Raw genomic sequence first — 56,854 nt, forward strand, 5'->3', positions numbered from 1 at the left:
ACGCGGACGTGTTCGCCGGGTGCGTGGCGGCCGTTGTAGAGCTGCCAGAGTTCGGGGCGTTGGCGGCGGGGGTCCCACTGGGAGAATTCGTCGCGGAGGGAGAAGACGCGTTCTTTGGCGCGGGCTTTTTCCTCGTCGCGGCGTCCGCCGCCGAAGACGGCGTCGAAGCGCTCGGTCTGGATCTTCTCCGTCAGTGGCAGTGTCTGCAGGGGATTGCGGGTGCCGTCGGGGCGTTCGCGCAGGACTCCGCGGTCGATGTAGTCCTGTACGGAGGCGATGTGGAGGCGCAGCCCGTGCTGGGCGACGACGCGGTCGCGGTACTCCAGGACTTCGGGGAAGTTGTGGCCGGTGTCCACGTGCAGCAGGGTGAAGGGGATCGGGGCTGGGGCGAAGGCCTTCAGCGCGAGGTGCAGCATGACGATGGAGTCCTTGCCGCCGGAGAAGAGGATCACCGGTCGTTCGAACTCGCCCGCCACCTCGCGGAAGATGTGCACCGCCTCCGACTCCAACGCATCCAGGTGGGACAGCGCGTACGGGCTGCCGGTCTCCTGGGAGACAGTCACGACGGTCGTCATGCGAGACCCCTCTCGGTGAGCAGCGCATGCAGCGCGGCCGCGGACTCCTGCACGGACTGGGTGTGCGACTCGATCCGCAGATCGGGCGACTCGGGCTCCTCGTACGGGTCGTCGACGCCGGTGAGCCCAGAGATCTCGCCCGCCGCCTGCTTGGCGTACAGCCCCTTCACGTCCCGCTCGCTGCACACCTCGACCGGCGTCGCGACATGCACTTCGATGTACGCCGCCCCGCTCACCTGGTGACGCTTGCGGACGGCCTCGCGGCTGTCGGCGTAGGGCGCGATCACCGGAACCAGGGCCTTCACGCCGTTGCGGGCGAGCAGGTCGGCGACGTAGCCGATGCGCTGTACGTTCGTGTGCCGGTCCTCGCGGCTGAAGCCGAGGCCCGCCGTCAGGAACGTACGGATCTCGTCGCCGTCGAGCACCTCGACACGGTGGCCCTCCTCGCGCAGCCGCCCGGCCAGTTCGTACGCGATGGTGGTCTTGCCGGCACTCGGCAGACCCGTGAGCCAGATGGTGGCTCCGGTCACTTGGTTCTCCAGGGTCTCTGAGATGGTCATCCGTGCAGCCCGCACTCGGTCTTGGAGCGTCCGGCCCAGCGGCCGGCCCGCGCGTCCTCGCCCTCGAGGACCTGACGGGTGCAGGGCGCGCAGCCCACGGAGGCGTAACCGTCCATCAGCAGCGGGTTGGTGAGTACGCCGTGCTCGGCGACGTACGCGTCCACGTCGTCCTGCGTCCAGCGGGCGATCGGGGAGACCTTGACCTTGCGGCGCTTCTCGTCCCAGCCGACGACCGGGGTGTTCGCCCGGGTCGGGGACTCGTCGCGGCGCAGGCCCGTCGCCCAGGCGCTGTACCGGGTGAGCCCCTCCTCGAGGGGCTTCACCTTGCGCAGGGCGCAGCACAGGTCGGGGTTGCGGTCGTGCAGTGCGGGGCCGTACTCGGCGTCCTGCTCGGCGACCGTCTGGCGCGGGGTGAGCGTGATGACGTTGACGTCCATCACGGCCTCGACGGCGTCCCGGGTGCCGATGGTCTCCGGGAAGTGGTAGCCGGTGTCGAGAAAGACGACGTCGACGCCGGGGAGCGCGCGTGAGGCGAGATGGGCGACCACCGCGTCCTCCATGGAGGAGGTCACGCAGAACTTCCTGCCGAAGGTGGCGACCGCCCACTGAAGGATCTTCAGGGCGGACGCGTCCTCGAGGTCACGCCCTGCCTGCTCGGCAAGGCTCCTCAAGTCCTCGTCCGTGCGCTCTTCCTGAATCGTCGTCATATCTCTGCCCCTCCATCGTCATTTCGCTGAAGACCCCGGGAAAGCAACCCGAGGAACTTCAGCTGAAAGGCCCGACTGCACGCCGCGCATTCCCACGCGCCGTGGCCCTGCTCACTTGGACGAAGGTCTTCGTCACCGCAGTAGGGACAGTAGAAAGGGGCGGCCCGCTCGTTCATACCGAGTCCTTTGTTTCGCTCGCCGCGCTCACGAAAGCGACTCCTCGCTGGCACGCGTGGCCCAGGTGGCGAAACGCTCGCCGTCCGCACGCTCCTCCTGGAAGCGCGTGAGGACCCGCTCGACGTAGTCGGGCAGCTCGTCCGAAGTGACTTTCAGGCCACGGACCTTGCGGCCGAAACCGGCCTCCAGACCGAGCGCCCCGCCCAGGTGCACCTGGAAGCCCTCGACCTGGTTGCCGTCGTCGTCCAGGACCAGCTGGCCCTTGAGACCGATGTCCGCGACCTGGATGCGGGCGCAGGCGTTCGGGCAGCCGTTGATGTTGATGGTGATCGGCTCTTCGAACTCGGGGATGCGGCGCTCGAGTTCGTCGATCAGGGAGGCACCGCGCGCCTTGGTCTCGACGATCGCGAGCTTGCAGTACTCGATTCCGGTGCAGGCCATCGTGCCGCGCCGGAAGGGGGAGGGACTGACCGTGAGGTCGAGAGCCTCAAGCCCGGCAACCAGCGAGTCGATCTGCTCCTGCTCCACGTCGAGCACGATCATCTTCTGCTCGACGGTGGTCCGCAGGCGGCCCGAGCCGTGCGCGGCGGCCAGCTCGGCGATCTTCGTGAGTGTGGTGCCGTCCACCCGGCCCACGCGCGGCGCGAAACCGACGTAGAAGCGGCCGTCCTTCTGCCGGTGCACACCGACGTGGTCGCGCCAACGGGCGATCGGCTGGTCGGGCGCCGGGCCGTCGACGAGCTTCCGCTTGAGGTAGTCGTCCTCCAGGATCTGGCGGAACTTCTCGATGCCCCAGTCGGCGACCAGGAACTTCAGGCGGGCGCGGGTGCGCAGCCGCCGGTAGCCGTAGTCGCGGAAGATCGAGATGACGCCCTCGTAGACGTCCGGGACCTCGTCCAGCGGGACCCAGGCGCCCAGCCGCTGGCCGATCTTGGGGTTGGTGGAGAGGCCGCCGCCGACCCAGACGTCGAAGCCGGGGCCGTGCTCCGGGTGGTTCACGCCGACGAAGGCGATGTCGTTGATCTCGTGCGCCACGTCGAGCAGCGGCGAGCCGGAGATCGCGGACTTGAACTTGCGGGGCAGATTCGAGAAGTCCTTGTTGCCGATGATCCGGCGGTGGATCGCGTCGATCGCGGGCGTGCCGTCGATGATCTCGTCCTCGGCGATCCCGGCGACGGGCGAGCCGAGGATGACGCGGGGCGTGTCACCGCAGGCCTCGGTCGTGGAGAGCCCGACCGCTTCGAGGCGCTCCCAGATCTCCGGGACGTCCTCGATACGGATCCAGTGGTACTGCACGTTCTGCCGGTCGGTGAGGTCGGCGGTGCCGCGCGCGAACTCCTGCGAGATCTCGCCGATGACCCGGAGCTGCTCGGTGGTCAGCCGCCCGCCGTCGATGCGCACGCGCAGCATGAAGTACTTGTCGTCCAGCTCCTCAGGCTCCAGGATCGCGGTCTTGCCGCCGTCGATCCCGGGCTTGCGCTGGGTGTAGAGGCCCCACCAGCGCATCCGGCCGCGCAGGTCGTTGGGGTCGATCGAGTCGAAGCCGCGCTTGGAGTAGATCGTCTCGATGCGTGTCCGCACATTGAGACCGTCGTCGTCCTTCTTGAACTGTTCGTTGCCGTTGAGCGGGGTGAAGTGACCCACGGCCCACTGACCCTCGCCGCGGTGACGGCTCACCTTGCGGCGGGGCACAGCGGCGGGATCCTGCGGGGTGGCGGCCATGGCTGATACGTCCTTCGGGACTGCGGGGACAGAGCGGAGAGCGTCCCTCGCCTGCGTGAACGGGCACATACGGAAGTACGTGCGCCCCATCGCGCAGGGGGAGGCAAGCGGGAAATGCCGACTGTGCCGGGGCTGTCAGCTCACCGGACAGATGGCGCTGGATACGCGGCCGAGGTCGACGTGCCGCCGACTCACCAAGGCAATCCCAGTTCCAGACATGACAGAAGCGTGTCACGGGGGTCTCGGGCCAGTCCACCATCATCCATCATGTGGACACCCTGGTCCCGGATCGTGAGACGGTGATGTTTTCGGTCCCCTGACCAGGCCCCGCGTCCTGCCGAGGACCGTCAGGATCCCATGACGCCGCAGGTCAGCGAATAATCAGAGGGCCCGCGCCCCGGGCCAGGGGCCTGGGACCGCCACCTCGCTCTCTTCCGTCACCTCCGTGTCGAAGAGCTTGAAACCACGCCGCAGGTAGTTCTCCATCGCATGCTCCCCGTCCTTGCTACAGGTATGCAGCCAGACCCGCTTGGTTCCGGCCCGCCCCGGCAGGCGCAGGGCCAGGTCCCAGGCCCGCGCGACACCGTAGGAGAGGAGGTGCCCGCCGATCCGGCGTCCGCGGAAGGCGGGGATCAGCCCGAAGTAGGCGATCTCCACGACGCCGTCGTCCTGCGGGTCGAGCTCCAGGTACCCGGCGGGCGTCCCCCGGTCGTATGCGACCCAGGTCTCCACGCCCGGCTTGTCCAGGAGCTCCTGCCACCGCTCGTACGACCAGCCGAGCCGGTCGGTCCAGCGGATGTCCCCGCCGACCGACGCGTACAGGAACCGGCTGAACTCGGGCGAGGGGACCTCGGCGCGGACGACACGGACGTCCCCGTCCGGCGCGATCGCGGGGAGCAGGTCGGTCGGAGCGGTCTGCTCAAGGGACCAGGTGGTCACGGTGACGTTGCTCATGCGGGCCAGGGAACCACGGGAGCGAGGCGGCCTCCAAAGGCGGCCTCTGCCCGGTCCTTCCCTCTGCCCTAGTCGAGCGAACCGTCGACCGAAGGCAGCGAAACCGCGTACAGAACCCGCCCCGCGGCCGAGTCGGTGCCCGCCGTGCCGGTCAGCGTCCAGAGTTCGTCCGTCTCCTGCCAGTACGACAGGGACGCGGTGCCCAGGCCCCAGCAGGCGTGTGAGAGGTCCGTGGTGCACGTGGCCGCTGTGGCCCCGCTGTCCGTCTGGCGCCAGAGAGTGGCGTGTCTGGTGTCACCGGCCGGCGTCTGGGCGACGTACCACTCGGCCTCGTGCGTGCCGTCCGGCTTGTGCGAGAGGACGCCGGACACTCCGGTGGCCTTGGTCTCGTAGACCTCGCCCGCGTCGACACGGCCCTTGGAGTCGGCTGCGAGCAGGCCGGTGCGGCCGGGCGCGCCGCTGTAGGGGTAGCGCCAGACGCGGGCGCGGTCCGTGCTGTCGGGGGTGGACAACTCGGTGGCGACCAGGCTGTCCGGGGTCGAGGTGCGGTCCAGGGAGAGCGAGCCGAAACAGGGGACGGAACGGTCGTCGCCCGTGGTGCACGAGCCGCCGGCCAGGTCGTACGAGGCGATGGCCGGCAGCACGTACTGATAGCCGTCCGCCGAGTAGCCGCCGCTCACTCTGCCGATCGCGCCGCTGGTCACGTCGGTCTCGAGGATGCGGCGCATGTCGAAGGCGAGCAGGGCCGTGCCGTTGCGGGCGGTGACGATCAGCTTGTCCTGGTACCAGACCATGCCGCCCAGCCGGGAGCGGACCGCTTCGAAGTCCTTACCGCCGTCCTGCGGTACGACGAGCAGGGCGTAGCGGTACGTGAGGGCGTGCGGGTCGGTCGTGTCGATGAACGCGACCCGGGCGAGGCCCTCGTCCTGCGTCGGCTCGCCCGTCCGGGGGTCGTCGGCGGCCTGCTGATCCCGGTGCGTCCAGCCGGCCAGGATCACCCGGCGCCCCTCCCAGGTGCCGTCCTCGTGGGCGTCCCCGGAGGTCGTGACGGAGCGTGGCAGCCACTGCCGGGCTTTCGCGTCGGCGTTGTCCCAGCAGTACGCGCGCGTGGCGGCCGGTTCGACGGGCAGCGCGGCGCGCTCGGAGCCGGCGCAGTCGTCCTCGTTCCGCATCGAGTGGTCGGCGCTGTCCAGTACGGCGGCGACACCGACGTTCCCGCCCATACGCCGGGTGAGCGTGTCCAGCGTGCCCTGGTCGGCCAGGGTCTCGTCGAGGCGGAGCTGTGCGGTGCCCGAGGACGAGGTGAGCGGGGTCAGCGCGCCCGGACTGCCGCTGCTCGTGGCCTGGGAGGCGCTGATCAGGGTGGCTGCCGCGGTGAGCGCGAGGGCGGTTCCGGCCAGCGTGGCCCGCAGTGCCTGACCCCTTTTACGACGACGATGCCTGCCGCGCTGCTTCATGCGTCCTCCCGAGTCAGGCCAACTGTCTCTCGCACTCGGTGCGTTGACGGAGAGGCGGGTGGGGTGGCCTGTGAGGGGATGCTACGGCAGAGACCCACGGGCCAGGTCACATACACCGGAAGACACTGACGAAATACGTACGCGGTGGACGCCGCTACCTCCGTTCGCCTCGCCACCCACCCCGTTGGCCCCCAGCGCTCATCCCCGTTGGCCCCCGCCACGCACCCCCGCTCGCCCCCTACCGCCCACCTCTACTCGCACTCTCCGCCCGCACTCTCCGCCCGCACTCTCCGCCCGCCTCCGCTCGTCCCCACTCGCACTCCCCGCCCGGCGATCACCCCTGACCAACTCGCGCACCCACCACCGCGGGTGCCGTCGAACGCGGCAGCAGGCCGGTCGGGTCGTCGGGGAGGACGACCTCGACCTCCACCTCCTCGCGGAAGCGGTAGGGGCGGTGGTCCAGTAGGCCCGTGAGGCGGCGGCGGAGCCGGGAGAGTTCGGCACGGACCGTGACCGTGCGGGTCGGGTCGCCGAAGAGGTCGAGGGCGAGCTCGGCGGCGCTGCGCCCTTGGCGGTGCACGGCCAGCACGTACAGAAGTTCGGCGTGACGTGGACTCAGGTCCTGTGCCCAACTGCCGGCCGCGCCCGCGACGGTGGCGCAGGGCCGCCGGAGGTCGCTGAGGTCGAGGACCACACGGCTCGCGCACCCCGAGGTGTCGGCCTCGGCAACCCGGAGCAGCCAGCCGCCGGGCAGCGGCTCCACGACGCAGGTGCCGAGGGACGGCAGCCAGTACCGGCCCGCGCCGAAGGAGTTGGGCAGCGGGACCCGGTCGACAGGCGGCATCCCCGTGACGGCCGCGAGCCAGCCGTGCGTGTCGACCACCAGCGCCTTGCCTTCCAGCCGGGACAGGATGGGCGCGGCCACCGCGCGCAGCCGTTCGACGGACGCCAGATGTCGGCCGCGTAGTTCGCTTTCGGCCAGTCGGGTCACCGAGTCGACCAGTGCGAGGGTGGCCGGATGGAAGGTGCTCTGCGGCCCGCTCACGTCGACGATACCCAGCAGTTGCCCGTCCCGCGGGTCGTGCACCGGAGCGGCGGCGCAGGTCCAGTTGTGCAGGGTGCGCAGGAAGTGCTCGGCGGAGTGCACCTGGACGGCGGCCCCGGCGGTCAGCGCGGTGCCGATCGCGTTGGTGCCCGTAGTGTCCTCGCTCCAGGCGGCGCCCTCCTCCAGGCAGATGCTGTCGGCCAGACGCAGCACACCGGCGTGGCCCTCGCGCCACAGCACCCGGCCCTCCGGGTCCGTGACCACCATGATCTGCAGGGAGGCGTCGGCGACCGAACCGAGACCGCCGCTGAGGACAGGCATCACGTCGGCGAGCGCGGTCGAGGTGCGGCGGTGCTCGATCTCCTCCGGCTGCAACAGGACGCTGTCCGTGCCCTGTTCGGGATTGACGCCGAATCGTTTCACCCGTTGCCAGGACTGACCGATGACGGGACGGGGTGCGATCGTGGACCGTTCACCTCTGACTGTCGAGGCCCAGGTTTCCTGGAGGCGCCGCGCCGTTTCGGACGCGTCCAGCGGGGCGAACCGGGCGAGGTTGAACGATGCCGGGTCGAACGATGTGGTCTTCACTTGAGCTCTCCCGAAACCGGTACCGCGTACCAACCGCGTACAAGGTGTGACGCCGCCGTCATCCCACATCGTGCCTGCTCCCGACCGCCGACGCCGGGGGTTCGCGCAAGGTGCACAGAAGGAATGCAACGGTCTGCAACTCTCGCCAACGGTCACAAGTTCCCCTGAAAATGACATTGGCGTCGCCCGTGCGGCGCCGTGCTCCTTGAACGGGGCCTGAAGCGGGGGTGGTGCCGTGTCGGCGCAGCACCACCCCCGTGCCAGTCGACGCAGCACCACCCCCGTGCCAGTCGACGCAGCACCGCCCCCGTGCCAGTCGGCCGGCACTCTGGCAGCCGTCGACAAGGCGATCACGACACCGGCCGTGCCCGCTCCACCACCGTGGCCAGATCCAGACTGTGCGGCAGCGTGCCGAAGGCCGAGCCCCAGTCGCCGCCCAGGCGTGAGCCGCAGAACGCGTCGGCGACCTCCGGCGGCGCGTGCCGGACGAGCAGCGCCCCCTGGAGCACCAACGCGACCCGCTCGGCAAGACGACGGGCGCGGCCCTCGATCCCCTCCAGGTCGGCGAGTTCGGTCAGCAAGCTCTTGATCGCCCCGTCCAGCCGGTGGTCGGCGCCGCGCGCCTGCCCCACCTCGCGCAGATACGCATCCAGCGCACCCGGTTCCCGCTGGATCGCACGCAGCACGTCCAGCGCCTGGACATTGCCCGCGCCCTCCCACACCGAGTTGAGCGGCGACTCGCGCAACAGCCGCGGCATGCCGGACTCCTCGACATACCCGTTGCCGCCCAGGCACTCGAGGGCCTCCACCGCGACCGGCGTACACCGCTTGGTCACCCAGTACTTGGCGGCCGGCACCGCGAGCCGCAGGAACGCCCGCTCCTGCTCGCTCCCGTCGTCGTACGCGGCGGCCAGCCGCAGCGCGAGTGTCGTCGCGGCCTCGGACTCCAGCGCCAGATCCGCGAGTACGTTCCTCATCAGCGGCTTGTCGACAAGCTTGCCGCCGAACGCCTCACGGTAGGTGCAGTGGTGCACGGCCTGCGCGACGGCCTGCCGCATCAGCGCGGCCGAACCGAGCACGCAGTCCAGGCGGGTCGCCGCGACCATCTCGATGATGGTGCGCACCCCGCGTCCCTCGTCCCCGACCCGGCGGGCCCACGTCCCGTCGAACTCGACCTCGCTCGACGCGTTCGACCTGTTGCCGAGCTTGTCCTTGAGGCGCTGGATGCGGAAGACGTTGCGCGTGCCGTCCGCCAGGACACGGGGGACGAGGAAGCAGGTCAACCCACCTTTGTCCCCGCCAGGGGTCGCCTGCGCCAGCACCAGGAAACCGTCCGACATCGGCGCCGAGCAGAACCACTTGTGGCCCGTCAGCTCGTACGTCCCGTCCTCGGCGAGCGGTCGCGCAGCCGTCGTATTGGCGCGTACGTCGCTGCCGCCCTGTTTCTCCGTCATGCCCATCCCGAAGAGCGCGCCGGGCTTCCGGTCGGCGGGGACCAGGTCCTGGTCGTAGACGGTGGAGGTCAGCCGTGGCTCCCACTCGGCGGCGAGCGCCGGGTCGGTGCGCAGCGCGGGCACCGCCGCGTGGGTCATGGACAGCGGGCAGCCGTTGCCGGCCTCGGCCTGCGTCCAGACCATGAAACCGGCCGCGCGCCGCACATGCCCGCCGGGCCGCGACCAGGCGGCCGTCAGCCCGGCCGACACCCCCTTGCCGAGGAGCCGGTGCCAGGACGGATGGAACTCGACCTCGTCGATCCGGTTGCCGTAGCGGTCGTGGGTGCGCAGCTTGGGCGGGTTCTCGTTGGCCAGTACGCCCCACTCCTGTACCTGGGCGGAACCTGAGGTGCGTCCCAGTGCCGACAGATCCTCGCGCGCCTCGTCGAGGAGTGCTGGATCGAGGTGCCGTTCGACCGCCTCCACGAGGGCCCGGTCGGCGGCAAAGACGTCATATCCGACCAGGGGCGGAGGCTGGTTGGTCACTGTGTGGGTGGTGGCTGCCATACGGATACGGTAAGGACGTGCACCAGGCAAAAGAAACACCTGAACGGCCTCCCTCGGGTCGTCTTCACCGCGCCAAAGCGCTGTACAGGAACGTGTCGAAGCGCCGGACCGCCTGGCTGCTGCTCAAGGACACCGTCAACTCGTGCATGGAGTACCGGATCCTGGGTCTGGCAGCGGAGGCGGCGTTCTTCACTCTGCTCTCCGTGCCGCCCCTGCTGCTGAGCATGATCGGTCTGCTCGGCTACGTGGACGACTGGACCGGCGCCGACACGATCGCCAGCCTGGAGAACAACATCCTGGAGGCGGCCCGCACGATCCTCTCGGACAAGGGTGTGCACGACATCGCCGAGCCGATCCTGCACGACGTGGTGAAGGGCGGCCGCCCCGACGTCATCTCCCTCGGCTTTCTGTTCGCCCTGTGGTCGGGTTCGCGCGCGGTGAACGTCTTCATCGACACCATCACGGTGATGTACGGCCTCGACGGCACCCGCGGGATCGTGAAGACCCGCATCATGTCGTTCCTGCTCTTCATCGTGGCGCTGCTCATCGGCTCGATCGCGCTGCCGCTGATGGTGGCGGGCCCGGACGCGGTGGTGAACATCGTGCCGTGGTCGGAGACGGTCGTGCAGATCCTGTACTGGCCGGTCGTCATCGTCCTCGGGATCGTCTTCCTGACGACGCTTTACCACGTGTCAGTGCCGGTGCGCTCCCCGTGGGTCGAGGACGTGCCGGGTGCCCTGGTGGCCCTCGCCATGTGGGTCCTCGGCAGTTTTCTGCTCCGCATCTACCTGACCAACACGGTCGAGGGCCCCACGATCTACGGCTCGCTCGCCGCGCCCGTCGCCGTCCTGCTGTGGATCGGGGTTTCCGCGTTCGCGGTCCTGGTCGGCGCCGCGGTCAATGCCGCCATCGACCGCGTCTGGCCGGCCGCAGCCACGGCAGCGGCCCGCGCCAACAACGAACGTCTGCGTGAGGCCCAGGTCGCCGAGTACGTCGCCCGCGTCTCCGCGTCCCGCTCGCACGACGCCGAGTTCGACGACTCCGACGACCCGGACATGCCCGCCGAGTTCCCCGAGCGCTGGTCCCGCTTCCTCCCGCCGGAGGACGTGACCTCCCGGCTGCGGGCGCATGTGAAGAACACGCACCACCCGCAGCACAAGCACGGGGATGCGCCGCCGGGCGACTGACACCAGCAGGCAGTGTCAGTCCCTGGTGCCAGTCCCTGGTGCCGGACCCGGCAGGACTCAGGCCTTCCAGGTTCCGGCGGCCGCGGCCTCCCGGACGAAATCCGTGAAGTCCCGCGGCTGGCGCCCCAGAACCTGCTGGACGCCGTTCGAGAGATGGGCGTTGCGGCCGTCCAGGAGGCCTTCGAAGACCTCGACGAGGAGGTCGACCTCCTCCGGCGGCATCCCGAACCCGGCCAGGGTGTCGCCGTACTGCCGCGCCGTCACCGGGACATACCTCAGCTCGCTGCCGGTAGCCGCGGAGATCTCCGCGACCGCCTCGCGGAAGGTCAGCAGCCGGCCCCCGGAAAGGGTGACGTCCTGCCCGACGTACCGGTCGCCCGAGGTCAGCGCGGCCACCACGACGTCCGCGATGTCCCGTACGTCGATGAAGGGCTCCTGCACCTCACCGGCCGGGAACACCAGTTCCCCGTGGACCAGCCCCTCCACCAGCGGGCCCTCACTGAAGTTCTGCGCGAACCAGGCCGCCCGCAGGACCGTCCAGTCCGCGCCGGACGTCCTGAGCGCCTCCTCGGTCGCCTGCGCCCGCTCCTCGCCGCGCGCCGACAGCAGCACGAGCCGCCGTACCCCCAGCCCGACCGCCTCGCGTGCCAGGGCGCCGACCGCCTCGGTCGCCGCCGGGGAGCCGACGTCCGTGGGGTAGGCGAGATAGGCCGCGTCGGCGCCGCGCAGGGCGTCCGCCCACGTCGAGCGGTCCGCCCAGTCGAAGCGGGTGCCCAGGGAACGGGACCCTGCCCGCACCGTGAGCCCGGCCGCCCGCGCGGCCTCCGCGACCCGGCTGCCGGTGCGCCCGGTGGCGCCGGTCACCAGTACCGTCACGTCCTTCGTACCTGCCGTGTTTTCCGTCATACGGACAGTGAACTTCGGTGCGCCGCAAGGAACCATCGCTGAACCGCTCATTCCCATATGTGCGCGTCTACGCTGGCCCCATGGACGCACTCGCAGGGCTTCTGGAGGGGCCACGAGCCCGTGGCGCCTTCATGATCCGTGCGTGTTTCGACCCGCCCTGGGGCATCCGCGTGGAGGACCGCGCCCCTCTGACGATCATGCTGCTCGTCCGCGGTGAAGCGTGGATCACGGCGGACGCCGGAGAGCGGGTGCGGCTGGGGGCGGGCGACGTCGCCATCGCGCGCGGCCCGGACCCGTACACCGTGTCCGACGCCCCGGGAGCGGTCCCGCAGGCGGTGATCCTGCCGGGCGGGGAGTGCAGCTATCCCGACGGGCGCTCCATGAAGGGCCACTGGGACCTCGGTGTGCGCAGCTGGGGCGACCGGCTCGACGGGGCCGCGGTGATGCTGATCGGGACGTACATGATGCAGGGCGAGATCAGCGGCAGGTTGCTCGACGCCCTGCCGCCGCTTCTCACGCTCACCGCCGACATGTGGGACTGCGCGCTCACCGACATCCTCGCCGAGGAGATCGTCCGCGACGAACCCGGCCAGGAGGTCGTCCTCGACCGGCTGCTCGACCTGCTGGTCATCGCCGCCCTGCGGGCCTGGTTCTCCCGCCCCGAGGCCGAGGCGCCCGCCTGGTACCAGGCTCTCGCGGACCCCGTGGTGGGCCGCGTCCTGCGGCTGGTCCAGGACGACCCGGCCCACCCCTGGACCGTCGCGACCCTCGCCGCCAAGGCGGGCGTGTCGCGCGCCGCGCTCGCCCGCCGCTTCAGCGAACTCGTCGGCGAGCCCCCCATGACCTACCTGACCGGCTGGCGCCTCGCCCTGGCCGCCGACCGGCTGCGCGACACCGAGGACACCATCGGCGCGATCGCCCGCCAGGTCGGCTACGGCAGCGCCTTCGCGCTCTCCAGCGCCTTCAAGCGGGTGTACGGAGTCAGTCCGCAGGAGCACCGGACACGAGCGGCGTAGCGTGTCGTACGTGTACGCGGAGAGGGCGTCCAGGCTTTCCGGTGCCGTGGTGTGGACGAACACCCCGTCCACGCCCGGTGCGCGGCCCGTACTGCCCGACGGGTGCATGGACCTGCTGTGGACCCGGGGGCGGCTGCTCGTCGCCGGTCCGGACACGCGCGCCTACGTCCCGGAGGGCGTGCTCGGCGGCTGGGCGGGCGTCCGCTTCTATCCCGGCACGGCTCCCGCGTTCCTCGCCGTACCCGCCCACGAACTCCGCGACCAGCGTGTGGAGTTGGCGGACATCTGGCCCGCATCGGAGGTGCGACGGCTCACCGCGCGGGTCGACTCCGCCGCCGACCCCGTGAGCGCGCTCGAAGAGGTGGCGCTGGCACGGGCGGCCGACGCCGAGCCCTGTGACCCACTGCTCGGGGAGGTCGTGGCGGCCCTGGACGCGGGCCGCCCTGTGGCCGCCGTCGCTGATGAACTCGGCCTGGGCGCCCGCCAGTTGCACCGCCGCTCACTGGCCGCTTTCGGGTATGGGCCCAAGACGCTGGCTCGCGTGCTGCGGCTCCAGCGGGCGCTGGCCCTCGCACGGGACGGGGTGTCCTTCGCGGAGACCGCAGTCCGGGCGGGCTTCGCGGATCAGGCCCATCTGGCTCGGGATGTACGGGAGTTGGCGGGGATGCCACTGCGGCAGCTGCTCGGGCGCGGGTAGCGACGGCCGGATTCCGGATGCCGGCGGGGCCGCCGTCGGCGGTCGGCTGCTATTCGGCTTCCGGCAGCCGTGCGAACAGGTCGACGCCGTTGCCGTCCGGGTCCCGCACGACCGCGTACCGCATGCCCCAGACGGCGTCCCAGGGCTTGAGCTCGCCGTGGTGGCCGGCGCCGATCAGGTCGTCGTACGCGGAGTCGACCTCCGCCGGACTGGCGCAGAGGAAGGCGAGTGAGACCCTGCCGCCCGAGGTCGGAGGCCGGTATCCGGCGTGGAAGGACCGAATCACCTCGTCGGTGTCGAGGGCGAGCCGCAGCCCGCCGGGGAGTTCGGTCTCGACGTGCGGCTGGTCCTCGGAGCCCTCGGGGAAGGTGAGCCCGAGGCGGCGGTAGAAGGCGAGGGAGGCGGACATGTCGGAGACGGCGATGCCGATCAGGTCAAATCGTGGAGTCATGCGGTCACGGTAGGCAGGACGTGGGCGGTGGGTCTTGAAGGAATCGGACACGCGCTCCTCCTGCCCGGGTCCGCATATGAAGCTCCGGGTCCGTATATGAAACACCTGTGCGAGTGAGGCAGGATGGCCGCATGATCCGAACCATGCGTGTGCGTGTGCTGCTTCCGGCGTTACTGCTTCCCGCCCTGCTCGCCGGCTGCGGCACGGAGAAGGCGGGGGCCGGGACGCTCGACCCCCCGCCGGCCGGCCCCGACCGCGCCGAACTCGACGCCCGTGCCCGGGCGTTGCAGATCGCACCGGAACTCGTGTACGTCACGGAGGCACCCGGCTTCACCCTGGCCCAGCAGTCGGTGGGTGTGTACGGCGGTGACGGCTTCTCCAGCGTGTACTGGTCCGAGAAGACCGGCGGTCAGATTCACCTCTATGTGGACCGGGGCACGGTGACGGCGGAGAGCTGTGCGGGGTGTGAGCGGGACGGGGACGTCTGGTACCGCGGCGGGAGTGGGCAGCACGAGTACCTGCTGCCCGAGAAGGGGGACGTCGTCGTTCGGGTGAGCGCGGACTCGGCCATGATCACCCGGGCCGTCCTCCGTGACGCCGCCACGGCGAGCCACCGCCCCGGAAACGTCGAACTGGCTGCCCTCTTCCCGGCCCCCGCCCCGACCGCCACCGCGCCGGTGGAGCGCGGGGATCTTCCCCCGGTGGGGGACGGGGCACCCAACAACGAGGTGGGCACGACGGGTTGAGGTGGGCGTGGGGGGTCTTCTCGCCCCTCCGACGCCGGCCGTCCCCTCCTCTCGGGGTCGCGCCCCGTTTCAGCCCGCCTCGCCGCCGCGACTCTCTCCGTCCCGCTGACGGGCGACGTCACGCGGAGGTCGCTGCCGCCTCCTCGGCCGAGAGCTGCGGCCGGACGGTCGCGGCCTTCAGCAGGGCGGAGGTGGTCGTCGGATCGGCCGGGCGCCGGGTATGCCAGTCGGTGACCGCCTGATACGCGGCGGCCACCTCCAACAGCCGGTCCTCCTCGTACGGTTGACCGCCGAGGATCGCGCCGACGGGCACGCCGGCCGTGTCGAAGCCGATGGGGAACCCGATTTCGGGCAGCCCCAGGATGTCGAACGGCACAGGACCGGTCTGCAGGAGCACATCGCAGCGGTCCATGAGCCCGTCGAGGACCTCCCGCAGCAGATGGTTCTTGGCACGCTGAGCCGTGATCCACTCGTCGCCCGAGAGCATCAGCCCCTGGAGCCAACTCAGCAGCGACACACCGAACTTGGCCGGGTCCACGCGCAGCCAGTGCCGGAAAGGCTCGCTGCGCTCGGCGAGCCGGGCCGCGTTGAAGGTGCCGGTCAGCAGCGTCCAGTCGTCCGGGTAGGTGATGTCGACCAGTGTGACGCCCGAGATCGCGTCGAGCTGGTCGAGGAAGGCCCCGCGCAGCGTCTTCTGCGCGCTCAGGAAGTCGGCCGGCACGCCGATCCGGGTGGCGCGCCGCATCCGTACCGCGCCGCCGCTCGTGACGACGGGCGTCGCGGACCGGATGAGATCGGGCACTGCCGGCAGCCCCAGCGTGCGCGGGTCCTGGGTGTCCGGTCCGGCCATGACCTGGAGCATCAGCGCCGCGTCCATGGCGTCGCGCGCGAGCGGCCCCGAGTGGTCGCGGGTGAAGGAGAGCGGGATGATGCCGTGGATGGACACCCGGCCCATGGTGGGCTTGAGGCCTGTCAGGTTCTGCTGATTGGACGGCAGCACGATGGAGCCGCCGGTCTGCGTGCCGATCGACGAGGACGCAAGACGCCCGGCCACCGAACAGGCGGGCCCGGTCGAGGAGCCGCCCGGGTCGACACTCGGGTCCTCGGGCGTCCAGGCGTTGACCGTCGTGACCGTCCCGTTCGGCAGCGTGGCCCGGGTCGTGGCGAGCGGCCCCATCTGCCCCTTGCCCAGGACGATGCCGCCGGCCGCCTTCAGCCGGGCCACCGCCGTGGCGTCCTCGTCCGGCACGAAGTCCTCGAAGATGTACGAGTTGCAGCGCGTCGGCACGCCCTTGGTGAAGTAGTTGTCCTTGATGCACAGAGGGATCCCGCGCAGCACGCCGCCCGTCCCGCTCCGCCCCTGGTCGGCCTTCCGTGCCGCCGAGAGCGCCGCGTCGCCGGTCACCTCGGCGTATGCCTGATACGTGCCGTCGTACCGCTGGATCCGCTCCAGGTACGCCTCGGTCAGCGTCGCCGACGTCAGCTTTCCGCGCCGCATGAGGACCACGGCCTCGGTGAGGGTTGCCTCGGAGGGGTCCTGCTGGGCGGCCTTGCGTACGTCGATGTCGGGAACCTTGGGAGCGCTGGTGGCTGCGCTCGTGGGTGTTGCGCTCGCGGGAGTGGCGCTCTGCACGGCGAGCCCGCTCGCCAACGCCGCCGAACTCGCGAGGAAGACACGTCTGTTGAGGGCACGGCTCATCGGTCGCCCGCCTTACCGGTCCAGGCCTCGGTGATGGACGGGTAGATGAGGGGCGGCGAGGCCTGTTGCGCGTACGCGGGGCTGTCCGCCGGAGGTGTCCACCCGGATATCGCGCCCGGCGTGGACGCCACGAACGACTTCAGTGAGGCGAGTGCCTGGGCCTGCGTGGGCACCCCCGTGTCGGCGTCGAACACCTCGGGCAGCAGGGAGAGCTCGAAACCCGCCAGCGCGAGGCGGGTCCGTACGTAGGTGTCCAGTTGTTCGGGGGTGGGGTCGCTCAAGGGTGTCTCCGTGGTCCGTGGTCCGCTCGGAATCGCTGACGAGTACACGGACCTCATCACCCGCCCGTGAAGTCCCCATTGAGCCCGTGCTTCCCAGGAGTTACGCCAACCTCAGCGCGCCCTCGGCGCCCCAGCGGTTCCGCAGCTCCTCCAGCACCCCCTCAGCTTCCTTCAGCACCCCGTCAGCTTCCTCAGCACCCCCTCAGCTCCCCAACGCCTCGTGGATCGCGGTGATCGCTCCGGGCCCCACCCGGCAGCACCCTCCGATCAGCCGCGCCCCGCCCCGGCGCCACCCCTCGACCTGCTCGGCGGTGAACATGGACCGTCCGTTCCACGCCCGCGCCTGCGCGTCCCACTCCTCCCCGCTGTTCGGATAGACGACGACCGGTTTTCCGGTCACCCGCGCGGCCGTCGCGACCGCCGCGTCCACATCCTTCGGGGCGCAGCAGTTCACGCCGACCGCGATGACCTCGTCGGCATCGGCGGCCAGGGCGAAGGCCTCCGCCAGGGGCTGCCCGGCCCGCGTCCGGTCACCGTCGACGCTGAACGACAGCCACGCCGGTAGGCCGAGCCCGCGCACGGCCCGCAGCAGGGCTCGCGCCTCGTCCGCGTCCGGCACGGTCTCCAGGGCCAGCACGTCGGGCGCGGCGGCGGCCAGCACCTCCAGGCGCGGCCGGTGGAACCGCTCCAGCTCCGCGACGCTCAGCCCGTACCGCCCCCGGTACTCCGAACCGTCGGCGAGCATCGCCCCGTACGGTCCGACCGACGCGGCCACCCACAGCGGCCGTGTGACGCCCTTCGCCTGTGCGCGACGGGCGGCCTCGCGCGCCAACTCGACGCTGCGGCCAAGGAGTTCAGCCGCCCGTTCGCGCGGGATGCCGTGCTTGGCGAAGCCCTCGAAGGTGGCCTGATAACTGGACGTGATCGCCACGTCCGCGCCCGCATCGAAGTAGGCCAGGTGCGCCTCGACGATCGCCTCGGGCCGCTCCGCGAGCAGCCGAGCCGACCACAGCTCGTCGCTCAGATCGTGCCCGGCCGATTCGAGCTGGTTGGACATGCCCCCGTCGAGGACGACCGGGCCGTCGGCGAGGGCGTCGGCGAAAGTGCCGATGGTGTCGCTGGTGTCGCTGGTCATGTCACGACGCTAGTCGAACCGACCCCAGACACCTCCCGACGTCCATCAAGCGGGCATTTCGCCCACAATATGGGATGCGGGTCGGAGGTCCGGCTGCCTAGCCTTGAGGCATGCTGCGAGACGTCTTCAACGAGGACCCCGAGCTCTACGACCGTGCCCGCCCCGCCTACCCGCCCCCACTGGTCGAGGCGTTGATCACCACCGCCGGCCTGACCCCGGAAAGCCGCGTCCTTGAGGTGGGCCCCGGAACCGGACAGCTCACCGTCCCGCTGGCCCGGCTGGGCTGCCGGATCACGGCCGTGGAGCTGGGATCCACGGTCGCGGCGGTCACCCGGCGCAACCTGCGGCCCTTCCCGAACGCCCGCGTCGAGGTCGGGGCCTTCGAGGAGTGGCCCCTCCCGGAGGAGCCCTTCGACCTGGTGGTCAGCGCGACCGCCTTCCACTGGATCGACCCGGCTGTCCGCGTGCCCAAGGCGGCAGCCGCCCTCGCCCCGGGCGGCACCCTCGCCCTCGTCACCACCGAGCACGTGGCGGGCGGGAGCTGGGACCAGGACTTCTGCGATCTGGTCCAAGGCTGCTACGAACGCTGGGACCCCACCACTCCGCCCGGTCTGCGCATGCCGGACGAGTCCGAACTGCTCCCCGACACCAGCGAAATGGACCGCTCCGGCCACCTGGACACGGTGGAGGTACGGCGCTTCGCCCAGGAGATCACGTACTCGGCCCCCGAGTACCTCGACCTCCTGTGCACCTTCTCCAACCACCGCGCCCTGGACGCCACCGCGCTGACCGGCCTGCTGGACTGCGTCGGAGACCTCATCGAGAACCGCAACGGGGGCAGCGTCACGAAACGCACCCTGCACGAACTCATCACGGCGAGGCGTACGGCGTGAGCGGCCCACCGGTGCCGGCGAAACTGAGACGACAGGGACGCGGCGGCTAATCGGCGCCGACGACCTTGAAGTCCTGGTCGACGAAGACGTGGTGCGGCCAGTTGACGCCGACGTAGTGGACCTCGTACTCGCCGCCGCTCAGCTGCACCACACGGTCGACGACGCCACCCGGGTAGGCGGCCAACGCGGCTTCGGTCGCCTTGTCCGCCGTCGTTCCGCTGACGATCGTGCCGTCTCCCTCGGTGTAGTTCGCCGGGATCTGCCCGTCCTGCTTCGCCTCTGACGGCGAACCCTGCTGGAAGGGGACCACGCCCGCGGCCGTGGAAGCAGCGGCTCCGCCGTCGCCGTTCGGTTGGACGGTGACCTGCGACGCCGTGATGGTCGTTCCGTCGGCCGAGCCGAGCACGAGGACGCTGGCGCCCGTCGTGACGGCACTCGCCGTGGTCGAACTCGTCCCGTTCAGGTACGTAGTGGAGGACGCCTCATTGACGGTGACCTTCTCGCCCGTGGCCGTGGTCAGGGTGAAGCCCGACGAGGTCACACTGCTGACGGTGCCGAGCGATCCCCCTTCGGCCGGTCCGGAGCGGGCGTTGGATCCTCCGCCACCCGCCGCGGGACCGCCGGCCGCGGGACCGCCGACCGGGGGAGCGCTCGCGACACTGCTGCTGGAGCCGACGGGCTCCGCCGTGGTTGCCGAGGGTGACGTGGCGAGAGCGACGGAAAGTCCGACCACCGCGCACACGAGTGCGGCGGAGACGGTCCACGCGGTCTTCCTGGTCTTCAGCACGCGCCGCGCCTTCGCCAGGCGGGCTTCCTCGGGCTGCACCGGCGGCGGCCCTGCCGCAGGGCTCGGAACGGGGCTGGTGGGAACGGGTTCGTTGGGGTTTCGCGGCTCGTGATCGCTCATGACGGCGCTCCTCTGGATACGGGTCCTGCGTACAGAGTGCGAACCATTCATGTGAGATACATGTACGCCGTCTGTGTTGTTTCTGAGATCAGTGGGGTCGGACATCCCGGCCGACCGCCGGGCACGCCCGACCTCACCACAGTCAACGCAGCTGTCGCAGCTGCAGCAGCCGCCGTCACGCCTCGAATGCCGTGTCCCGGGCCACCTTCTCCCAGGCGGCGATCTCCACCCGCTGTGCGTCGAGGTGGGCGACCACCGCGTCCACACCGTCACTGCCGAGGGGCAGCCGCAGTGGGGCGGCCTCGGCGGCGAGGGCGGTCAGGACCGCCGCCGCGGCCTTCGCCGGATCGCCGGGCTGGGAACCGTCGGATCCGGCGACCATCCGACGGGTGGCGCCGACCGTGTCCGCGTAGTCGGCGATCTCCTCGCTGGTGGTCGCGTTGCCGAACAGCCCCGTGCGGAACGAGCCCGGCTCCACGATCAGGACCTTGATACCGAGCGGACCCACCTCGCCCGCCAGTGCCTCGGAGAAGCCCTCAAGGGCGAACTTGGTGCCGCTGTACGCCGAGAACCCCGCGAACGACATCTGTCCGCCCATGCTGCTGAGCTGCACGATCGCTCCGGAGTGCCGCTCCCGCATGTGCGGAAGCACGGCCCGCACCAGCGCGACCGGCCCGAAGAAGTGCAGCTCGAACAGCTCGCGCAGCTCGGCGTCCGTGGTTTCCTCGGCGGCGCCGACGTGGGTCCGGCCGGCGTTGTTGACCAGCACGTCGATCCTGCCGTGCCGCTCCACCACATCGGCCACGACGGAGGTGATCCCCGCCGGGTCCGTGACGTCGAGGGTGAGCGCCTCGACCTGGTCGGGGTGGGCCGCCACCAGGTCGGCCAGCGTCTCGGGCCTGCGAGCCGTGGCCACCACGACATCTCCCGCGGCGACGGCCGCCTCGGTGAACGCCCGCCCGAAACCGCTGTTGGCGCCGGTGACCAGCCATACCTTGCTCATGTCCAACTCCCTTGTGGCATAGGTGCTTTCGAGGTGTCGAGCTTTCGACGCCTCGAGGGCCTTCGATACGTCGAGCTTCGCCGCAAACCCACTCGCCCGTCCAAGACCCCTCGTGATAGCCCATGGTTATGGCCATGGATGTCCACGGGCGGGACCTGCGCTACTTCGTCGCGGTCGCCGAAGACCTGCACTTCACGCGCGCCGCCGAGCGCCTCTTCGTCTCCCAGCCCGCGCTGAGCAAGCAAATACGCATGCTGGAAAGGCAGTTGGGGGTGGAGCTCTTCGAGCGGGACCGGCAGGGCGTGCGCCTGACGGCGGTGGGCGCGGCCCTCCTGCCGTACGCGCGCCGGGTCCTCGCCGACTGGGACGCGGCGGCCGAGATCGTCGAGCGTGCCAAGACCGAGCAGCGGGCCACACTCGTCGTCGGTATGAGCACCAGTCCGGGACGCGGCGGCCTGCTGCCGGCCATCAGGTCCCGGTTCAGCGAGGTCCATCCGGCGGCCACGGTGCGGCTGCGGCAGGTGAGTTGGGAGGATTCGAGCGCCGGGCTCGCGGACGGCTCGGTGGACGCGGCGTTCGTGTGGCTGCCGATGCCGGACGCGGAGCGTTACGAGTGGGTGGTGGTGGCCGAGGAGCAGCGCCATGTCGCACTGCCGGACACGCACCGCCTCGCGCCCCGGCAGGAGATCGATCTCCGTGACCTCCTCGACGAGCCGTTCATCGCCCTCCCTGAGTCGGCCGGTGTGCTGCGCGACCACTGGCTCGCCAAGGAAGACCGCGCCGGGCACCCGGCACGGATCGGCGCGGAGTGCGCGAGCGCCGACGAGACGTACGAGGCGCTGGTGGACGGCCGCGGCGTCTGCCTGCTCGCCGCGGGCAACGCCCCCCTGCTCACCCGGGGCGGCATCGTCACCCGCCCGGTGCGCGGTATCTCACCGAGCCGGTTCGCTCTCGCCTGGCGCGCGGGTGACGGGCGTCCGCTGGTGCGGGCCTATGCGGAGGCGGGCCGCCTGGCCTCGGGACGCCGCCGCCCCACCTGACCGCGGCGGAGCAATTCTGAATTCCCGGGTACAGAAATCCTGAAGTGCTTTCCAGGAACAACCCTTGTAACGGTCAAGAGTAATGCAACGGCCTTCTCCGCAGCGGCAATCCGAACCTAGCCTAAGACCTCTTGTGCATTGAATTCATCTGTTCAATGCATTGCTCATATATGAGAGGCCCCTGAGAAATGGTGAGCGTCGACAGCGCTGTCCCGAAGGCCACAAGGAGCCCGAGCGGCCTGCGGCGGGACGTCAGTCTGATCGGACTGATGTGGGCCTCGGTCGGATCCATCATCGGCTCCGGCTGGCTCTACGGCGCCCAGAAGGCCGTGGTGATGGCCGGTCCCGCGGCCGTCATATCGTGGCTGATCGGCGCGGTCGCCATCGTGCTGCTCGCGCTGGTGCACGCCGAACTCGGGGGCATGTTCCCGGTGGCGGGGGGCACCGCCCGCTACCCCCACTACGCGTTCGGCGGCCTGGCCGGCATGTCCTTCGGCTGGTTCGCCTGGCTGCAGGCGGCGACCGTGGCGCCGATCGAGGTCGAGGCCATGATCGGCTATGCCGGGCACTGGCAGTTCGCGCAGGGGTTCCAGCACTCCGACGGCACCCTGACAACCAGCGGATTCGTCGTTGCCGTCTTTCTGATGGCCGTGTTCGTCGTGGTCAACTTCCTCGGCGTCCGCATTCTCGCGCACACCAACAGCGCGGCCACCTGGTGGAAAGTGGCCATCCCATTGGCCACGATCTTCATCATCGCGCTCACCAACTTCCACCCGGGCAACTTCACCTCGGAGGGCTTCGCCCCGTTCGGCGCCAAGGGCGTACTGAGCGCCATCAGCAGCAGCGGAATCATCTTCGCCCTGCTGGGCTTCGAGCAGGCGATCCAGCTGGCGGGCGAGAGCCGCAACCCGAAGCGTGACCTGCCACGCGCGACCCTCGGCTCGGTGGCCATCGGCTCGGTCATCTACGTCCTCCTCCAGGTCGTGTACATCGCCGCTCTGCCGCACACCTCCTTCGCGCACGGCTGGGCCGGGCTCGACTACCCGGGCATCAGCGGCCCCTGGGCGGGTCTGGCGACGGTGGTGGGCCTCGGCTGGCTGGCCGTCGTGCTGTACCTCGACGCCGTGGTCTCTCCGGGTGGCACCGGCCTGATCTACACCACCGCGACCTCGCGCCTGTCCTACGGCCTGTCGAAGAACGGCTACGCCCCGAAGGTGTTCGAGAAGACCGACGCCCGTGGCGTGCCGTGGTTCGGCCTGATCCTCTCCTTCGTGACCGGGGTGATCTGCTTCCTGCCGTTCCCCAGCTGGCAGCAGCTGGTCGGTTTCATCACCTCGGCGAGCGTCCTGATGTACGCGGGTGCGCCGCTGGCCTACGGTGTCTTCGCCGACAAGCTGCCGCACCACGACCGCCCCTACCGGCTGCCCGGCGGCAAGCTGATCTCCCCGCTCTCCTTCGTCGTGGCCAACCTCATCATCTACTGGGCCCGCTGGGACACCCTCTGGCGGCTGGGCGTGGCGATCATCCTCGGCTACGTCCTGCTCGGCGGCTACGCCCTCTACGCCACGCGTAAGGGCCTGCCCGACGCGCCCAGGATGAACTTCAGGGCCGCCCAGTGGCTGCCCGCCTACCTGGTCGGCATGGGCCTGATCTCCTGGCAGGGCGGCTTCGGCGGCGAGGGTCACATCGGCCTGTGGTGGGACGTCCTGCTCATCGCCGCCTTCTCCCTGGCCATCTACTACTGGGCCCGGGCCGCGGCGCCGCGCCCCGAGGAGATCGAGCGGAGCATCGGCGAGGTCGCGGTCACCGAGGCGCCCGCGCACTGAGACCGAGCCGGTCCAGCACTTGCGGGGAGCAACGGCCTCTACTGCCGACGTACGTACGCCGAGTGCAGGCGCTCAGCGTCGCGGGTGACTCTGCCACCCCACCGGAGCGGGCACAGGATGTCGGGTCCGGCAGGGTGGGTCCTTCCTAACGTGGTGATCGGAAGGGAAGGGGGCCCGGGTGCTGGAGCGGTTGAACCAGGCCATGGAGCACATCGAGGACCACCTTGATCAGCGGATCGAGGTGTCCGAACTCGCGCGGATCGCGCTGACGTCGGAGTACCACTTCCGGCGGCTGTTCTCGGCGCTGGCGGGGCTCCCGCTGTCCGAGTACGTCCGGCGCAGGCGGCTGACGGTCGCGGGTGCCGAGGTGCTGGCCGGGGAGCGGACGCTCCTTGAGATCGCGGTGCGGTACGGCTACTCCTCGGGCGAGGCGTTCGCGCGGGCGTTCCGTGCCATGCACGGCGTCGGTCCCGGCGAGGTCAGGCGGCTCGGCGCGAGTCTGCAGTCCCAGCCCCGGATGTCCTTCCGCCTCATCGTCGAAGGGAGCAGCAGCATGCGGTACAGGGTTGTGGAGAAGGACGAGTTCCGTGTGGTCGGCAGGAAGGCGCGGGTCCCGCTCGTGCACGAGGGGGTGAATCCGGGCATCGCCGCTTTCATCCGGGGGCTCGGCCAGGAGACGATCCGGCGCATCGAGTCTCTGTCCGACCAGGAGCCGCAGGGGCTCATCTCGGTGAGCGACAATCTGGCCGAGAGCCGCGCCGAGGGAACCGAACTCGACTACTACCACGGCGTGGTGACCGGTGCCGCGGTGCCCGAGGACATGGACGCGCTCACCGTGCCGGCCGGTGCCTGGGCCGTTTTCGAGAGTTCTGGGCCGTTTCCGCAGACGCTCCAATACCTGTGGCGGGACGTGTTCACTCAGTGGTTCCCGTCCAATCCCTACCAGAGCAGGCCGGGACCCGAGATCCTGCGGACCCGGCTGTCGCAGGACGGGACACAGGCCGACGCGGAGTTGTGGATCCCCGTGGAGCGGACGGCGGTCTGAGGTGAAAAGACACGCGCGCGTCTGATGGAGTACTTCGTCCTTCACCCCGACCTGTCGTGCCGACGCGGACGCTACCGGCCGGTCAGTGGCAGCGCCGGGAAGACGTGGTCCTGCCAGATCACGCGGGAGCTCTCCTCCGGGTACGTCGTGACGGTCGGGGTGGTGTCGAAGAGCCGGGTGAGGCGTTGGGCGGGGGTGTAGGGGTCCCAGCCGGGGGTGCCGTGGGTGGCGAACTCCGTCCACGCGGTGCGGATGTGGACGGACAGGGTCTCGGCTTCCTGGGAGGGGGTCTCGCCGATCAGCATGGCGGCCTGGGTGTCGCTCAGGTTGCCGAAGACGAGCGGCACGTCGAGGCCGTGGCAGGCGCCGAGGATGCCGCCCATACCGGGGGCGGGCCAGGTCAGTTCGTAGACATGGGCACGGCCGCCGGCCGCGACCTGGACCTCGGCGAGGTTGAGGCTCGACATGCGGAACAGCCAGTCGGAGTTGACCAGTTCGTAGAGGTCGTCCGGGCTCGCGAGCGGGAACGCGGCTCGGTAGCGCTCGGCGCCGTCGGCGCCGGGGGCGAAGGAACGCAGGGCGGCCGTCGCCTGCTCTTCGGTCACCTGGCCGAGGAGACCGTCGAGTGCGGTGAGCAGTCGCTGTTCCTCGCGGGTGTGGCCGACGAGGAGTTCGATGTCCCGGCCCGCGCCGTCGGCCAGCGCCTGCCAGGGAGTGACCGGCAGGGTGTCGCCGTCGATGACGGGTGAGATGAGGATCGACCGCTGCGCTGCCCGGCCCCAACGATCCGCCCACTGGGCCGCTTTGGCGGTGACCGCGTCGCCCGCCGCGGCGAGCCGCGGCGGGGTCACGCCGGACAGGTCGGCCACAGTGGGGCGCAGGCCCAGTTCCGAGGCGTACGCGGCAGCGATGTCGGCGGCCAGCGCGGGTGTGAAGAACGTGCTCTGCACGCTCTGCGCGATCGCCCGGCGGAACAGCCCGGCGGCCCTCGGCATCGCCAGCAGCGCGGCGACCGACCCCCCGCCCGCCGACTGGCCGAAGACCGTGACCTGGTCCGGATCGCCGCCGAACGCCTGGATGTTGTCCCGCACCCACGTCAACGCGGCGACCTGGTCGAGCAGGCCCCGGTTGGTGGGCGCACCCTCGATCTGCGCGAAACCCTCAATGCCCACACGGTAGTTGAAGGTCACGACGACGACGCCGCCCTCGCGGGACAGGCGGCCGCCGTCGTACTCCGGGAGGCCGGACGTGCCGATCACATAGGCGCCGCCCTGGATCCACACCATCACCGGGAGCCCGGCCCCCGGGGCCGGATCCGGCGACCAGACGTTGACCGTCAGCCAGTCACCGTCGCCCTCGGCGTCCTGCGACAGCGCGTCCATGCCGAACGCTCCGGCCTGCGGGGGCGGCGTGCCGAACGACAGCGCGTCCCGTACGCCGTCCCAGCCCCGTACGGGCTGCGGTGCGGCGAATCGGTTTGCGCCGACCGGCGGTTCGGCGAACGGGATACCGCGGAAAACCGCGAGCCCCGCCTCACTGCTGCCGCGCAACACCCCGGCCGCCGTGCGTACTTCGGGGGAGGACTGGGGCTCGGACGACTGGGGCACGGTCACAGGCACCTCGGATTCCTTCCGGGAGATCCGGAGACAGACGCTTCTGTGCCGGATCCTCCCGCCTGGCCAAGGCGCGGGCCACTCATTTAAAGGGGCGCCGGATGGTCGAAACCTGAGTCACCGACGCGCGGCGAACTCCACGAAGTCCGTCCACGCGGTGGGGGAGAGGGCGAGTCGGGGGCCGCGGATGTTCTTGGAGTCGCGGATGTGGATGGTGGTGGGGCAGGCGGCGACTTCGACGCAGTCGCCTTCGCTGCCGCTGCTGTACGTCGACTTGCGCCAGGCGAGAGCCACTTCAACGCACGAGTCGCCCTGCGAGCCGCTGTAACTGCTCTTGAACCAGGCGAGTTGGGTCGTGGTGGTGCTCGTAACGCTCCTCGCATCTCCCGGAGCAGGCTCACGGAGTCGTCGGGCGTGAGAGCCTGTGAGCGCATCTTGGCATACCGCTGCTGGAGCACGCTGATCGCTTTTCGGTCGGTGATCAGCTGGCCGGTCTTCTGGCCTTCCGAGTACGCGAACCACTCGTTCTCCGGGGTCTCCAGTAGTTGTAGCGGACCATCGAGTCCCGCGTGCCGCGCCTGTCGGAGGTCAGTGAAGCCGTGACCCTCGTCGTCGCCGAGCTCGCGGCGAACGCGGTGCGGCACGGGCGGGTGCGCGGGCGAGACTTCCGCGTACGGCTGGTGCTGCGCGAGGACGTCGTACGGGTGGAGGTCGCGGACGGCAGGGCCGACCGGCTGCCCGTCCTCCAGGAGTCGTCGGACGGCGAGGGCGGCGGGCGCGGGCTGCTGATCGTCGTGGCGCTGGCGGAGCGGTGGGGTGTGGAGCCGCGCGAGGACGGGACGTACAAGACCGTCTGGGCGGAAATCGCCGTACCGAGGAGGCTCGGGGGCGCGGCCCGTGCGAGCCTTCCGCCTGGGCGCTGAAGGAGAGAAAGCTCACGAGCGGGCTAAGGTATGGACCATATGTTCGGTGTCTCGCACAGACGTTGCGCGGCGTTCACCTAGCGTTCGGCAGCGCAGGGAACTGTGTGCGGCGCCCCCCCCACCGCAAACCCCGGTTCGTGCCACACAGGAGACCAACGTGCCTACCACCCGAAGAGATTTCGCCAAGACGTCAGCCGGTGCGGGAATCGCCCTCATCGGCACTGCCGGTGTGCTGTCCACCGCCAGCTCGTACGCGTACGCCGCCGAGACGGCTGAGGACGCCAAGAGCCGGGGCCAGGAGATCGACGCCACCGAGCAGGTCTCGCAGGGACACCAGAGCGAGACGGGGTACGGTCCGCTGATCGACGACCCCAAGGGGCTGCTCGCGCTGCCGGCCGGGTTCTCCTACAAGGTCGTCACCCACGCCGGTGTCACCAAGATGGACTCGGGTGAGTTCACGCCGAACAAGCACGACGGCACGGCCACCTTCAAGGGCACTCGCGGTTCCACGCTGCTGGTCAACAACCACGAGATCAAGGACTCCCGCACGGCCGTCCCGTTCCCGGTACCGCTCACCCCGGGACTCGTCTACGACCCCGCCGCCCCCGGTGGCTGCACGGTCGTCGAGGTCTCCAAGGACGGCGAGCACGTGGCCGAGTGGGTCGGCATCGCGGGCACCCAGCAGAACTGCGCCGGCGGCCGTAGCCCGTGGGGCACCTGGCTGACCTGCGAGGAGAACTCCGCCAAGGCCGGCGAGAACGGCATGACCAAGGATCACGGTTACGTGTTCGAGGTCGACCCGTACGACCGCCGTGCGAACCAGGACCCGAAGCCGATCAAGGCGCTCGGCCGGTACGACCACGAAGCCGTCGTCGTGGACACCAAGCGCGGTCACCTGTACCTGACCGAGGACGCCTCGGGCCCCAACGGCCTGTTCTACCGGTGGACTCCGCCGAAGGGCTTCAAGCACGGCCGGGGCAAGCTGCGGACGCTCTCCGACACCGCCGGTGTACTGGAGGCCTTCAAGTGCTTCGACTCCAAGGGGCAGTTCGTCGACGACCTGTCCCGCGCCACCAAGGCCGGCACCTCCTACAGCGTCAAGTGGGTGGCGGTTCCGGACCGCGATGCCAAGACCGTCGCGACGCGCAAGCAGTTCACCGACACGCAGGTCACCCGCGCCCGCAAGCTGGAGGGCATGTGGTGGGCCGACGGCGGCACCTACGTCGTCTCGTCCTACGCCCGTGAGGAGAGCCCGGTCCAGCACGACGGGCAGGTCTGGTTCTACGACCCCGCCCGCGGCACGCTGACACTCAAGCTGATCCTGGGCGTCAACCCCGACCCGGACGCGAACGACGGCGTCCTCGACGGTCCGGACAACATCACGGTCTCCCCGTACGGCGGTGTGATCATCGCGGAGGACGGCGAGGGCATCCAGCACCTCTTCGGCGCCACGGAGTCGGGCCAGACGTACCCGATCGCCCGGAACGAGCTGAACGACGGCACCGCGGAGGACCCGAACTACAGCGAGTTCGCCGGCGTCGTTTTCTCGCCGGACGGCAAAACGCTGTTCGCGAGCATCCAGAACCCCGGCATTCTCTTTGCCATCACGGGCCCCTGGCGCTACCAGCGCTGATTCCGCACCCCGCAACTCGCAGGACGTCCCCAACTGTCGTGACAGACACGGCAGTTGGGGTATGTGATGTTGACTGGTCCAGACCGCCGCGCCCGGGTCGCCGAGCGCTCACCCGGTAGCCGCCCAACGTTCATGTTTCACATCGAGTCTCCATCTCGCGCCCCCGCATATGCGGGCGTTGATCTCAGGAGGCAAACATGGGGCACGGACACGCTCACGGGCACGGGCATCACCACCACGACCACACCCACGATCACGCTGACACTCACGAGGGCACGGCTCTGCCCGCCGCCTTCGACACCTCCGTGCCCGACGAGGCGCTGAGCCCCGACCAGCAGTCGCGCCGTACGATGCTGCGCCGCGCGGGTCTGCTGGGTGCGGGCATCGCCGCGAGCGGCGTGCTGGCCCAGGGCGCGGCGGCGGCCCCGGCGTACGCCTCCGAGAGCCGTCGCAGAACCAACGGGTTCCTGTGGCTGGCCGGCGACCATCACATCCACACCCAGTACAGCGACGACGGCAAGTACCGCGTGAGCGACCAGGTCCGTCAGGGTGCACGGCACGGCATGGACTGGCTGGTCATCACCGACCACGGCAACGAGACGCACGCCAAGATCGGTGTGGAGAAGGTCAACCCGGACATCAGGGAAGCCCGGGAGACGTTCGAGGACACGCTCGTCTTCCAGGGTCTGGAGTGGAACATACCGGGCGCCGAGCACGGAACGGTCTTCGTGCACCCCGGCGACAACGAGGTGTCCGTCCTGAAGCAGTTCGAGACCGCCTACGACGGCCGGGTGACGGGTGCCACGGGCTCCTCGCCCGCGAACGAGGCGCTCGCCGTGGCGGGACTCGTCTTCCTCTCGGAGCAGGTGCAGCGGCGCAAGGTCAAGGACGCGCTGATGCTCGCCAACCACCCGGCGCGGCGCGGTGTCGACTCGCCGCACGAGATCCGCGGCTGGCGCGACGCGGCGCCCTCGGGCAAGCAGATCGCCGTCGGTTTCGAGGGCGCGCCGGGCCACCAGGCCGCCGGTATCGCGGCGCCGTTGGGCCCGGGCCGTGCTCGTGGCATCTACGACAACAACCCGAGCGCCGACTCCTTCGCCGGTTACCCGCTGGAGAGCTATCGCACCTGGGGCGGCTTCGACTGGATGACCTCCACGGTCGGCGGCCTGTGGGACAGCCTCCTCGCCGAGGGCAAGCCCTGGTGGATCACCGCCAACTCCGACTCGCACCAGGTCTACGCGGACACCGCCAAGCGAGGCGGCCCGGACACCGACTTCGCCCTGAACGGCAAGCACACCGACGCCGTGTACGGCGGCAAGGTCGACCTCGCCCAGAGCGACTACTGGCCCGGCCAGTACAGCCGTACGCACGTCGGGGCCGACGGCTTCTCGTACGCCGCGGTCATGGACGGCATCCGGGCCGGCCGCGTCTGGGTCGACCACGGGCAGCTGATCAGCGGCCTCGACGCGCGTGTTTCGGGCAGCGGCAAGTGGGCGACGCTCGGCGGCGCGCTGCACGTCAAGAAGGGCACCAAGGTGACCCTGACGGTCGACGTCGCCCTCGCCAGTGGCTCCAACTGGGCTGGGTTCGTACCGAAGTTGGCCCGGGTGGATGTCATCCAGGGCGATGTCACGGGCGAGGCCGCCGACAAGGACACCTTCAGTGCGCCGACGGCGAAGGTCGTCCAGTCGTACGAGGTGAACAAGTCGTCCGGCACGGTGCGCATCACGTACTCCCTCGGCCAGGTCGACCGTCCGCTGTACGTCCGTCTGCGGGGAACGGACGGCAACCGCTCAGCAACGGGCATCAACGGCGCGGCGGTCGACCCGCACGGCCCGGCCCTGGACGTCGTCGGCGATGCCGACCCGTGGCTCGACCTGTGGTTCTACTCCAACCCGGTGTGGGTCCTCCCGTCGTGAACCAGCCGTACGTCATCGGGGTCGACACCTCTGTGTCCGCCCTGCTCGAAGCCGATCACCTGCTCCAAACGCTGGAGGCCGAACTCGCCCTGCCCGAGGGCTCGTTCGGCTGCACGCACCTGGTGCGCGGTGATCGGCCGCGGGTCGCGCTGTCCTTCGCCGTCCCCTCGGAGGCGGCGCTGAGCACCGTCCGCGAGTGGCTGACCGTCAAGGGGTACGAGGTGTCGGCCGAGGCCCCGGACGCGGTGGGCCGCGCGGTGCTGTACCCCGGCGTCTCGGAGCTCACCGGCACGGTGACGGTCGCGGAGCTGCTGGCCCGCTCCGCGATCGACCGCGTCACCGTGCTCGGCACGTCCGGCTCACCGTCACCGGACCAGTCGCTGGTCACCCGCGATCACGTACGCCCGGCGTGGCGCGACGGAGAACTGGTGCTCGCGGCGATGCCGGCGGCGGGCGGCACTCTGGTGCCGTTCGAGGTGCCGGACCCGACGCCCTGCTGTGCGGATCACTGAGGCGCGCGGCGGCGGCCACCCCGGTAGCGGGGGAGGCCGCCGCCCTCTTGTCGTTCGGGCTGTGCGCGTCCGGTGTGTCAGTCTGTTCGGGCTGTGCGCCGGTGTGTCAGTCGTGGATCTCCGAGAAGACGAACGAGAACTCCGTCGGGGCGGCCCGCAGTTGGTACTCGGGCAGCGCGGCGGGCCCGCACGACTGCGAGCCGATGCCCTGCTGGCCGTGGTCGAGGTTGACCCAGACCGTGTCGCCCGGCTCCAGGTCGGTGAGGTGGTCTGCGGCGTCGAGCCGCTCAGTCGTCCAGCGGCGGGCCGTGAACCAGAAGGACGGATCACCTTCCATGCGCAGGCCGCCGATCTCCGCCCAGCGGACGTCGGCCCGCGCGCCGTTCTCCTGCGGACGGACGTACGGGGTTTGCAGCTCGTCCACCGATGACTCCCAACGAGCCACCATCGAGGCTGACTTGGTGTCCGGATAGCCCTCACCGGGCCCGCCGCCGAACCACTTCACGCGGTCAGCCGACGCGGGCAGTCCGAACCGGATCCCGAGCCTCGGCAACGGCAGCGTCCAGTCACCCTCCGGCGCCACGGACACCGTCAGCCGCAGTCGCGTCCCGTCCGAGGTCCACCGGTACACCGTGCGCAGGCCCACCTCCCGGGCCGCGGGCGCCACCCGGGATCGTACGGTCAAGGCGTCGTCGTCCAACTCGACCCCGTCCAGCCGGTGTTGCATCCGGTGCAACCCCAGCTTGCGCCAGAGCGGGCCGAGTCGCTCGTCCGGCCGCCAGGCCGCGCCTTCGTCGTTGTCGGTCGGCGCGCGCCACACGTCGAGACGCAGCCCGGTGACGTCGACCCCGCCGACCGTCTTCAGCGCGCCGGTCCGGGCATCGAAGACGGCGGGCCCGAGGGTGATCTGCCGCACGCCGAGGACGGGACCGGCGGACTGGACGACGGGATCCAACGCTTGTTCGCTCACCGGAAGTTGGGCCCAGGCGACCTGGTGTCCCTTCGGACCCCACGCCGTCCTGGCCGCGAGCACCGCCCGCACCGTCCACCCCGTCTCGGCCCCTCGGCCGTCCGCGGGCGGCGCCGGCAGCTTCACTTCGGCCGACTCGCCCGGCGCGAGCGGGGGTACGGACAGCGCGCCCGCCCCCACCGTGTCCCCGTCCACCTGGTAGGACCACTCGAAGGTGAGCGCCGAGAGGTCGGCGAAGTCGTATGCGTTGGTGATCCGGACCGTGCCGTCCGGCCCGTCGCCCTCGATACGGACCGGCTCGATCACCTTCTTGTACTCGACCAGCCCCGGAGACGGCGTCCGGTCCGGGAACAACAGCCCGTCGCAGACGAAGTTCCCGTCGTGCAGTTCCTCCCCGAAGTCACCGCCGTACGCGAACCCGTACCGCTCGTCCTTGATGCCGTGGTCGATCCACTCCCAGACGAAGCCGCCCTGGAGGCGGTCGTACGACTCGAACAGCCGCTGGTAGTCCGCGAGTCCGCCCGGCCCGTTGCCCATGGCATGCCCGTACTCGCAGAGGATGAAGGGGAGTTGGCGCCGCTTGTGCGAGCCGCCGTCCAGGCCGCGGCCGATCCGTTCGACCTCCGCGTGATCGAGATACATCCGTGAGTACATGTCCGTGTCACGGCAGTTGAAGTCACTCTCGTAGTGGAGGAGCCGTGAACTGTCCCGGGCTCGGATCCACTCGGCCATGGCGGTGAGCCCGCGCCCGGTGCCGGCTTCGTTGCCCAGGGACCAGATGACCACGGACGGGTGGTTCTTGTCGCGTTCGACCATCCGCGACGCACGGTCCAGCAGCGCCGGTGTCCAGCGCTCGTCGTCCACCGGGTTGTCGCGCCAGCCCTGCTCGGTGAAACCGTGGGTCTCCAGGTCGCATTCGTCGATGACCCAGAGGCCGTACTCGTCGCACAGGTCGAGGAAGGCGGGGTGCGGCGGGTAGTGCGAGGTGCGGACGGCGTTGATGTTGTGCCGCTTCATGAGCAGCACGTCCTGCCGCATCGTTTCCGGATCCAGCGCGCGGCCCCTCGTGGGATGCCACTCGTGCCGGTTGACGCCCTTGAAGAGGATCGCCCTGCCGTTGACCTTGATGAGGCCGTCTTCCAGTACGACCGTGCGGAAGCCGATCCGTAGCGGTACGCGCTCGCCCTCCGTCGTCAGCACCCCGTGGTAGAGGCGCGGCGTCTCGGCCGTCCACGCCTGCACCGGCACGGTCACCGACTCGCCGGTCGCGACATCGATGCCGAGGGCGGGGACGGTGACCCGGCCCTCGACGTCGGAGTCGACGCGCAGGGTCCCCGCACCGCCGACATGGTCGTACGAGGCGTGCACGAAGAAGTCGAGCACGCCGCCCGCCGGCCGGTGCAGCAGCGTGACGTCCCGGAAGATGCCCGGCAGCCACCACTGGTCCTGGTCCTCCAGGTACGAGCCCGCCGACCACTGGTGGACCCGCACCGCCAGCACATTGCCGCTCGGCTTCAGCAGATGGCCGACCGCGAACTCGTGCGGCAGCCGGGACCCTTTGTACTCGCCGATGTCCGTGCCGTTCAGCCAGACCCGGGCGCAGGACTCGACACCGTCGAAGCGGAGCACCGAGCCGCCGTCCCCGGCGGGCCACCGGCCGGGCAGGTCGAAGACCCGCAGGTGGTCGCCGGTCGGGTTGCCGGTCGGCACCCTCGGCGGATCGACCGGGAAGGGATAGCGATGGTTGGTGTAGATCGGCGCGCCGTACGCCCTGCTGCCCGGCGTGCCGTACCCCCCGCTACCCGGCGTTCCGTACGCCCCGTCGCCTTGAAGGACCCAGTGGCCGGGGACCGAGATCTCCGCCCAGTTCCCGGCGTCGTATCCCACCGCGGCGAAGGAGTCGTCCTCGGCGTCGGCGGTGGGGGAGAGCCGGAAGCGCCAACTGCCGTTCAGCGAGAGGGTGTCGGCGTCCGAGGTCGCGTACCACGCGCGTGGCGGGAGCGCCCCGCTGCCGGGTGAGACGTCCTCGACATGGTCAACGGCGGTAGCGGTGCGGAAGGACATCGGTCTCCAGGTCCTCAGAGAAGGGTGATGGTCTGGTTGGTTATGTACCAGGAGAGGGCGATCCGCACGCTCGGTAGGCGGGACACGCCGGAGCTGTGTCGGCCGGACTCGGCGCGCCGCAAGGTCATGGCCCGTGGCGGGCTTTCGACAGGGGGGTCAGGAAAGGGGATGGAGGAAGGCCCCCACGAAGGCGTTGGTGAACTTGCCCGCCGGGTCCAGCGCCGCCGCGAGCGCCCTGAACTCGCCCAGCCGCGCGTACCGTTCGCGCAGCACCGCCGCAGGCACGGTGAACACCTTGCCCCAGTGCGGCCGCGCGTCAAAGGGGTCCAGCGCCTCCTCCACCCGCCGCACCACCGGCAGTACGGCCGCGGTGTCCTCGACCCAGGTGAAGTGCAGGGCGACGGAGTCCCGGCCGTACGCCGGGCTCAGCCACTGGCGGTCGGCGGCGACGGTCCGCACCTCGCAGACCTGGAGCACCGGCGCGATCATCTCGCGGATCGCGTCGAGCGCGTGCAGTGCGGCCAGGGCGTCCGGGCGTGGCAGCAGATACTCGGACTGGAGCTCGGCCCCGCTGCTCGGGGTGAACTCGGCGCGGAAATGGGGGAGTCGCTCGTGCCACGGGCCGGGGACACCGAACTGCTGGGTGCAGTTGCCTGCGGGCATGCTGGGCACCGGGTGCATCGCCCTGGTGGCGGGCGCGGACCACGGGAACTCGGCCGGCGCCTGGTCGGTGCGCCGCTTGAGCCACACCTGCCGGAACCCCGGCCGCACCCAGTCGGTGAAGAGACTCACGCTGTACGCCGACGCGGCCACCGTCTCGAAGTCCAGCCCCGCCAGGGGGAGTTCGGTGAAGACGTGCTGAGCCACCTGATAGTCCGGCTCCAGGTCGAGGGTGAGCGCGGTGACGACACCCAGCGCGCCCAGCGAGGTCACGGCGCCGTCGAAGCGCACGTCGTCCCGGCCGATCGTCACCGTCGATCCGTCCGCCGTCACGAGCTCGACCTCGCGCACGGCGGTGGCCAGCGAACCGTTCGTGACCCCGGAGCCGTGCGTGCCGGTCGCCACGGAACCCGCCACGGAGATGTGCGGCAGGGACGCCATGTTGTGCAAGGCGAGCCCGTGCCCGTGCACCCGGCGGGCCAGTTCGGCGTAACGGACGCCGCCCGCCACCCGTACCGTACGGGCCGTCGTGTCGACGTCCACCGCAGGGGGCAGCGCGGTCAGCGAGAGCAGTACGCCGTCGTCGCCCGGATCGGCGACCTCGTTGAAAGAGTGCCCGCTGCCCAGTACGCGTACCTTCGCACTGTCCGCCACCAGCGTCGCGAGCGCGTCGAGCGAGTGCGGCCGGTGCAGTTCCTTCGCGGTGTACGTGATGTTGCCGGCCCAGTTGGTCAGGGTCTGTGTCATCCCGAGGAAACTACCTTGCCCGGGCGCTGTACCCCATGGGGCGTCGGGTGCCTCGGCGGGGGCGGGGTGTTTCGCCCCCTCCGCCCCTGCCCGTCCCGTTTCTGGGTGGCTGCCGCCCCCCCAGGCCCCCGCTTCGGCCTGGACGGCCTCGTCCTCAAACGCCGGACGGGCTGAGAATTTCCGGAGCGATGGGGACCCGGCACGGTGAGCGCACAGGGAGGGGCATACCGTGAGGAGTCGAGCACGGAGTTCGGACACGGGGAGCGAGGGAGATCGGAATGGGCGGCAGTCGCACCGCGCTGGTCGAGGATCTGATGGAACGGTTCCCGCACGTGCCGCGGGAAGCCGTCTTCAAGGAGGACCTGCTCAGGGGAGGCCTGGCCTTCGACCCGTCGGCTCTCTCCGACAACGAGGGCGGCGACGTCAAGCCGAAGTCGTACTTCATCTTCTCCTTCGACCACGGCACCCTGCCCGAGCTGGGCGAGGCGGCGCTCAGGCGGCCGCCCGAGGAGATCATCCTCACCGGTGGCCCGTACGACCTGCGCCGGACCGTCGTGTCCGTGCGCGTGAACCCGTCCTCGCCGTACCGCGTGGCCGCCGGTGAGGACGGTGTGCTCGGGCTCTACCTCGAGGGGAAGCGGATCTCCGACGTCGGGGTGCCGCCGATGCCCGAGTACTACAAGCACACCCTCTCCAACGGGAAGTCCGTGATGGAGGTCGCCCCGACCATCCAGTGGGGCTACCTGATCTACCTCACCGTCTTCCGCGTCTGCCAGTACTTCGGCGCCAAGGAGGAGTGCCAGTACTGCGACATCAACCACAACTGGCGCCAGCACAAGGCCGCCGGGCGTCCGTACACCGGCGTGAAGGACGTCGACGAGGTCCTCGAAGCCCTGGAGATCATCGACCGGTACGACACCACGAAGGCGTCCACCGCGTACACGCTGACCGGCGGCGCGATCACCTCGAAGCTCCAGGGCCGTGACGAGGCCGACTTCTACGGCATGTACGCCAAGGCCATCGAGGAGCACTTCCCGGGCCGCTGGATCGGCAAGGTCGTGGCACAGGCGCTGCCGAAGGACGACGTACAGCGCTTCAAGGACTACGGCGTGCAGATCTACCACCCCAACTACGAGGTGTGGGACGAGTACCTCTTCAAGATGTACTGCCCGGGCAAGGAGCGTTACGTCGGCCGCGACGAGTGGCACAAGCGCATCCTCGACTCGGCGGATGTCTTCGGCGCGCGCAATGTCATCCCCAACTTCGTGGCGGGCGTGGAGATGGCCGAACCCTTCGGCTTCACCACCGTCGACGAGGCCATCGCGTCGACGACCGAGGGACTGCGCTTCTTCATGTCGCACGGCATCACGCCCCGCTTCACCACCTGGTGCCCGGAGCCGACCACCCCGCTGGGCAAGGCCAACCCCCAGGGCGCGCCGCTGGAGTACCACATCCGGTTGCTGGAGGCCTACCGCTCCACGATGGACGACTTCGGCCTCGCGTCCCCGCCCGGATACGGCCCGCCCGGCCCCGGCAACGCCGTCTTCTCGGTGAGCTCCTTCATGGACAGCCTGCCCGCGCGGGCTCCCGAGCCCGTGACGGAGCCGTCCGGCCTGTAGGCGTGTCCCTGGGGTGTCCGGAAGGCTGAAATCCCGAACGCGCAACCGCCTTCCACGTCAATTGACGTGGACAGGTCTAGGGCGGCTTGTCAGTTGTGTGGGAAGCGTGAAAGGCTCGGGCTCGCCGTGGAAACGGCCCCAACTCCCTTGCGTAACGCACGAGTTGACACCCCATGGCATGACTTGGCAGATGGATGCAGTTGACGCAGGAGCCACCGATGCCCGACCTGCCGACCCCCCAGGACGCCGCCGAGGCCGCACTGTTCTCGGAGTGCTGGGACGTGGTCCTCTCGTACGCCGATCTGTGCACGTCCGGTTCCGCCGCGGCCACACAGCTGGCGACAGAGGCGTTCACGCACGGCATCCGTGAGTCCCGCGCCAGCGGTTCCGCAAGGAAGGGTATCGGTCGCCGAACGGCCCGGCTGCCCCGAATTCCCTTGCTGCTGACCTCGGTTCGGACCACCGCCGCCGCCTGGGAGCAGTACGGGCAGGGCCACCGGCTCGACCCCGAACTCCGCCTGTGGCTCAACTCCGAGAAGGCGGCCCGTTATACGGGGCCACCGCTGCACCGCCCGCTGGCGCTGCGTGGCCTGCGGGACATGCAGGAACCGGACGCGGCACTCCTGTGGCTGACCGAGGTCGAGGCGCTGCCGCTGCCGGCGATGGCCCGACGGCTCGGCCTCGACCCGGCGTCCGCGGCCGAGGAACTCGCCCAGGTGCGGGCGCTGTTCAGGGGCCGTTGCCATCGCAACCACCTCGACACCCCGATGGACGCCAACTGCCGAAGCTACGCCCGCCTCCTCGACGCGGTGACCCGTTCGCCGGGCGCCGAGACGCCGGAGGATCTCTCGTGGCATCTCTCGCGCTGCGTGGAGTGCGCCGAGGCGGCGGCCTGTCTGCGCCTGCACGGCGGCGGGCTGCCCTCCGCGCTCGCGAGCGGGGTGATCGGCTGGGGCGGCCTCGCGTATCTGGAGCGCCGTCGCCGGGCGGCGGACGCCGGTCTGCTGGGCGGGCGCCGGGGCACGGCTGTGGATACGGGCATTGCCGAGAGCTGGGCGGCTGTGCCCCGGATCGGCCGGACCGCGCTCCTGGTCACGGCCGTCGTCGTCTCGGTGCTGGCCCTGACGGTCTCGCTGATGCCTTTCGACAGTGCCGCGGAGGGTGGCACCACCACAGCGGGCGGCGAGTCGGGGAACCGGCTGCCCGTGGTGGAGCCGGGAACCGTGCTTCCGTCGGCCACCGCCCGCCCGTCAAGCGCGTCGGCGTCGCCCGATCCGTCGGAATCGGCTCCCGTCTCCGGCACGGCCCCGAACCCTGATACCGCACCCCAGGGCAAGCCCTCGTCCGCCGCCGACGTCACGCAGAAGGCGGCGGCACCCACGAAGAGCGCGGCGCCGACCTGCGAGGTGCGCTACCAGATCGCCGGCCAGTGGGCGGACGGCTTCCAGGCCACCGTCACCGTCACCTCCACCAAGGCCCTCGCCACCTGGGGTGTCTCCTGGACCTTCCAGGACGGCCAGGGCGTCACCCAGATGTGGGACGGCACCTTCCTCCAGCAGGCCTCCCGGGTGACCGCCACCGCCGCCGACTACAACAAGACAGTCACGGCCGGCGCGGCCTTCACCGTCGGCTTCCTCGGCTCCTGGCAGGGCACCAACTCGGTCCCGGACGATTTCACGCTGAACGGCGCGAACTGTACGAGCGAGAGCTGACCCCGCCGGCCCACGGGCCGAGGTCTGGGGGCGACCCCGGGAGCCGCGAAACCGGCCTTGCCCGCACCGTCGTTGGTGACGGCGGAGCCCAGCACGACCGCGTGCACGGTGTCGCCGTCGGCGAGCGCTTTCGCGAGCGGCTTGAGCACCACGGCTGCCACTCCGTTGCCACCGACGGTGCCGTCCGCGTCGGCGTCGAAGGCCCGGACCACGCCGCTCCTGGAGATCGTCGAGCCTTTCATGTGCCGGTGCCCGGTGCCGACGCCGCCTCCGGCGCTCTTCGCTGCCGCAGCACCCGGAACACGAAGACCAGCGCGACGGCGATGGCGACACCGTGTGCGACACCGACGACCGACAGTGCCGTGAAGGAGTCCAGCGCGGCGGCGACCGCGATCATGCCGACGCCGAACCCGAGGTTCTCCACCGTGGCCGAGGTCCCGAACGCATGGGTGCGCACCGAGCCCGGCAGGCTCTGCAGGTGCGAGGTGTACGACACCTCGGTGAGCCCGTCGGCCGCCCCCGCCAGCAGGGCGATCGCGATCGTCGTGGCCCACGGAAGCCCGGCGAAGGCCAGGATGAAGGCGCCCGACATCGCGATGGTGCCGAGCCCGAAGCCCAGCGCTCCGACCGAGCGGCCCGTCCGCCCGGTGTACCGCTGCAGCACCTGCTGGACAAGGATGTTGCCGAGCGCCCACACACACCAGAAGACACTGACGAACACGGCCGGGTTGTCGGCGTCGACCTCCGTGGAGTACACGGGCAGTGCCGCGTTGTGCGAGGAGGAGCCCAGGGCGTCGACGCCGCGCAGCAGCACCATCAGGGCGAGCGCCGGTGCCGCGCCCAGCGCGAGGAAACGGGACAGGACCCGGCGCTTGTCCTTCGTGTCCTGTGTGTCCTGTGTGTCCTGCGTGTCCTTCGTACTGCCGTCGTCGGCGGCCGTTTCCGCGCCCTCGCGGCCCACGGGGCTGAGAGCGATCGGGAGCAGCGCGACGGTGAGGGCGCAGACGAGGAAGGAGGCCATGTCCACCAGGAAGGCCGCGGTGTAGCCGAGCAGGGACACCACCACACCCGACGACGCGAACCCGGCCACCATGGCCAGCGAACGCCCGCTGACCATGAAGGAGTTCGCCCAGGTCCTGCGGTCGTCACCCACGATGTCCGGAATGGAGCTGCGCAGCGCGACGATGAACACGGTGCCGGAGAAGCCGACCACCGCCGAGACGACGAACAGCGCGACGGTGTGGAGCCCGTCCGGTGCCAGAATCAGGAGCAGCAGTGCGGCGGCCTGGGCCACGTTGGCCCAGAGCATGACCCCCTTCGCGGACCAGCGGGCGAGCGCCGAACCGGCCACCAGGCCGGCGACGAAACCCGCGGCCAACCGCACCGCCATGAACACGCCGACGGCCAGCGCCCGGCCCGTCACGGCGTACACGTACAGGTTGAGCGCCACCATGTTGAGGAACGTGCCGTACGACGAGATCGCGTAGCCGGTCACCAGGATCCGGTACCGCTGTTCCTTGAGCGCCTGTTCGCCGTGCGCTGCCGTGCCGGTCGTCACGAATGAACCCGCCCCGCGTCATGGTCGTGTCGCACAAAGCCGGACATGGTGCGCTCTCGTTCGTGAACGTATGAGCGAGGGCGCTCCGTTCACCATACGGAGGATGTCGCTCGGCCTGCCGGCCCGCCTTCCGGTCTACAGATCCTCGTCCCCGAACGGCAGCGCGTCCAGGTCCCCCGTGAAGGCGCCCACGTTCGGGAACATCAACTCCAGGGCGTCGGACGGCGGTTCGTGTCGGCTGTCCGGCGTGAGCAGCGACTGTTCCGTCCAGATGCATTTCCCCGTCTCCGTGTAGCGCGTGCCCCAGCGCTGGGAGAGGGCCGTGACCAGTTGCAGGCCGCGGCCGCCTTCGTCCGTTTCCGTCGCGCGGCGGATTCGGGGCATCGTCAGGCTGCCGTCGAACACCTCGCAGATCAGCTCGGCGCCGTGCAGGAGGCGCAGGCTGACGGGGCCCTTGGCGTGACGTACCACGTTGCCCACCAGTTCGCTGGCCAGGAGCTCCGTCGTCGAGGTCAGGTCGTCCAGGCCCCACTCGCGGAGCTGTTCGCGGACGTGGCGGCGGGCCTGGCCGGCTGCCCGAGGATCCTCGGGGAGGGGCCAGGAGGCCATCCGGTCGCCGGGCAGGGCGTGCAGGCGGACGATGAGGAGGGCCGCGTCGTCGGCCGTCGGGTGTTCGGCGGGAAGCAGGCCCGCCGTGAGGGTGTCGCAGAGCTGATCCAGGTCCGCGCCGGTCTCGGTCCCGTGCGCCGCGCTCAGCAGGTGCGCCAGGTCCGCCATTCCCTCGTCCATCTCCCGCTTGGACGACTCCACGAGCCCGTCGGTGTAGAGCACCAGCAGGCTTCCCTCCGGCACCGTCAACTCGACGGTCTCGAAGGGCGGCTCGGCCGCGCCCAGCGGCGGGTCCGCCTCCGCGTCCGGGAAGTACACCGTGCCGTCCGGGTGGACCACCGCCGGCGGCGGATGGCCGGCTCGGGCGATGGAGCAGATCCGGGTGGTCGAGTCGTAGAGCGCGTACAGGCACGTCACGTACGACTCCTCGCCCATGCCGCTGACGAGGTCGTTCAGATGGCTCATGATCTCGTCGGGCGGAAGTTCCAGGTCGGCCAGGGTGTGGACCGCTGTGCGCAGGCGGCCCATGGTGGCCGCCTCCGGCAGACCGTGGCCCATCACGTCGCCGACGACCAGGGCGACCTGGCCGCCGGAGAGCGGGATGATGTCGTACCAGTCGCCGCCCACGTCCATGCCCTGCCCGGCGGGAAGGTAGCGGGCGGCCGCCGTGCACGCGGGCAGGTCGGGCAGGTCCCTGGGGAGCAGGCTGCGCTGGAGTTCGCGGGAACGGGTGTGCTCGGCGTCGTAGAGCCGGGCCCGCTCCAGAGCCTGGGCGACGAGGGCGCTGATGGTGGTCAGCAGGGTGCGTTCCTCGTCGGTGAGTCGGCGCGGGCTGTCGAAGGCCACGACCCAGACGCCGAAAGTGTGTCCGGACGCCGTCAGCGGCAGGAACGCCCATGCCTGTTTGCCCGCGCGGCTGGGCCGTCCCGCCAGTTCCGGTGAGTGCGCGGTGTACTCCTGCACGGAGGACAGGAACAAGGGCGTACCGGAGGCGATGGCGTCCCAGGACGGTTCGCCGGCTGTGCGGGGGAGGTTGTCGACGATGGGGAGGAAGTCGTCCGGATAGCCGACCGCTCCCACGTTGTACAGCCGGTCGCCCTCAAGGGCCTGCACCAGGACTCCGGTGGCCGCGAACGGCGGCAGCACCCGGCGGGCGACCGCGTCCACCACGTCCTGCGAGGTCGTCGCCTTGGCGAGGGAGGTCGTCAACTCCGCTATTCGGGCCGCGCGTTGGCCGGCGGCGCGCTCGGACGCCCGGCGCTCCTCCTCGTGCTGCCGTTTCTCGGTGACGTCGGTGAGGTAGAGGGTGCGACCGTCGGGGCCCGGGACCAGCCGCAGGTGGTAGCGACGGTCGGGGTCGCCCATGTGGACGTCGAAGCCGACGGGCTTCTCCTCGGCCGCGGCCGTCCGGCAGCGGTTCTCCAGGCCGGGGACACCCCGGGCGGCGGGCAGCTCCCACAGGACGCGCCCGAACAGTTCCTCCTCGGAGAAGCCGAGGGTGCGCTCCGCCTGGAGGTTGGCGAAGGTGATCCGCCACTCCTCGTCCACCGAGAGGAAGCCGTCGCTCATATGGCGCAGGGCTCGGCTGAGCGCGTCACGGGCGGAACGGGACTCGTTGCTCTCCCAGCCCACGCCGACCATCCGGAGGGGTTCGCCGTGCTCGTCGTACGTCGTCCGGCCGCGGGCCTGTGTCCAGCCGTAGGTGCCGTCCAGGCGGCGTACCCGGTACTCGGCCTCGAACACGCCGTGGTCGCGGATCGCCCGGTCCACCGCGTCCAGCGTCGGCGCCAGGTCGTCGGGGTGGACGCACACCATCCAGTTCTCGACCCTGGCGGTGTAGTCCTCCGGCCGGGTGCCGTAGAGCGCCAGGGCCGCATCGTCCCAGAGCAGCTCGCCGCCCTGGATGTCCCAGTCCCAGGAGCCGACACTGACCTCCTTCAGAGCCTGCCGCAGCCGGTCACGCTTGCCGCTCAGCTCCGCCTGAGAGGGTCCGGACGGCGGCGGTCCCTGGCCCATGCGCTCCTCGGTCCAGTCGACCACGGCCCGCAGGAAGTCCCACCGCTCCGGGGTCGGCTCGCCCGCCTCGCCCGTCAGGACCGTCAGTGCGCCGATGCTGCGTTCCCCGCCGAACACGGGTAAGGAGGCCAGCCCGGTGCCGGGCCAGGTGACTTCCGGAGCCTCAGGACCGGGCTTCAGCGGCACCCACACGCCACTGCCCTGATACAGGGCCCGGGCGGGGGCCAGCGGGCCGCCCTGGTCGATGATCTCCCAGGGCCGGGTGAGCGCGGGAGGCAGGCCGGTGGACGACACCAGGCGCAGTGCGGACATGGGACCGCGAAGGTGAATCGTTCCCCCGAGGGCGTTCAGCTCGCCCACCGCGTGCTGGAGTGCCAGCCGGAAGACCTCGCTCTCGGCGATGCCGGAATCGACCGTACTGAGCAGCGCCAGACGTGCGTTCATGCTGCAAAATTTTACCGTTGCCGCCTCAGCTGACGCACCGCTTCCCAGGATTCGCACCTTCCGCTTCGGTTACGGACGGGATGCATCCCAACAGGCGAGATTCCAGGCCGAGTTGGAGCAGGATATCGTTCGCTTTCACCTTCGGCGACCAGCCGAGTGAAATGGGTCGAAACCGGGAGAATCTCCGGCACCGCAGGTAGTGCGGCCGCCGTGTAGTGCAACGTTCACAGATCGGCAGGTGCGCAGTAACGATCGACGAATACAGTCGCAGTCGTTCTGGAACCCCCCGATCACGCACGCGCGTTGTCACCCGTCAGGCTCACCCCCGCCAGCGAGGAGCGGCATGGACATCGGCGTATTCATCCCCATCGGCAACAACGGCTGGCTCATATCGAAGAGTTCGCCCCAGTATCTGCCGAGCTTCGAGCTGAACAAAGCCATCGTGCAGAAGGCCGAGGAGCATGGACTCGACTTCGCGCTGTCGATGATCAAGCTCAAGGGGTTCGGCGGCGAGACCGAGTTCTGGGACCACAACCTGGAGTCCTTCACACTGATGGCGGGCCTGGCCGCGGTGACGGACCGGATCAAGCTGTACGCCTCCACGCCGATCCTCGTACTGCCGCCCGCGATCGTCGCGCGCATGGCCGTGACCGTCGACTCGATCGCCCCCGGCCGCTTCGGCATCAACATCGTCACCGGCTGGGCGCCCGGCGAGTACTCCCAGATGGGCCTGTGGCCCGGGGACGAGCACTTCGGCAACCGCTACGCCCGCGCGGTCGAATACGTCACCGTGATGAAGGAGTTGTGGAGCGAGGGCGTCAGCAACTTCAAGGGCGAGTTCTACGAGATGGACGACTGTGTCCTGTCGCCGCGGCCGGTGAACGGGCAGATCGGCATCGTCGCCGCTGGGCAGAGCGGCACCGGCATGAAGTTCGCCGCCGAGCACGCCGACTACAGCTTCATCCTGGGCAGCGGCGTCAACACCCCGCTCGCGCTGTCGGACAGCACGGCCACTCTCGTGGACGCGGTGAAGAAGACCGGCCGTGACGTCGGCGCGCTCTCGCTCTTCATGGTCATCGCCGACGAGACCGACGAGGCCGCCCAGGCGAAGTGGCGGGACTACCACGACAACGCGGACCTCGCGGCGCTGGCGTACATGGCGGGGGAGACGGCCACGGACACGACCGCCGACGACTCCTCGACCGCCCGGACCATCTCGCTTCCCGAGGGCGCGGTGAACTTCAACATGGGCACACTGGTCGGCTCGTACGAGACCGTCGCGAAGCTGCTCGACGACGTCGCCGAGGTCGACGGCACCAAAGGGGTCATGCTCGTCTTCGACGACTTCCTCGAAGGCCTCGAGAACTTCGGTACACGCGTCCAGCCGCTGATGAAGTCGCGCGCGCTTCCCCGGTGAGCCTCCCCGGCGGGCCGGGCGTGCGGTCCTCAAGGGCATAGCCGTGGCGGGGGCGGTGATCTGCCTGGTGCTTCCCAGGTCGCTGCGGACCCCCCGTACCGCTGACGCCGCCGGCGCGGCCGACCGCGCCACGGACGCCGACCCGCAACTCGCCACCACCGAAGGGCGATGCCATGACCGGTTCCCAGCAGGAGGACTACGAACGCGCCGGGTTCGGCGGCCGGCTCACCCCCGGCACTTCCCCGGCCCTGCTCCTGGTGGACCCGGCCCGCGCCTACGTCGACCCGGACTGTCCGCTCTACGCCGGAGTCGAACCGGCGGTCGAGGCGATGAGGGTCCTGCTGGCCGACGCACGCCGGGCCGGGATTCCGGTGATCGTCACGCAGATGCGGCTGCGGGCGGACGGCAGTGACGGCGGCCTCTTCTTCCGTAAGGTCCCCGCCCTGCGGGTGTTCGCCGAGGGCAGCCCGTACGGAGACTTCATCGACGGACTGGCCCCGAGGTCGAGCGAACTGACGGTGCCGAAGCAGTACCCGAGCGCTTTCTTCGGCACCGCGCTGGCCGCCTACCTGACATCGAGCGGCATCGACACCCTGTTCATCGGCGGCCTGTCGACGAGCGGCTGCGTCCGTGCCACCGTGCTCGATGCCATGCAGCACGGATTCATCCCGGTCGTGGTCGAGGAGGCCGTGGGCGACCGGGATCCGGACGTCCACGCGGCGAACCTCTTCGACATCAAGCACAAGATCGGCGAGGTGTGGCCGCTGGGGCGCCTTCAGGACCATCTCGCGGAGAGGGTCCCGGAGGCGCCGTAATTCGATGGCGTCGCGGACTCGCGCCCTCCTCCGTACGACGCCGAGACCGCGCGCCGTGTCCGCGGGCACCGGGGCCGCCCCGACGCCACCGTCTGCCGGGGCGCGCGGTACCGGGGCACCCGGCGATCGCGCCACCGTCTGCCGGGGCGCGCGGAACCGGGTCACCCGGCGATCTACGCCGGGACAAGGACGGTGAGCCACTCCGCTTCACGCGGCCGGAACCCGTAGCGGTCCCACAGCCCCGACACGATCGCCGGGACGTGTCCGGCTCCGTAGACGACGGCCACCCGGATCGGTTCGTCGCCGCGCTCCGCGTGGATCTCGCCGAGCGCGTCGAGCAACCGCTGATCGCGCCGACCGGTCAGCGCACGCTCCACAGAATCGTCGGCCATCTCCGCCCGCAGCGTGGCCGGCAGATCCTCGACCACCAGGTCTTCGTCGAGGAAGGCGCGCGGACCGCGCAGCGCGAACACCAGACCCATCAGCGGGGCCGCGACCATGAGCAGCACGTACGTCCACCGAGGCAGTGTCTTCAGGTCCGCGATCGCCTCCGCAGCGGTCACATCCGGATTGATGACCGGAACGTCTTCGGGAAGCAGCAGTTCATCGCGCTGCTCCTGCAGACCGTTGCGCCGCCGGCGTGGGGCGAACCGGTAAGCAAGGGTGAGGGCACTCACTCCGGCCGACTTCCCCCGGATCCCCTCGATGACTATGAGGTCGCATTCCCTGAGTCTGACGCGGACCTGGGAGTAGAACGTCGGCGAAGCCACATGCAGCATCGGGAAGATCACGAATTCGAATGGCGTCCCTTTCCGCCTCATGGTGATCACAGCAGATCGGACGGCAAACCCGGTCACCTCGATGATCTGCATGATTCCCCCGCCGGTCTCGCCCGGTCTCGCCCGGTTTCCCCTTACGCCCGTACCAGGACACGAGCCCGCCCAGGGCCGTGGTTCCCTGGCCGTGAGTCGGGCTCGGATGCCCGAGACCCAGTCACCCGTCTTGGCTGGTGACCCGCGTCACACCCGGCTCCTGTCAGCAATCGGGGCGTCGTCTCGTTCAAGGGCCACGCGAACGAGACAGGAGAAACATCATGAAGCACCGCATCGTCGTACTCGGCGCCGGATACGCCGGAGCCTTCGCCGCCGGAAACCTGGCCCGCCGCCTCTCCCCGGCCGATACCGAGATCACCGTCGTCAACGCCGTGCCCGACTTCGTCGAGCGGATGCGGCTCCACCAGCTCGCGATCGGCCAGGACCTCGCGTCCCGCAAGCTCGCCGACGTCTTCGCGGGCACCGGGGTGCGGCTGCGCCTGGCGCGCGTCACCGGCGTCGACCCCGAGCGCAGGACCGTCGCCGTGACCGGCGAGGACGGCGAGGACGGCGAGGACAATCTCGCGTACGACACGCTTCTCTACGCGCTCGGCAGCTCCGTGGCCCACCATGGCGTCCCCGGCGTGGCCGAGTACGCCTTCGATGTGACCGGCCGGTCCTCGGCGCTGCGTCTGCGCGAGCGCCTGGCCCGCCTGGGCGAGGGCGGCACCGTGCTGGTCGTCGGTGAGGGGCTGACCGGCATCGAGACCGCCACCGAGTTCGCCGAGTCCCGGCCCGACCTCTCGGTCGCGCTCGCCGCCCGCGGCGAACTGGGCGCCTGGCTCTCCCCGAAGGCCCGCCGTCACCTGCGCCAGGCCTTCGACCGGCTCGGCATCACCGTCCACGAGCACACCGGCATCGAAGCCGTCGAGCCGACACGGGCGATCGCCGACCGCGTCACCGGGGTGTCCATCCCGGCCGACGTGACCGTGTGGGCGGCCGGGTTCGCCGTGCACCCGATCGCGGCAGCCAGTGGCCTGGAGGTCGCCGAGACCGGCCAGATCGTCGTCGACCGCACCATGCGCTCGGTCTCCCACCCGGACGTTTACGCCGCCGGTGACTGCGCCTACGCGATCGGCGAGAACGGCCGACCGCTGCCGATGTCCTGCGCATCGGCCGGCTTCACCAACATGCAGGCGACCGCCGCGATCATCGCGCGCCTGACGGGCAGTGAGGTCCCGGCCACCGGGCTGAAGTACTACGGCAACCACGTCAGCCTCGGGCGGCGGGACGCGATCTTCCAGATGGTGGACGGGGACGTCCGGTCGAAGTCCTGGTACCTGGGCGGCAAGGCCGCCGCGCGGCTCAAGTCGGGCGTGCTCAAGGCGTCCGGGTGGAGCATCGCCCACCCGACCTTCGGAATGCCGAAGCGCAGGCGCCGCCTGGCCACCGCGCCTGACCCGGCCGGTGTGCGGGTCGCCGCATAGGCTGCTCCGCATGGACATCGCGGCCATCGATCGGTTCGAGGCCAGCCGGGGCAGGCTGGCCTCGATCGCGTACCGTCTGCTCGGCTCGTCCGCCGACGCCGAGGACGCCGTGCAGGACACGTTCCTGCGCTGGCAGGCCGCGGACCGCGAACGGGTCGAGGTGCCGGAAGCGTGGCTGACCAAGGTCGCCACCAATCTCTGCCTCGACCGGCTCCGCTCCGCGCAGGCGCGCCACGAGCGAGCGGCCGGTGAGTGGTTGCCCGAGCCACTCCTCGACGGCGACCCGATGCTCGGCCCGGCCGACACCTTCGAGCAGCGCGAGTCGGTGTCCTTGGCCGTACTGACCCTCTTGGAGCGCCTCTCACCGGTCGAGCGGGCCGTCTACGTCCTGCGTGAGGCCTTCTCCTACAGCCACGCCGAGATCGCCGGGATCCTCGACGTCACCGAGTCCGCGAGCCAGCAGCATGTCCACCGGGCCCGGATCCGGGTCGCCGCCGAGCGCCGCCGCAGCGGCGAGGCCGACCCCGCGTCCGCGCGCCGGGTCGTCGAGGAGTTCCTCGCCGCCGCCGCGTCGGGGCGCACCGAACGGCTGGTGGCGCTGCTCACCGACGACGTGACGGCGGTCTCGGACGGCGCCGGACTGACCAAGCGGCTGTTGCGGTACAAGACGCGCGAGCGGGTCGCCACCTTCGTGCGGGCCGCCTTCAAGCCCACGCCGGCGAAGCGGCGGCTGGCCGGCGGCTCGCCCGCGATCCACATCGCGCGGGTCAACGGCTCCCCGGCCGTCCTCGCCGTGGTCGACGGCCGGGTCGCGGGCGCCGTGGCGTTCGAAGTCAGCGACGGCAAGGTCGCGGCCCTGCGCGGCATCGCCGCCGCCAACCGGCTCGCGCGCCTCAGCGAGGCCTGGCGGCAGCACGAAACCGACGCGCCGGTCATCGACGCATGGTGACCGGGAGCACGTCGGTGCCCCGAATCGGACTCGGCCATGCGGTTCGGATCGCTCCAGCGCCGTGGGCGCGCCGTAATTCGGTGGCGTCGGGGCGCGTTCACCTTCTACGGTTGGTGGTGTTCGAGCGGCTACCCCCCGAGGTGCCGCGGGTGACTTGACCTGACTTGGTTCGAGGAGGTGTGACCGATGGCTGTCTTTGAGATGGGCGCTGCCCGCATCCAGAAGTTCATCAAGTCCACCTCTGTGGCCGCCGGCTGACCTTCCTCCTTCCTTCGCGCCTGAGCGCGCGTGCCGGGGCCGCCCCTGTGAAGGGTCTCCCTTGTCTTCCTTTCCTCTCTCCTTCCCTCTCCACCCTCTGACGCCCTACGGCTGGGACGACGCATGGGCGGACGAGTTCCTCCCGTACGACGCCGAGGGGCTGTTGGCCGGGCGGGTGATCCGGGTCGACCGCGGTCAGTGCGACGTGGTCACCGCCGACGGGGTCATGCGCGCGGACACCGCGTTCGTGACACCGAACGATCCGCTGCGCGTCGTGTGCACCGGCGACTGGGTCGCCGTCGAACCCACCGGCAACCCGCGCTACGTACGGACGTATCTGCCACGCCGTACGGCCTTCGTGCGCTCCACCTCCTCCAAGCGCTCCGAGGGGCAGATCCTCGCGGCCAACGTCGACTACGCGGTCGTGGCCGTGTCCCTCGCCGTGGAACTCGACCTCGGCCGCGTCGAACGCTTCCTGGCCCTGGCCTGGGAGTCCGGCGCGCAGCCGGTGGTCGTCCTCACCAAGGCCGACCTCGTGCCGGACCCGGCGACGCTCGGGCACCTCGTGGAGGACACCGCGACGACGGCGCCGGGGGTACCGGTGCTGCCCGTGAGCGCAAACAGCGGGGAGGGCCTCGACGTACTGGAGGCCGTGCTCTCCGGCGGTACGACCGTGCTCCTCGGACAGTCCGGCGCGGGCAAGTCGACCCTCGCCAACGCCCTGCTCGGCGAGAACGTCATGGAGGTGCAGGCCACGCGTGACGTCGACGGCAAGGGCCGGCACACCACGACGACCCGCAACCTCCTCGCCCTCCCCGGCGGCGGCGTCCTCATCGACACACCCGGCCTGCGCGGCGTGGGCCTGTGGGACGCCGAGACCGGCGTAGGCCAGGTCTTCGCCGAGATCGAACAACTCGCCACCCACTGCCGCTTCCACGACTGCGCCCACGCAGCCGAACCCGGCTGCGCCGTCCTCGCGGCCGTCGACTCCGGCACCCTCCCCGAACGCCGCCTCGACAGCTACCGCAAACTCCTCCGCGAGAACCAGCGCATCGTCGCCAAGACGGACGCCCGACTCCGAGCAGAAATCCGCAAGGACTGGAAGCGAAAGGGCGCGGAGGGCCGCGCGGCGATGGAGGCGAAGCGGGGCCGTGGGTAGGCGTTTCAGCCCGTCCGGCGTCGGCGTCTGAGGACGAGCGCGTTCGGCGCGATACGGGGTCCCGCGGCGCTGCATCCATCAGCGGCTCCGCCGCGGGCCCCGGGCACGGGGCGGGTAGCGGAAGAGGGGGCGAAAGCCCCCTTCCCCCTCCCGCCTCAGTCCTCCAGCCCCCAGCTGTGAATCCGCCGCGGATGCACACGGATCAGCTCCTCGCTGAAGTGGGGGCCCAAGTCGTGCGGTCCGGAGAGGAGTTCGGCCTCTCCTCGGATGTCGACGCCTCTGACCTTCCACGGGTGGAGGCTGACGACGTCGTCGACGACGAGGGCGACCTTCGGGTTCTTCTGCAGGTTGCGCCACTTCTTGGTGGAGCCCATCGAGTGGCCGCCGATCAGGATCGTCCCGTCGTCCTGGGGGAAGTAGCCGACGGGGTTCGCCTGCGGCTGCCCGTGGGCGTCGACGGTGGCCAGCCGCCCCAACCGCTGCGACTTGAGGTACACGCGCTCGGCCTCGCTGAATTCGGTCATGGCAGCAGCCAAACACGCTTGTGCGTGACGGCGCATCGGTCCTGGGCGTAGGACTGTGGTCGTAGTACGGGTGTACGGGCGTGCGCCCAATGGCGTGCAATGGGGCGAGAGTGTGTTGGTGGGACCGGCCGCTCGGGAATCCTTGGCCGCATGACCCGCGCGATCAAGGTCCGGCATGTCCTCGCGGTCCTGGTGACGACCCTCGTTCTCGCCCCACCGTCCGCGAGAGCCGACGCGGGGCCCGCCCTCGGCCCGTTCGCCCTCGCCCCCACGCCCACGTGGACCGGAACCTGGGAAGGCGCCGCCTCCGGCACCGTCCCCGCGCTGCCCGGCGCCACGGTTCGCAACGTCGTGCACACCAGCGTCGGCGGCAGCGCGGCCCGTGTCCGGATCTCCAACCGGCTCGGCACCGAGCCGCTCCAACTCGGCGCTGTCACCGTCGCGTTGCAGGAACCGGGCGCGCCAGGAAGCCCGAAGGCCGTCGCCGGTTCGATGCGCACCGCCACCTTCGGCGGCGCCGGGAAGGTGACCATCCCGGCGGGCAAGGACCTGGTGACCGACCCCGTGTACCTCCCGGTCCCCGCCGACGCCAACCTGCTGGTCTCGGTGCACACCCCCGCCGACTCGGGCCCGGCGACCTATCACCGCTCCGCCATCCAGGCCAATTTCATTGCGCCCGAGGGCAATCGGGCCGCCGAGGAGAGCGGCACCGCGTACACGGTCGACATCGGCAACTGGTACTACGTGACCGGCGTCGACGTCCTAGGCACCTCAGCCGCCGGCAGCGTGGTGGCGCTCGGCGACTCCATCACCGACGGCACCGGGTCCGGGTTCAGCGCCAACCACCGCTGGCCCGACCAGCTCGCCGACCGTCTCAAGGACCTCCCGCCGAACCGCCGGCTCGGTGTCCTCAACGCGGGAATCTCCGGAAACCGCCTTCTCCTTGAGGGCAACGGGCCCAGCGCCCTGGCCCGCTTCGACGCCGACGTCCTCTCCCGGACCGGCGTACGCGTGGTGATCGTGATGGAGGGCATCAACGACATCAAGGGAACCCCGGCGCAGACGGACCCCGCCGTCATCGAGGACGCGTACCGGAGCCTGGTGAGCCGCGCGCACGCCCGCGGAATCCGTGTCATCGGGGCGACTCTCACGCCGTACGGCGGGCACGGCGCCCACACGCCGGCCCGTGAGGCCGTACGCCAGAGGGTCAACACCGTGATCCGCACCCCCGGTCTCTTCGACGCGTTCGTCGACTTCGACGCCGTCGTCCGCGACCCGGCTCTGCCGAGCCGCATCCTCCCCGCGTACGACCCCGGCGACCACCTGCACTTCAACGACGCGGGCATGAAGGCGATGGCCGACTCGATCGACCTGGCCGAGCTGACACCGTGAACTTCTTGGTCAAGCCGACACGTGAACCTCTTGGTCAAGCCGACACGTGAACCTCTTGGTCAAGCCGACACCATGAACTCCTTGATCAAAAGGGTGCCGAAAGCCGTAGGTCTCAGCCCCACACCACCGCCCCCAGCCACGCCCCCGTGATCAGCAAGCAGGCGAACAGCTCCGTCAGCACACTCCACCCGCCCGCCCGCATTCCCGTCCGCACCGACGCCATCGCCTGGCCGTGCCCGCCCAGGCGCAGCCGCTCACAGAGATAGAGCCCGCAGAGAAAGCCGGGTATCGCGCCCGCCACCGGCACCAGAAAGAAGCCGAGGACGGCCCCGGACCCGGCGTATACCGCCATTCGAGGGGTTGCCCCGCTCTCCCGCAGCTGTCGGGGCGGCAGCATCCACCGGACCGCCTGGGACAGCAACAGGATTCCGGTCGTGCCCACGAGCACGATCCAGGCGAGCGCCCGGGTGTCTTCCAGCGCCCACCACAGGACCGCGGCCCATACGAGCCACGACCCCGGTACGCCGGGCACCAGTACTCCGGCCAGGCCGAGCAGTATCACCACGCCGACCAGCAGGAGTTCCCACGCTCCCATCTGCCCAGCCTGCCTGAGCCGACGGAAAACCGCAGGTCAGTCCCGCGCCACCAGCCCTTCTCGTACGCGTCCCGCCCAGTAGGGGCCTCCGGATCGGTGCCGTCCGTGAATCACAGCGGAGCTTCAGGAAAGTACGTCACACTCGGCCGAACAGACCGACAGCGCAACAATTCGGTCACCCAGGCCGTGGCCCGGGCCTACGGCGTATGCATGCGCCGGACCCCGGCCACTCCGGCGCCGCCGGGCGGTTCTCCCGTGGGGGGTGGGACCGCCCGGCGGTATCAGTCCGGGCCCAGGACCTGTCCGGCGTCGTGCGTACCGGTTCTCGGAGTCTGTCCGGGCCTTGTCGTGTACCGGTTTCCCTCGTTTTCTGCCCGTACCGCTGTTCGACGGTTCATCCGACACGCCGTTCGAGGACCAGTCCCTTGGCCGGTTTTTCCGGATGCCCCGTTTTCATCCGGCCCCCGCGGTGGACAATTAGGGGCATGAGCCAGCAGGGGGAGAAGCCCACCGGTCATGAGGACGACTGGTGGGGGCAGTTGTACGACGACTCCACCGAGGACACGGGGCCCGCGGCCGTGGCCGATTCCCTCGACGACCGGTTCGCGTCGGCCGCGGGGACGGTGGGCCTGGAGCCCGCGCCCGCTCCACGACCGGGGCGGACGCCCGAGCGCGACGTCCCGCCTCAGCCGGAGCGGCCCCCCGCGGTACCCGAGCAGCGCCCCGGCCGCTGGGAGCGCGGCGACGCCCCCCAGCCGAGCCCCGGCCTCAGACGGAGCCCCGAGCTGGGCCCCCGGCAGGCTCCGTCCGCCGGTCCGCCCGCCGGCCCACTCATCGACCCGCCCGCCGGGCCGCCCCCGGGCCGGCCTGCCGCGCCGCCCACCCCGTCGGCCGCCGACGCGTCCCTTCCCGCCACCTTCCCGCCGGGGCCCACCCCGCCCGGATTCCGCCCGCAGGAGCCCCCGAGCCGTACGCCCACAGAGTCAGCAGCCGCAGCCGCAGCCGCACCAGCCTCGAACGCTCCCGCCTCGAACGGTCCGGCCTCGGATGTTCCCGTCTCGAACGCTCCGGTCTCGAACGCCCCCGCGCCCGAGGACGCCCCGCCACTTCCGGTCCTCCAGGGCGCGCTTCGGGACCCCCTCCAGGACCACGAACCCACCCTTTCCGTCCCCCAGCAGCCACCCGCCGTCGACTACGTCGGCTCGGGACCGCCCACCTACGACGCCGAGCCCACCTCCCTCCCGCCCGCCGACCCCGACGAACTCGACGACCTGGTCGCCGACACGGTGCTGGACGGCGCGCGCTACGGGACCAGCACGCTGCGGGCCGTCTCCGTACGCGGGGACTCCGCGCGCTACCGGGGCGAGCCCCGCAGGGACTCGCTGCTCACCGCCCGGTTCGGTACGGGGGAGCAGGCGCTGGTGCTCGTCGCGATGGCGACCGGGGCGCGGGCCACGCCCGGCGCGCATCTGGCGGCGGCCGAGGCCTGCCAGTGGATCGGGCGGGCCGTCGGGCGCAGTCACGCACGGCTGTCCGAGGACATCAGGGCCGCCCGGCGCGGTGACCTGAAGTCGGGGCTGCACCGGCTCACCGACCGCAGCCTCGGCAAACTGCGGGCGAGCGCGGCCGAGCAGGGCATCGAACCCGAGGAGTACACCGCGAGCCTGCGGTGCCTGCTGCTGCCCGCCGACCCCGAGTGCCGTACGCGCGTCTTCTTCGGCGTCGGGGCCGGCGGCCTGTTCCGGTTGCGGGACGGCGAGTGGCAGGACATCGAGCCGCGGGTCGCCGACGCCACCGGCGAGGCCGTGGTCGGCTTCGGATCGCTGCCCCACGAGACACCGGAGGGCGACCGGCTCACCATGGACCTGGGGATCACGACACCCCCGAGCCCGTACGAGGCGATCGCCGAGCCGCCGCGTGCCCCGTTCCGTTTCCGCGCCTCCGTCGCCCGACCGGGTGACACGCTCCTGCTGTGCACCGGCGGCCTCGCGGAGCCGCTGCGCGGCGAACCCGAACTCGCGGAGTACCTGACAGCGCGATGGTCGCTGCCGGAACCGCCCGGCCTCGCCGCGTTCTTCGCGGACACCCAAGTGCGGGTCAAGGGTTACGCCGACGATCGCACAGCCGCTGCCGTTTGGGAGGCGTAACGCTGGGGCCTGTGAATTCATGGAACCCAGTGGGATCTCCGGATACCGAAGGGCACGTGAAGTCATGGCCAAGCAGAACGTCGCCGAACAGTTCGTCGACATCCTCGTCCGCGCGGGAGTGAAGCGGCTGTACGGGGTGGTCGGCGACAGCCTCAACCCGGTCGTGGACGCGATCCGGCGCAACTCCGCCATCGACTGGATCCATGTCCGGCACGAGGAGACCGCCGCCTTCGCCGCGGGCGCCGAGGCCCAGGTCACCGGCAGGCTCGCCGCCTGCGCCGGCTCCTGCGGCCCCGGAAACCTGCACCTGATCAACGGCCTGTACGACGCCCACCGCTCCATGGCCCCGGTACTCGCCCTCGCCTCGCACATCCCCTCCAGCGAGATCGGCCTCGGCTACTTCCAGGAGACCCACCCCGAGCGGCTGTTCAACGAGTGCAGTCACTACAACGAGATGATCTCCAACCCGAAGCAGATGCCGAGGCTGCTCCAGACCGCGATCCAGCACGCGGTGGGCCAGTCCGGCGTCAGCGTCGTCTCGCTCCCCGGCGACATCGCCTCCGAGCCCGCCCCCGACAAGACCCTGGAAACCGCCCTCGTCACGTCCCGGCCCAGCGTCCGCCCGGGCGACGCCGAGATCGACAAGCTCGTCGCGATGATCGACGAGGCCGACAAGGTCACCCTCTTCTGCGGCAGCGGCACGGCAGGCGCGCATGCCGAGGTCATGGAGTTCGCCGAGAAGATCAAGTCCCCGGTCGGGCACGCGCTGCGGGGCAAGGAATGGATTCAGTACGACAACCCGTACGACGTCGGCATGAGCGGTCTGCTCGGGTACGGCGCCGCCTATGAGGCGACCCACGAGTGCGATCTCCTCATCCTGCTCGGCACCGACTTCCCGTACAACGCCTTCCTCCCCGACGACGTCAAGATCGCCCAGGTCGACGTCCGCCCCGAGCGACTGGGTCGCCGCTCCAAGCTGGAACTGGCCGTGTGGGGCGATGTGAAGGAGACCCTGCGCTGTCTCACCCCGCGGGTGAAGCCCAAGGAGAACCGGCGCTTCCTCGACAAGATGCTGAAGAAGCACGCCGACGCGCTCGAAGGAGTCATCAAGGCGTATACGCGGAAGGTGGAGAAGCATGTCCCCATCCACCCCGAGTACGTCGCCTCCCTGGTCGACGAACTCGCTGACGAGGATGCGGTGTTCACTGTCGACACAGGGATGTGCAATGTCTGGGCGGCCCGCTACATCACGCCCAACGGCCGCCGCCGTGTGATCGGTTCGTTCTCGCACGGTTCGATGGCGAACGCGCTGCCGATGGCCATCGGGGCCCAGTTCACCGACCGGAAGCGGCAGGTCGTGTCGATGTCCGGCGACGGCGGATTCTCCATGCTGATGGGTGACTTCCTCACACTCGTCCAGTACGACCTGCCAGTGAAGATCGTCCTCTTCAACAACTCCTCTCTGGGCATGGTCGAGTTGGAGATGCTGGTCGCCGGCATGCCCTCGTTCGGCACCACGAACAAGAACCCCGACTTCGCGGCCGTGGCCCGCGCCTGCGGTGCCCACGGTGTGCGCGTCGAGAAGCCCAAGGATCTCGCCGGCGCCCTCAAGGACGCCTTCAGGCACAAGGGCCCCGCCCTCGTCGACGTCGTCACCGACCCCAACGCCCTGTCCATCCCGCC

47 protein-coding genes and 3 pseudogenes (1 of these 50 cut by a window edge) are annotated in these 56,854 nt (G+C 70.4%); 22 read left to right on the top strand and 28 right to left on the bottom strand.

What is annotated here, in order from left to right; genetic code table 11:
* From cysD to ACFYPC_RS03580, 10 genes are all read right to left on the bottom strand, one after another.
* Positions 1 to 575 (bottom strand): sulfate adenylyltransferase subunit CysD (cysD, locus tag ACFYPC_RS03535; RefSeq protein ID WP_388670090.1); only part of this gene is annotated, 575 nt, incomplete at its 3' end.
* Entirely contained in the window at positions 572 to 1,135 is a 564-nt protein-coding gene (cysC, locus tag ACFYPC_RS03540; protein ID WP_388670093.1) for an adenylyl-sulfate kinase, read from the bottom strand. The genes cysD and cysC, both read right to left, overlap by 4 nt.
* Complete coding sequence (locus ACFYPC_RS03545) at positions 1,132 to 1,842, bottom strand: phosphoadenylyl-sulfate reductase (protein WP_388670096.1); 711 nt, start codon at positions 1,840 to 1,842, stop codon at positions 1,132 to 1,134. Before ACFYPC_RS03545 ends, cysC begins: the two co-directional genes overlap by 4 nt.
* Positions 1,839 to 2,018 carry a hypothetical protein gene (locus ACFYPC_RS03550; protein WP_388670099.1) on the bottom strand — a complete coding sequence of 60 codons (180 nt, stop codon included), beginning with the start codon at positions 2,016 to 2,018 and terminating at the stop codon, positions 1,839 to 1,841. Before ACFYPC_RS03550 ends, ACFYPC_RS03545 begins: the two co-directional genes overlap by 4 nt.
* A 28-nt stretch (positions 2,019 to 2,046) precedes the next feature.
* Positions 2,047 to 3,741, bottom strand: a complete 1,695-nt coding sequence (locus tag ACFYPC_RS03555) for a nitrite/sulfite reductase (RefSeq protein ID WP_388670102.1) — start codon at positions 3,739 to 3,741, stop codon at positions 2,047 to 2,049.
* 135 nt (positions 3,742 to 3,876) lie between these two features.
* Positions 3,877 to 3,960: a putative leader peptide gene (locus ACFYPC_RS03560; RefSeq protein ID WP_388671963.1), complete on the bottom strand. Its 84-nt coding sequence runs from the start codon at positions 3,958 to 3,960 to the stop codon at positions 3,877 to 3,879.
* 162 nt (positions 3,961 to 4,122) lie between these two features.
* Positions 4,123 to 4,695: a GNAT family N-acetyltransferase gene (locus ACFYPC_RS03565; protein ID WP_388670105.1), complete on the bottom strand. Its 573-nt coding sequence runs from the start codon at positions 4,693 to 4,695 to the stop codon at positions 4,123 to 4,125.
* A gap of 68 nt (positions 4,696 to 4,763) precedes the next feature.
* Positions 4,764 to 6,152 (bottom strand): hypothetical protein, encoded by a 1,389-nt coding sequence (locus tag ACFYPC_RS03570; protein ID WP_388670108.1) that lies wholly within the window; start codon positions 6,150 to 6,152, stop codon positions 4,764 to 4,766.
* A 334-nt stretch (positions 6,153 to 6,486) separates the two neighbouring features.
* Entirely contained in the window at positions 6,487 to 7,785 is a 1,299-nt protein-coding gene (locus ACFYPC_RS03575; RefSeq protein WP_388670111.1) for a GAF domain-containing protein, read from the bottom strand.
* A gap of 350 nt (positions 7,786 to 8,135) precedes the next feature.
* The gene (locus ACFYPC_RS03580; protein ID WP_388670114.1) at positions 8,136 to 9,785 is read right to left on the bottom strand and encodes an acyl-CoA dehydrogenase family protein; all 1,650 of its coding nucleotides are present in this window, start codon (positions 9,783 to 9,785) and stop codon (positions 8,136 to 8,138) included.
* A 17-nt stretch (positions 9,786 to 9,802) separates the two neighbouring features.
* Here ACFYPC_RS03580 and ACFYPC_RS03585 point away from each other — a divergent pair, with 17 nt between their 5' ends.
* Positions 9,803 to 10,972, top strand: coding sequence for a YihY/virulence factor BrkB family protein (locus ACFYPC_RS03585; protein ID WP_388670117.1), 1,170 nt, complete (start codon positions 9,803 to 9,805; stop codon positions 10,970 to 10,972).
* Between the two features lie 57 nt (positions 10,973 to 11,029).
* Here the strand turns inward: ACFYPC_RS03585 and ACFYPC_RS03590 are convergent, their stop codons facing one another.
* A complete protein-coding gene (locus tag ACFYPC_RS03590; protein ID WP_388670120.1) occupies positions 11,030 to 11,878 on the bottom strand; it encodes an NAD(P)H-binding protein in 849 nt (282 codons plus the stop codon).
* An 80-nt stretch (positions 11,879 to 11,958) separates the two neighbouring features.
* Here ACFYPC_RS03590 and ACFYPC_RS03595 point away from each other — a divergent pair, with 80 nt between their 5' ends.
* Complete coding sequence (locus ACFYPC_RS03595) at positions 11,959 to 12,894, top strand: AraC family transcriptional regulator (protein ID WP_388670123.1); 936 nt, start codon at positions 11,959 to 11,961, stop codon at positions 12,892 to 12,894.
* A 10-nt stretch (positions 12,895 to 12,904) separates the two neighbouring features.
* Positions 12,905 to 13,591 (top strand): helix-turn-helix domain-containing protein, encoded by a 687-nt coding sequence (locus ACFYPC_RS03600; protein WP_388670126.1) that lies wholly within the window; start codon positions 12,905 to 12,907, stop codon positions 13,589 to 13,591.
* A 49-nt stretch (positions 13,592 to 13,640) separates the two neighbouring features.
* Here ACFYPC_RS03600 and ACFYPC_RS03605 read toward each other — a convergent pair whose 3' ends face one another.
* Positions 13,641 to 14,042, bottom strand: coding sequence for a VOC family protein (locus ACFYPC_RS03605; RefSeq protein ID WP_388670129.1), 402 nt, complete (start codon positions 14,040 to 14,042; stop codon positions 13,641 to 13,643).
* A 131-nt stretch (positions 14,043 to 14,173) separates the two neighbouring features.
* Between ACFYPC_RS03605 and ACFYPC_RS03610 the strand changes: the two genes are divergently transcribed.
* Positions 14,174 to 14,788 carry a hypothetical protein gene (locus tag ACFYPC_RS03610; protein ID WP_388670132.1) on the top strand — a complete coding sequence of 205 codons (615 nt, stop codon included), beginning with the start codon at positions 14,174 to 14,176 and terminating at the stop codon, positions 14,786 to 14,788.
* A gap of 118 nt (positions 14,789 to 14,906) precedes the next feature.
* On the opposite strand, the gene ACFYPC_RS03615 is transcribed toward ACFYPC_RS03610, so the two are convergent.
* The 3 genes from ACFYPC_RS03615 to mmuM form a co-directional block, all read right to left on the bottom strand.
* Entirely contained in the window at positions 14,907 to 16,487 is a 1,581-nt protein-coding gene (locus tag ACFYPC_RS03615; RefSeq protein WP_388670135.1) for an amidase, read from the bottom strand.
* The gene (locus tag ACFYPC_RS03620) at positions 16,484 to 16,768 is read right to left on the bottom strand and encodes a hypothetical protein (RefSeq protein ID WP_388670138.1); all 285 of its coding nucleotides are present in this window, start codon (positions 16,766 to 16,768) and stop codon (positions 16,484 to 16,486) included. The genes ACFYPC_RS03615 and ACFYPC_RS03620 overlap by 4 nt, the downstream gene beginning before the upstream one ends.
* A gap of 202 nt (positions 16,769 to 16,970) precedes the next feature.
* Positions 16,971 to 17,903: a homocysteine S-methyltransferase gene (mmuM, locus tag ACFYPC_RS03625; RefSeq protein ID WP_388670141.1), complete on the bottom strand. Its 933-nt coding sequence runs from the start codon at positions 17,901 to 17,903 to the stop codon at positions 16,971 to 16,973.
* A 110-nt stretch (positions 17,904 to 18,013) separates the two neighbouring features.
* Between mmuM and ACFYPC_RS03630 the strand changes: the two genes are divergently transcribed.
* On the top strand, positions 18,014 to 18,796 hold the full coding sequence (locus ACFYPC_RS03630) for a class I SAM-dependent methyltransferase (RefSeq protein ID WP_388670144.1): 783 nt from the start codon (positions 18,014 to 18,016) through the stop codon (positions 18,794 to 18,796).
* A 46-nt stretch (positions 18,797 to 18,842) separates the two neighbouring features.
* Here the strand turns inward: ACFYPC_RS03630 and ACFYPC_RS03635 are convergent, their stop codons facing one another.
* Positions 18,843 to 19,703, bottom strand: a complete 861-nt coding sequence (locus ACFYPC_RS03635) for a hypothetical protein (RefSeq protein WP_388670147.1) — start codon at positions 19,701 to 19,703, stop codon at positions 18,843 to 18,845.
* 175 nt (positions 19,704 to 19,878) lie between these two features.
* Positions 19,879 to 20,706 (bottom strand): oxidoreductase, encoded by an 828-nt coding sequence (locus tag ACFYPC_RS03640; RefSeq protein WP_388670150.1) that lies wholly within the window; start codon positions 20,704 to 20,706, stop codon positions 19,879 to 19,881.
* Positions 20,707 to 20,834: 128 nt separating this feature from the next.
* Between ACFYPC_RS03640 and ACFYPC_RS03645 the strand changes: the two genes are divergently transcribed.
* From ACFYPC_RS03645 to ACFYPC_RS03655, 3 genes are all read left to right on the top strand, one after another.
* Positions 20,835 to 21,746, top strand: coding sequence for a LysR family transcriptional regulator (locus tag ACFYPC_RS03645; protein ID WP_388670153.1), 912 nt, complete (start codon positions 20,835 to 20,837; stop codon positions 21,744 to 21,746).
* A 188-nt stretch (positions 21,747 to 21,934) separates the two neighbouring features.
* Complete coding sequence (locus ACFYPC_RS03650; RefSeq protein WP_388670156.1) at positions 21,935 to 23,572, top strand: APC family permease; 1,638 nt, start codon at positions 21,935 to 21,937, stop codon at positions 23,570 to 23,572.
* Between the two features lie 178 nt (positions 23,573 to 23,750).
* Positions 23,751 to 24,617 carry a GyrI-like domain-containing protein gene (locus ACFYPC_RS03655; protein WP_388670159.1) on the top strand — a complete coding sequence of 289 codons (867 nt, stop codon included), beginning with the start codon at positions 23,751 to 23,753 and terminating at the stop codon, positions 24,615 to 24,617.
* A gap of 71 nt (positions 24,618 to 24,688) precedes the next feature.
* Here ACFYPC_RS03655 and ACFYPC_RS03660 read toward each other — a convergent pair whose 3' ends face one another.
* The 3 genes and pseudogenes from ACFYPC_RS03660 to ACFYPC_RS03670 form a co-directional block, all read right to left on the bottom strand.
* Positions 24,689 to 26,230, bottom strand: a complete 1,542-nt coding sequence (locus tag ACFYPC_RS03660; RefSeq protein WP_388671966.1) for a carboxylesterase/lipase family protein — start codon at positions 26,228 to 26,230, stop codon at positions 24,689 to 24,691.
* A 117-nt stretch (positions 26,231 to 26,347) separates the two neighbouring features.
* Positions 26,348 to 26,590: pseudogene (locus tag ACFYPC_RS03665) on the bottom strand (DUF397 domain-containing protein); the annotation flags it as partial.
* A gap of 8 nt (positions 26,591 to 26,598) precedes the next feature.
* Positions 26,599 to 26,817, bottom strand: a pseudogene (locus tag ACFYPC_RS03670) (Scr1 family TA system antitoxin-like transcriptional regulator); the annotation flags it as partial.
* 12 nt (positions 26,818 to 26,829) lie between these two features.
* Here ACFYPC_RS03670 and ACFYPC_RS03675 point away from each other — a divergent pair.
* From ACFYPC_RS03675 to ACFYPC_RS03690, 4 genes are all read left to right on the top strand, one after another.
* Positions 26,830 to 27,153 (top strand): ATP-binding protein, encoded by a 324-nt coding sequence (locus ACFYPC_RS03675; RefSeq protein WP_388671969.1) that lies wholly within the window; start codon positions 26,830 to 26,832, stop codon positions 27,151 to 27,153.
* A gap of 157 nt (positions 27,154 to 27,310) precedes the next feature.
* Positions 27,311 to 28,786: an alkaline phosphatase PhoX gene (locus tag ACFYPC_RS03680; RefSeq protein ID WP_388670162.1), complete on the top strand. Its 1,476-nt coding sequence runs from the start codon at positions 27,311 to 27,313 to the stop codon at positions 28,784 to 28,786.
* 197 nt (positions 28,787 to 28,983) lie between these two features.
* Positions 28,984 to 30,705, top strand: a complete 1,722-nt coding sequence (locus ACFYPC_RS03685) for a PHP domain-containing protein (RefSeq protein ID WP_388670165.1) — start codon at positions 28,984 to 28,986, stop codon at positions 30,703 to 30,705.
* On the top strand, positions 30,702 to 31,217 hold the full coding sequence (locus ACFYPC_RS03690; protein WP_388670168.1) for a hypothetical protein: 516 nt from the start codon (positions 30,702 to 30,704) through the stop codon (positions 31,215 to 31,217). Before ACFYPC_RS03685 ends, ACFYPC_RS03690 begins: the two co-directional genes overlap by 4 nt.
* Positions 31,218 to 31,323: 106 nt before the next feature.
* Here the strand turns inward: ACFYPC_RS03690 and ACFYPC_RS03695 are convergent, their stop codons facing one another.
* A complete protein-coding gene (locus tag ACFYPC_RS03695) occupies positions 31,324 to 34,251 on the bottom strand; it encodes a glycoside hydrolase family 2 TIM barrel-domain containing protein (protein ID WP_388670171.1) in 2,928 nt (975 codons plus the stop codon).
* Positions 34,252 to 34,407: 156 nt separating this feature from the next.
* Positions 34,408 to 35,658, bottom strand: a complete 1,251-nt coding sequence (locus ACFYPC_RS03700; protein ID WP_388670174.1) for an FAD-binding protein — start codon at positions 35,656 to 35,658, stop codon at positions 34,408 to 34,410.
* A 278-nt stretch (positions 35,659 to 35,936) separates the two neighbouring features.
* Between ACFYPC_RS03700 and ACFYPC_RS03705 the strand changes: the two genes are divergently transcribed.
* Positions 35,937 to 37,277 carry a radical SAM protein gene (locus tag ACFYPC_RS03705; RefSeq protein WP_388670177.1) on the top strand — a complete coding sequence of 447 codons (1,341 nt, stop codon included), beginning with the start codon at positions 35,937 to 35,939 and terminating at the stop codon, positions 37,275 to 37,277.
* 218 nt (positions 37,278 to 37,495) lie between these two features.
* On the top strand, positions 37,496 to 38,989 hold the full coding sequence (locus ACFYPC_RS03710; protein ID WP_388670180.1) for a cellulose binding domain-containing protein: 1,494 nt from the start codon (positions 37,496 to 37,498) through the stop codon (positions 38,987 to 38,989).
* 29 nt (positions 38,990 to 39,018) lie between these two features.
* Here ACFYPC_RS03710 and ACFYPC_RS03715 read toward each other — a convergent pair.
* The 3 genes and pseudogenes from ACFYPC_RS03715 to ACFYPC_RS03725 all read right to left on the bottom strand — a co-directional run.
* A pseudogene (locus ACFYPC_RS03715) lies at positions 39,019 to 39,204 on the bottom strand (beta-ketoacyl synthase N-terminal-like domain-containing protein); the annotation flags it as partial.
* Between the two features lie 23 nt (positions 39,205 to 39,227).
* The gene (locus ACFYPC_RS03720) at positions 39,228 to 40,547 is read right to left on the bottom strand and encodes an MFS transporter (RefSeq protein ID WP_388670183.1); all 1,320 of its coding nucleotides are present in this window, start codon (positions 40,545 to 40,547) and stop codon (positions 39,228 to 39,230) included.
* Positions 40,548 to 40,682: 135 nt separating this feature from the next.
* Complete coding sequence (locus ACFYPC_RS03725; protein ID WP_388670186.1) at positions 40,683 to 43,616, bottom strand: SpoIIE family protein phosphatase; 2,934 nt, start codon at positions 43,614 to 43,616, stop codon at positions 40,683 to 40,685.
* A gap of 343 nt (positions 43,617 to 43,959) precedes the next feature.
* Here ACFYPC_RS03725 and rutA point away from each other — a divergent pair, with 343 nt between their 5' ends.
* Positions 43,960 to 45,033 carry a pyrimidine utilization protein A gene (gene rutA, locus ACFYPC_RS03730; RefSeq protein WP_388670189.1) on the top strand — a complete coding sequence of 358 codons (1,074 nt, stop codon included), beginning with the start codon at positions 43,960 to 43,962 and terminating at the stop codon, positions 45,031 to 45,033.
* Between the two features lie 173 nt (positions 45,034 to 45,206).
* Positions 45,207 to 45,848 carry an isochorismatase family protein gene (locus ACFYPC_RS03735; protein WP_388670192.1) on the top strand — a complete coding sequence of 214 codons (642 nt, stop codon included), beginning with the start codon at positions 45,207 to 45,209 and terminating at the stop codon, positions 45,846 to 45,848.
* Positions 45,849 to 46,021: 173 nt separating this feature from the next.
* On the opposite strand, the gene ACFYPC_RS03740 is transcribed toward ACFYPC_RS03735, so the two are convergent.
* Positions 46,022 to 46,627, bottom strand: coding sequence for a hypothetical protein (locus ACFYPC_RS03740; protein ID WP_388670195.1), 606 nt, complete (start codon positions 46,625 to 46,627; stop codon positions 46,022 to 46,024).
* Between the two features lie 314 nt (positions 46,628 to 46,941).
* Between ACFYPC_RS03740 and ACFYPC_RS03745 the strand changes: the two genes are divergently transcribed.
* The 3 genes from ACFYPC_RS03745 (at position 46,942) to rsgA (ending at position 50,513) form a co-directional block, all read left to right on the top strand.
* Positions 46,942 to 48,147 (top strand): NAD(P)/FAD-dependent oxidoreductase, encoded by a 1,206-nt coding sequence (locus ACFYPC_RS03745; RefSeq protein ID WP_388670198.1) that lies wholly within the window; start codon positions 46,942 to 46,944, stop codon positions 48,145 to 48,147.
* 10 nt (positions 48,148 to 48,157) lie between these two features.
* Positions 48,158 to 49,096, top strand: coding sequence for a sigma-70 family RNA polymerase sigma factor (locus tag ACFYPC_RS03750; RefSeq protein WP_388670201.1), 939 nt, complete (start codon positions 48,158 to 48,160; stop codon positions 49,094 to 49,096).
* A gap of 319 nt (positions 49,097 to 49,415) precedes the next feature.
* Positions 49,416 to 50,513: a ribosome small subunit-dependent GTPase A gene (gene rsgA / locus ACFYPC_RS03755; RefSeq protein WP_388670204.1), complete on the top strand. Its 1,098-nt coding sequence runs from the start codon at positions 49,416 to 49,418 to the stop codon at positions 50,511 to 50,513.
* Between the two features lie 155 nt (positions 50,514 to 50,668).
* Here the strand turns inward: rsgA and ACFYPC_RS03760 are convergent, their stop codons facing one another.
* On the bottom strand, positions 50,669 to 51,037 hold the full coding sequence (locus tag ACFYPC_RS03760; protein ID WP_388670207.1) for a PPOX class F420-dependent oxidoreductase: 369 nt from the start codon (positions 51,035 to 51,037) through the stop codon (positions 50,669 to 50,671).
* A 150-nt stretch (positions 51,038 to 51,187) separates the two neighbouring features.
* On the opposite strand from ACFYPC_RS03760, the gene ACFYPC_RS03765 reads away from it, so the two are divergent.
* Positions 51,188 to 52,429, top strand: a complete 1,242-nt coding sequence (locus tag ACFYPC_RS03765) for an SGNH/GDSL hydrolase family protein (RefSeq protein WP_388670210.1) — start codon at positions 51,188 to 51,190, stop codon at positions 52,427 to 52,429.
* A gap of 112 nt (positions 52,430 to 52,541) precedes the next feature.
* On the opposite strand, the gene ACFYPC_RS03770 is transcribed toward ACFYPC_RS03765, so the two are convergent.
* Entirely contained in the window at positions 52,542 to 53,024 is a 483-nt protein-coding gene (locus tag ACFYPC_RS03770; protein ID WP_388670213.1) for a DUF456 domain-containing protein, read from the bottom strand.
* Positions 53,025 to 53,509: 485 nt separating this feature from the next.
* Between ACFYPC_RS03770 and ACFYPC_RS03775 the strand changes: the two genes are divergently transcribed.
* Positions 53,510 to 55,171: a protein phosphatase 2C domain-containing protein gene (locus ACFYPC_RS03775; RefSeq protein ID WP_388670216.1), complete on the top strand. Its 1,662-nt coding sequence runs from the start codon at positions 53,510 to 53,512 to the stop codon at positions 55,169 to 55,171.
* Between the two features lie 64 nt (positions 55,172 to 55,235).
* A protein-coding gene (locus ACFYPC_RS03780) for a pyruvate dehydrogenase (protein ID WP_388670219.1) crosses the window boundary here: on the top strand, positions 55,236 to 56,854 show its 5' portion. It continues 124 nt past the right edge of the window; only the first 1,619 of its 1,743 coding nucleotides appear in the window; its start codon is at positions 55,236 to 55,238; the stop codon falls past the right edge of the window.

The sequence above is a fragment of the Streptomyces sp. NPDC005808 genome, assembly GCF_042871385.1.
GTDB lineage: Bacteria > Actinomycetota > Actinomycetes > Streptomycetales > Streptomycetaceae > Streptomyces.

Excerpts from the sequence above, each read along its gene's own strand:
- cysC (WP_388670093.1), bottom strand. The coding sequence starts at position 1,135 with ATGACCATCTCAGAGACCCTGGAGAACCAAGTGACCGGAGCCACCATC.
- ACFYPC_RS03545 (WP_388670096.1), bottom strand. The coding sequence starts at position 1,842 with ATGACGACGATTCAGGAAGAGCGCACGGACGAGGACTTGAGGAGCCTT.
- ACFYPC_RS03550 (WP_388670099.1), bottom strand. The coding sequence starts at position 2,018 with ATGAACGAGCGGGCCGCCCCTTTCTACTGTCCCTACTGCGGTGACGAA.
- ACFYPC_RS03555 (WP_388670102.1), bottom strand. The coding sequence starts at position 3,741 with ATGGCCGCCACCCCGCAGGATCCCGCCGCTGTGCCCCGCCGCAAGGTG.
- ACFYPC_RS03560 (WP_388671963.1), bottom strand. The coding sequence starts at position 3,960 with ATGTCTGGAACTGGGATTGCCTTGGTGAGTCGGCGGCACGTCGACCTC.
- ACFYPC_RS03565 (WP_388670105.1), bottom strand. The coding sequence starts at position 4,695 with ATGAGCAACGTCACCGTGACCACCTGGTCCCTTGAGCAGACCGCTCCG.
- ACFYPC_RS03570 (WP_388670108.1), bottom strand. The coding sequence starts at position 6,152 with ATGAAGCAGCGCGGCAGGCATCGTCGTCGTAAAAGGGGTCAGGCACTG.
- ACFYPC_RS03580 (WP_388670114.1), bottom strand. The coding sequence starts at position 9,785 with ATGGCAGCCACCACCCACACAGTGACCAACCAGCCTCCGCCCCTGGTC.
- ACFYPC_RS03590 (WP_388670120.1), bottom strand. The coding sequence starts at position 11,878 with ATGACGGAAAACACGGCAGGTACGAAGGACGTGACGGTACTGGTGACC.
- ACFYPC_RS03595 (WP_388670123.1), top strand. The coding sequence starts at position 11,959 with ATGGACGCACTCGCAGGGCTTCTGGAGGGGCCACGAGCCCGTGGCGCC.
- ACFYPC_RS03605 (WP_388670129.1), bottom strand. The coding sequence starts at position 14,042 with ATGACTCCACGATTTGACCTGATCGGCATCGCCGTCTCCGACATGTCC.
- ACFYPC_RS03610 (WP_388670132.1), top strand. The coding sequence starts at position 14,174 with ATGATCCGAACCATGCGTGTGCGTGTGCTGCTTCCGGCGTTACTGCTT.
- ACFYPC_RS03615 (WP_388670135.1), bottom strand. The coding sequence starts at position 16,487 with ATGAGCCGTGCCCTCAACAGACGTGTCTTCCTCGCGAGTTCGGCGGCG.
- mmuM (WP_388670141.1), bottom strand. The coding sequence starts at position 17,903 with ATGACCAGCGACACCAGCGACACCATCGGCACTTTCGCCGACGCCCTC.
- ACFYPC_RS03630 (WP_388670144.1), top strand. The coding sequence starts at position 18,014 with ATGCTGCGAGACGTCTTCAACGAGGACCCCGAGCTCTACGACCGTGCC.
- ACFYPC_RS03635 (WP_388670147.1), bottom strand. The coding sequence starts at position 19,703 with ATGAGCGATCACGAGCCGCGAAACCCCAACGAACCCGTTCCCACCAGC.
- ACFYPC_RS03640 (WP_388670150.1), bottom strand. The coding sequence starts at position 20,706 with ATGAGCAAGGTATGGCTGGTCACCGGCGCCAACAGCGGTTTCGGGCGG.
- ACFYPC_RS03645 (WP_388670153.1), top strand. The coding sequence starts at position 20,835 with ATGGCCATGGATGTCCACGGGCGGGACCTGCGCTACTTCGTCGCGGTC.
- ACFYPC_RS03650 (WP_388670156.1), top strand. The coding sequence starts at position 21,935 with ATGGTGAGCGTCGACAGCGCTGTCCCGAAGGCCACAAGGAGCCCGAGC.
- ACFYPC_RS03685 (WP_388670165.1), top strand. The coding sequence starts at position 28,984 with ATGGGGCACGGACACGCTCACGGGCACGGGCATCACCACCACGACCAC.
- ACFYPC_RS03695 (WP_388670171.1), bottom strand. The coding sequence starts at position 34,251 with ATGTCCTTCCGCACCGCTACCGCCGTTGACCATGTCGAGGACGTCTCA.
- ACFYPC_RS03700 (WP_388670174.1), bottom strand. The coding sequence starts at position 35,658 with ATGACACAGACCCTGACCAACTGGGCCGGCAACATCACGTACACCGCG.
- ACFYPC_RS03705 (WP_388670177.1), top strand. The coding sequence starts at position 35,937 with ATGGGCGGCAGTCGCACCGCGCTGGTCGAGGATCTGATGGAACGGTTC.
- ACFYPC_RS03710 (WP_388670180.1), top strand. The coding sequence starts at position 37,496 with ATGCCCGACCTGCCGACCCCCCAGGACGCCGCCGAGGCCGCACTGTTC.
- ACFYPC_RS03725 (WP_388670186.1), bottom strand. The coding sequence starts at position 43,616 with ATGAACGCACGTCTGGCGCTGCTCAGTACGGTCGATTCCGGCATCGCC.
- rutA (WP_388670189.1), top strand. The coding sequence starts at position 43,960 with ATGGACATCGGCGTATTCATCCCCATCGGCAACAACGGCTGGCTCATA.
- ACFYPC_RS03735 (WP_388670192.1), top strand. The coding sequence starts at position 45,207 with ATGACCGGTTCCCAGCAGGAGGACTACGAACGCGCCGGGTTCGGCGGC.
- ACFYPC_RS03740 (WP_388670195.1), bottom strand. The coding sequence starts at position 46,627 with ATGCTGCATGTGGCTTCGCCGACGTTCTACTCCCAGGTCCGCGTCAGA.
- ACFYPC_RS03745 (WP_388670198.1), top strand. The coding sequence starts at position 46,942 with ATGAAGCACCGCATCGTCGTACTCGGCGCCGGATACGCCGGAGCCTTC.
- ACFYPC_RS03750 (WP_388670201.1), top strand. The coding sequence starts at position 48,158 with ATGGACATCGCGGCCATCGATCGGTTCGAGGCCAGCCGGGGCAGGCTG.
- ACFYPC_RS03760 (WP_388670207.1), bottom strand. The coding sequence starts at position 51,037 with ATGACCGAATTCAGCGAGGCCGAGCGCGTGTACCTCAAGTCGCAGCGG.
- ACFYPC_RS03765 (WP_388670210.1), top strand. The coding sequence starts at position 51,188 with ATGACCCGCGCGATCAAGGTCCGGCATGTCCTCGCGGTCCTGGTGACG.
- ACFYPC_RS03770 (WP_388670213.1), bottom strand. The coding sequence starts at position 53,024 with ATGGGAGCGTGGGAACTCCTGCTGGTCGGCGTGGTGATACTGCTCGGC.
- ACFYPC_RS03775 (WP_388670216.1), top strand. The coding sequence starts at position 53,510 with ATGAGCCAGCAGGGGGAGAAGCCCACCGGTCATGAGGACGACTGGTGG.